Here is a 51,069-nt window from a genome sequence, read left to right on the forward strand (position 1 = left end):
GTGTTCATGACACGCTTACATTAGATCTACAAACTACTGAAGATTGAACATAAGCATTTAAGGCGGATTCTCAACGCTTGGCAATTTCAGTTTGGGTCAGCTTTAGTGCTGAATGTGGCAAGGTTTAAGGTTGGGTGGTCGCGTTGTTCACCACTTATTTGGGTGTTAGCTGTCCGAGTGCTCAATGGTTTGTGTCGTACGGAATAAAATAAAAATGAAACTATACAAATTTACTCCTTCCCTAGATATCGCTGAAAAGATATCCCTAGGTATATTTCGCTTCTATGAGCTAACGAAATACATAAAAATTGAAGATGATGTCGGTCGAGCTGACTCCTCCGAAGGTTCAGTGAGCTTTCTTCCTGAAGAGTATCAACACTTTCCGGAAAAGCTTCCAGTTGGGAGGTTTAAGGGGATTGAGTTTAAGTGTATCAGCGCAGGAAATGATGAAGAATATTTAAAACAATATTTCGTTTTTTGTATGAGTACAAAAAAAGATGAGGCTGCAATCGGTGACTCTAAGTATGCTGTAGAGTTGCATAGAGATAACTTCGATTTTTTTATGCAGTTTTTAAATGAATCCTACGAAAAATTTGAAAGTCCGAATGGGCACCAGTTTTTTAGTCATGGGGAGGTTGAATATTATGATATACACAATCACCCTAAATCGATTATTGGTGAGTTTTGGCGAGAAGTTTACCTTAAACATGCTGAATTCAAATACCAAAGCGAGTATAGAGCTGCTTTTTTCGCATCTGACTTCTTCTTTCATCGCGTACAAGACAGTCCATTCGTCATAGAGAAAAAAATCTATCAAGATGGAAAATCATTGGACTTCAATTTGGAAATATATGTTCAATCCGGTGTGGACGCTGAGGGCTGGCGTTACTTAGAAATGGATATATCAACATTTGCGGCAAATATAAGTCCAGAAAAAAGTGAAATCATTGAAGTATATAGGGAAAAATCGAACAACAGCTAACATAACGAATCCCACCTTTTGCTAGTGCGATTCTACTCATTGCATTGGCACTTCAGAACAACTTTGCCATACCTCTGATTATTCATGGATTGCTAATTTAGCAAAAGCACTGGCAAATAATTGTCCAGAAACGTTTTTAAAATTGATCAAACTCTATTGTCCTCCGACAACAATGGCTAGATATAGAGCGAGCATAGGGTCAGATAGAGTTTAAAAGTGGGGGGAGTTGGTGATCTTAATTACACATCCCTGTGTAACGTATTTTGAATGTCAGCTGGCTTTAAAGAGCTTCATAAATTGACTAAAGCGTGGAATCAGGTTTTGCACAGTCGGCGCATCGGGAATCTCATTTACAAAAATCATAAAGCGCTGTGCTTTACTTTTATCACCTTGAGCAGTCCCTGCTAGTATTGCTTGAGCTAAAATTACATGCTCAGCGGTAACGTCCTTATTCGAAAATTCGTGAATCAACATAGAAAATCCTAATAAGTATAAATACGGATATAATAATACAATATATTGATGTTTATATCGATAGCTTATGGCATTCATCAATGTCAGATTTGTGTAAAAACAATACTGGACAGTGAGCTTAGTGACTTTCCATACTTATGCTAATTCGTGATTTGCTAATACTTGGTTCTCCGAAGCTCATTTATGTACAGGTGCTTCGTAGGATGAATTTTTACCTTTGGCACTTCCTTTCTCGAAAGTGCCTTAAACGTTTCATTAGGTATGGCACGAGTAATACAACTAGCTAATGTGAAAAACAGGTACATTGCTCACCAAACAGCGATAAAAAAAATTCGTTTCCAAATTTTGAAATAGACCCAGTAAAGCGCAGTGTTATTTTTTGTTATTGGGGATCTACATGCCCAGAACAAGTATAGGACTGACCATCAACACCACGAATAGCGATCTGGTAGTTCAGCGCCAATCCATTGCCAACGATGTCTGACAGGCCCTCAGTTTCTGGATTGTTCATGCGATCGTGGTACATCTGACAAACGTGTTCTTCACCATGCCATTTTGATTGCACCTCTTCGATTCCATCAGCCTCGATGTCTACGCGAGCAACTCCATTTGTGCGCTTGGCTGCTTTGGTCGTGATGATCGTCGTCGTCATTGATGTATAACGAATACCATCGATTTTCGAACTGGCTTCGGTAAGTTGGTCGTGGTCTGCGTGTGTGATAATTGGGTCAGACACGAAGGCGTTCGCAGCCTTTACCTTTAAGCTGGTACAGCCAGTAATTGTCATAAGTGCAAGTGCGATAGCTGTTAAACCAATGGTTTTGATTGAGGTCATTTCATTGTCCTGTTAGTCATTCTGTCTGGGATTTAATATAAACAATAAAACACTGTATTATTAGTTAAAACTATGAATACTAACTTACCGATAATGGAAATCCGCGACTAGCATTGGTTACTTGTTTAAGACCACTCTAAGTCCAACTCCAACTCTTCACGTGCTTGGTCGTGAATGTCCTTGGGGGTTCGTGTCATAAAGGGCTATGTTAGATCTGGCTTATCCATAAGCTTTGTTAATTTAGAAAAAGCGCAACTCAATTTTATCCAAATCCAGTTCAACACGACCCAAAAACAAAAAGGGATTGGTATCTCTACCAATCCTTTCACTACTTATTTATAAAGTAACGGCTCTTATTCTCTACAAACTCTCAATGGCTTTCTGTACCGCAGGGCCAATCTGACGCTTACGCGAAGTTACACCTTCTAGCGTCAACATATCGCTTGTTGGTTCAGCATTGAAAGCAGATTTGATGACTTGGTAGTCACTTTCATCCACCCAAAGTAAGTTTGCTTCTTTGTTCTTAGTGTCTGTGATAGAGAAGAACAGATAGTCTAGCCCGTTCTCTTCTTTGTAGGCTTTCATAGCCGCCAAAAGCTCATCTTTGCGGTCAATCAATTGCTGAGCCGTTAGCGTTTCAGCCACACCGATACCCACCTGTTTGCCACCGTATTTAAAGTTTTTGTAATCCAGCGTCAGAATGGTTTCAGAAGAAAGATGACTGAGATCCGACTTAGCAATCAGCATCTGTTGGCCGAAATCTTCGATATCTGAAATACCTGCAACTTTTGCCAGTTTTTCAGCATATTCACGATCATGCTCAGTCGTGGTTGATGATTGGAATACCACAGTGTCAGAAAGGATCGCGCCTAAGCCTACACAAGCAAGGTGCTTAGGTAGTGTCACATCCAGCTTTTCAGCGTTGTCAGCCAGAATAGTTGCAGCCGATCCCCAACCTCGAATATCCATTTCGACAATTTGTGGGGTGTTAATCGGTGAGCCACCAATTGCGTGATGATCAACCACAGCAACAATCGATGCTTGGTCGATAGTTGGTGCTAGTTGAGTGACTTGATTGAAGTCCACCAGCCCCACTCGGTATGAAGAGTAATCTGTCTCTACGCGTGGTGATTCAGCATTACAGTAGTTCAAGATGAAGGTGGATTCTGGATTGATAGGCTCTGGTACTGTCGCTGTACCGCCATAGATATGAGCCGCGAGCATCGCAGACATTACCGTGTCGCTGTCTGGGCTTAGGTGCCCTGTCCATACGAGATCTTCACTGTTTTCATTAGCAGATTGTTGCAAGCTAAAAGCAAAACTTGCTGAACTGAAAGACATAATTACGGCTGCAACGACAGGGGTTAGCTTCACGGGTATTTCCTTATTTGAATTCGATATAGAATCACATAAGCTAAACACCAAAAATTTCAGAACCGTGTAACTAATATTTCAGTTTTACTTCAGTAAGTAACTAAATGTAATTGCCCTTAGGCTTTCACTGTTAATCACACCAAAGCTCAACTTGGATTAGGTTAGCTTTTCATTATTTCACAATGAATTTCAATGAACCCTAATGATAAGAAAGCTAAGACACTGATTTATTGACCACATAACATCATCAACCCACATACTGAAAATAAGATAATCTTATTAAAAATGGATTATCGAAAGGCACAAATAAGGCTACAAAGCAGCCTTATTGAGTAAGCATAAATGAGCTATTGATTCACCGATATCGAGGTTCTGTTCCTCCCCTTTCCCACTACTGGTAAGGGATCGGAGATGTAAACCAAGGGGAGGTTAGGAGGGGATTCTAGTGTTTGTATCGAAAGGTATTACTATCATCAACAATCTCGATTTTAACAGGCACGGTGCCTTGTTTAACGTTGCCGATTTTTGCAAATGCCTTGTGCGACAGGTCGATCACTCGGCCTTTTACATAAGGGCCTCGATCATTAATTTTCACATCAACAGACTTGTTATTGTTTGTATTGGTCACTCTCACGATAGTCCCGAATGGCAAGGTTTTATGAGCCGCAGTAGTCGCATTCATATTATACGTCTCACCACTTGCTGTGAGCCTTCCATGGAATTTATCGCCATACCAAGAAGCTTTACCAGCAAGAGCATGTGACTTGGCATATTCCTTTGTTTTAGAACTGCCGACAGCCGACGTTGAGGTGCATCCGGCTAATATCATAAGGATAAGAGCGGTAAAGATAATATGTAATTTTTTCATGTGGTTTGTGTGCGCTAATCTCTGCATGTTTCTCTATTTTCGTTGTTGTTGGTTAGCAATATAATGCTGAGTATAGTCACTGCTCAGCCAAGGCTACCATTCGGTATGATGACGGAATGTTTTCATGAACGACACTTTCTTCCGTCATATTCATGAAAGGTTTTATCGTCAAAACGTCAACTTTAACAACGTCTTAAATCTGTATATTTCTTAATCGCTTCATGTAGATAAGTCACTCAGCCAAACATCCAAATACAAAAGCGGATTGGTATCTCTACCAATCCTCTTTAGGGGTAATTCGTTTTTCTGCCTTAAGCGCAATTGTCCGTAATCAGTCACCTACGCTTCTTCTCGGCTGTATAAGTTACGCTTTACTGGTCTGTACGACGTTCGAAATCTGCTTGGCTTTTGTTTCAGGCACCAAAGACATCAACCCGGTAGTCACAAGCGCGGCAATACCAGACATGGTTACAGGTGACCCAAATATGCTTTGCACTAGCTTGGGTGCTTCTTTCAATAAATCCGGCACTAGCATCACCCCAAGCCCTAAGCCTAGTGAGATGGCAATCGTCATAATTCTGCGGCGATCCAGTTTTTCATTGGCGATGATTTTGATGCCCGCCGCAGCAACCGTACCGAACATCACTAATGTCGCCCCGCCCAATACTGGCTTTGGAATCGTCATTAAAACCGCACCTAAGATGGGAAATAACCCTAACAGAAAAAGAATCGCGGCAATGAAGTAGCCGATGTAGCGACTCGCGATCCCCGTAAAATGGATCACACCGTTGTTCTGGCTGAAAGTCGTGTTCGGAAAAGTATTGAATACCGCTGCGATGAGCGAGTTCACACCGTCACCCAGCACGCCAGCCTTGAGTCGATTGATGTATTTTGGCCCCTTAACTGGCTGCCCTGAGAACATACTGTTGGCGGTAAGGTCACCCGTGGTTTCAATAACGGTAATCAAGTAAATAAAAGCGATAGGCAGGAAGGCTTGCCAATCAAAAGCGAAGCCATATTTAAATGGAACTGGAATGCTCAATAACGGTTGAGATGCAAAAGAAACCATGGGTGCTTTGCCCATCAGAATAGCAACGCCCCACCCTACAACCAATCCGACTAAAATCGACGACAGCCTTACCATGGTGTTGTTGCTTAGGTTAAGTGCCACTATGGTTCCGAGCACAATCGCACCCAACATCAGGTTGCTTCCAGAACCAAAATCTTCTGCACCAACACCACCAGCGATATCAGTGACGCCAACTTTAATCAAAGAGACACCAATCGTCGTGATAACGATGCCGGTCACAACGGGCGTGATCACTACTTTGAGTTTTTCGATAAAGCGCGATAGGACGATTTCGACAAATGCACCAAAGAAGCAGACACCAAAAATGGTGGCGAGCATTTCATCCGGCCCACCGCCATTTGCTTTAACAAGAAAACCCGCACCTAACACAGAACCTAAGAACGCAAAGCTGGTCCCTTGGACACAGATCATCCCTGCGCCAACTGGCCCTATTTTTCTAGCTTGTATAAAAGTGCCAACCCCAGACACCATCAGTGCCATGCTGATCAAATAAGGGATGTGTTCACCCAACCCTAAAACACCGCCAATAATGAGCGTGGGTGTGATAATTCCAACAAAGCTGGCTAATACATGCTGCAGCGCCGCGTAACTGGCTGCTTTGACTGATGGTCGATCGTCTAATCCGTAGATCAATTCACTGTTCTGTTCCATGTGACTTCCTTTATGTATTTTTTATTGTATACAATTTACATAAAGGCAATAGAGCAACATATATGCCAATGGTTTAACATCATATTTATCAATCAGTTAAGTTTTCGCTCAAGTTAATGCTGCACTAAAGAGCAACATTGTCGGTTTGTTTTAGTGCAACGAAGAGCACAAAGCACTCATTTGACTTGGTTTATCCGTAACCTTCCACTCAATATCGCAGGCACAAAAAAAAGATTGGTATCTCTACCAATCCTCTTTAGGGGGTGTTTCGGTTTTCTACCTTATGACAGGTAGATAACACTATTACTCGTAGTCAGTCGCGTAAGTGTCTTCGTATGTGTGCGAGTAGAATTCGAACAGGTTGCCAAACGGGTCTTCTAGGTAAACCATTTGTGCTTGTTTTAGTTCGTCTTCTGGGTGGTAACGCATGATGTCCATACGGACCTTACCGCCAAACTCTTCAACACGTTTAATCGCTGAATGAAACTGCTCTTTTGGAAGCTGTAGACAGAAGTGGAAGATACCTAGACGTGAGAAATCAACTTCGTGACGCTCTTGGCGCTCTTTCATTTCGAACAGCTCAACACCGATACCATCAGATGTTACTAGGTGTGCAATGTTGAAGCCTTTAAAGCCTTCACCGAACACAGCGATACACATGCGGCCGATTGCTGATTCGCGCTCTTCCATCACTTTGGTGTTGTTCATTACGATTCTTAGACCTAGAGCTTTCGTGTAAAACTCGACTGCTTGGTCCATGTCACCCACCATGATGCCTACGTGATTCATTTTCATAACTTGCTCCAAATTCGTTTTAAATTCTGTGCTTTTCGAAGTCTAGCTTCGGTGTTTCGTTTCGATGGAGAGAGTATAGGTACATGCGTTAATTAACTGAAATTATCATAATTTATATTAATGATAATTTTTTGTTATTTACAGTTTGATATAACAACTCAACTCACGCAAAGAAACCATACCGAACCCTACCTACATAGACACATAGATACATAGATACACACACCAATAGAGATAAGCCCAATGTAGAGAACAACCTAAAGAGCATAGCTACTTAAATTGGGAGTTGTTGATGTTTGATGGCTTTTGTTAATCGTTTTTGTTGATAGCTTTTACCGATAGTCTTTTCCTTTCGAAGATAGGATTCGCCTATTGAATCTATAGAAATGTCCGATTTCACTAATTTTCGGTGGCAATGCAATATATCTACATCGACGCGGGATAGCGTTAAACACTACAAATTAGAAAGAGAGTCAAAACATGATCAACACAGAAATCAAACCATTCAACGCAACAGCATTTAAAAACGGCGAATTCGTAGAAATCACTGAGCAAGACGTTAAAGGCAAGTGGGCTGTATTCTTCTTCTACCCAGCAGACTTCACATTTGTATGTCCAACTGAGCTAGTTGACCTACAAGACAAATACGCAGAGCTTCAATCTCGCGGCGTAGAAGTTTACTCAGTATCAACTGACACTCACTTCTCTCACAAAGCATGGCACGATACTTCTGACAAAATCGGCACTATCGAATACTTCATGGTAGGCGACCAAACAGGCAACATCACAAATAACTTCAACGTTATGCGTGAAGGTCAAGGCCTTGCAGACCGTGCAACGTTCCTAATCGACCCTGAAGGCGTTATCCAAGCAATGGAAATCACAGCTGAAGGCATCGGCCGTGACGCAGAAGACCTACTACGCAAGGTTAAAGCAGCACAATACGTAGCCGCTAATCCAGGTGAAGTTTGCCCAGCTAAATGGAAAGAAGGCGAAGAGACTCTAGCTCCATCTCTAGACCTAGTAGGCAAGATTTAATCTAAGCCTAGCTAACAAGAATAGCTAAACGGTTCTACAGGCGCGCTTCGGCCCCCCTCCTAAAGGGCAGTCGCGCGCCACCCTTTCAAACCATCAACACCACAATATTTGCCGACTTGCGCCCCTTTTTATTTTCCTTTTTCAGCAAGAAGGTATTGGTCAATACCAAGACACAGAATTTAAGAGCAGGCACGATTATGTTAGATCAAGCAATGAAGCAGCAGCTAAAAGCATACCTAGAAAACCTAAAAACCAATGTTCAGTTAGTGCTTAGCCTGGATGGCAGCGACACCGCGAACAAACTTCAAGATCTGGCGAATGACATCTCGTCTTTAACCGATAAAATTGAAGTGACTCGCGATGACAGCGCAAGCACTCGCAGCCCTATCATGCAGGTCGTGAACCAAGAGAAATGCACCGCGATCGGTTTTGCCGGTTTGCCAATGGGTCACGAATTTACGTCACTGGTTCTAGCACTGCTTCATAGTGGTGGTCACCCTATCAAGCTTGAAGCGGACGTAATCGAGCAAATTAAAGAACTCGGTCAAGAGCTTAATGTAGAGATTTTTATCTCGCTCTCATGCCAAAACTGTCCAGAAGTGGTTCAAGCCTTCAATATGATGTCGGCGATTAATCCTATGGTTAAGACAACGATGATCGACGGCGCAGCATTCCAAGATGAAGTGAAGTCTCGCGACATCATGGCAGTACCAAGTGTATTCGTTAATGGTGAGCTATTTGGTCAAGGCCGTATGTCACTGGCTGAAATCCTTAACAAGGTTGATTCAGGCGCAGCGGAAAAGAAAGCAGCAAACCTAAACCAACAAGCACCGTTTGATGTATTGGTTGTAGGCGGCGGCCCTGCAGGTTCTTCAGCGGCAATTTATGCTGCACGTAAAGGCATTCGTACTGGTGTGGTTGCTGACCGATTCGGCGGCCAAGTGATGGACACCATGGCGATTGAGAACTTTATCTCAGTAAAAGCGACAACTGGCCCTAAATTAGTGGCAAGCCTTGAAGAGCACGTAAAAGAGTACGGTGTTGAAGTGATGACTGAGCAGCGCGCTGCAAACATCATTGCAGCAGAAGACACTGAAGACGGCTACATCCACGTTGAGCTAGAGAGCGGCGCAACACTACGAGCTCGCACGGTTATCACAAGTACCGGTGCTCGCTGGCGTGAAATGAACGTTCCGGGTGAGCAAGAGTACCGCAATAAAGGCGTCGCTTACTGCCCACACTGTGACGGTCCATTGTTCAAAGGCAAAAAAACAGCGGTTATCGGTGGCGGTAACTCAGGTATTGAAGCGGCTATCGACCTAGCAGGTATCGTGGAACACGTAACTGTGCTTGAGTTTGCGGACACACTGCGCGCTGACCAAGTACTTATCGACAAAGCGAACGCAACGCCAAACATCGAAATCATCAAGATGGCTCAAACCACACAGGTATTGGGTGATGGAACTCGCGTAACTGGTCTGGAATACAAAGACCGCAACACCGATGAACTTAAACAGATCGAACTCGCAGGTATCTTTGTACAAATCGGCCTGATGCCAAACAGCGAATGGTTGAAGGGTTCAAAGGTAGAGCTTTCACCACGCGGTGAAATTGAAATTAACGCTCATGGCGCAACATCTATGAAAGGTGTGTTCGCAGCGGGTGACGTAACAACCGTACCTTACAAACAGATCATCATTGCGATGGGTGAAGGTGCGAAAGCAAGCTTAGGTGCATTTGACCACCTAATCCGTAACTCAGCTCCGGTTAAAGAGGCTGAAACGGCTTAACCTTTACACTGAAAAGCTTAAAGCTTTTAACTCAAGTTCCTTAAATATTTGTTAACTTAATTCTTTACTGTTAACGACTTAGTCGACATTTAGACGCCACTCCTATGGATTTAGGAGTGGTTTTTTTCTTTGTGATTTATGCAGGTTGATAAAGCATGAAGGCAACCACCATCGCTAAGCTTCCACCCAAGCAACGGTTCACAAACATCGTCTGTTTTGGTGATTGCAGCAACTTTTTAAGCATGGTGCCGCAATACGCCCACACCAACATGCACGGCACACCAGTAATCACCATGCCCGCGATAATGGTCACGACTTGAATCAAGTAATCGGCATTCGGAGTAATGAACTGTGAAAACACGGTTAATGACGCTATCCAACCTTTAGGGTTTAACACCTGCACCAGCACACCAGACATGAAACCTGAACGATTGTCGGTGGTGCTTTCTTCGATCTGCATGTTCGCAATCGACCACGCCATGAACAGCAAATAAGCCGCACCCGCGTATTTCAAAATGCTGTATAGCTCTGGGTAAAGGGTAAATAGGCTCACCAAACCGACACTAGAACCCGCCAATACGATGATGATGCCAACAGCGTTCCCAGAGATAAAAGGTAAAGTCGCAGCAAATCCATAACGACTTGAAATCCCAAGTAATGCGATATTGCCAGCCCCAGGGGTAATTGCAATTGATGTTGAAAATAGCAAGAACGCCAGCATTAATTGAGAGCTCATTTCCTCTCACTCCTAATAAGTAAAGTATTTATAGGGGGAGAGTTTACAGATTCGACTAGGAATTAAATTGCTATATAGGCTAATATTAATCCAAATTTGAGCAAGACTTTTCTAAAATAGCCATGAAACAGAAAGAATCCACCAAAGAAGTGTTAGATGACACAGATATCGCCATCTTAGAGCATATCCAGCAAGACGGACGCATGAGCAACAGCAAGCTCGCAGAGAAGGTCAACCTCAGCGAAACCCCATGCTGGCGTCGTTGGAAACGCATGGAGGAAACTGGCTATATCGATGGTTACGCCGCTAAGCTGAATCGTAAGAAATTAGGCTTTCATGTGGCTGGTTTTACCCTTGTAACACTAGGCAATCATGAAGTTGAAAACACAGAACCGTTCGAAGAGTTTGTCGCGGTAACCGATTGGATTCCAATGTGTCACTGCATTGCAGGCGGCGCCGATTACATGGTGCAAGTGTTGGCGAAAGATTTAGAAGAGTACTTTGAGCGTATTAGCTCGATCAGACGAGTCAAAGGCGTGAGTGCGATTCAGTCGAACATCTCAGTAAAAGAGTTGAAAAACAGCTATCGATTACCGCTTTCAGATTAGCTCCCTAAAACACATAAAACAAAAAGCCCAGCCGCGATAGATTTCTAAAGTCTAAGGCTCTGGGCTTAACGTTATTATTTACTGGGTTAACTGGCTTAGCTATTCACAAGGATGAGCTAGATGGATCAAGGCTAAACCACCGAGTGATGTTTCACGATATTTCTTGTTCATGTCTTTACCGGTTTGGTACATGGTTGCGATGACCTTATCGAGTGAGATCAAAGACTTGCTGTTTCGCTTCAATGCCATGCGAGATGCATTAATTGCCTTCATCGCACCCATCGCATTTCGCTCGATACACGGCACTTGAACCAAGCCGCCAATTGGGTCACAAGTCATACCCAATGAGTGTTCCATCGCGATTTCCGCCGCAATACAGATCTGCTCATTGCTGCCACCGCGTAGTGCCGTTAATCCCGCAGCCGCCATAGAGGATGATACGCCTACCTCACCTTGGCATCCTACTTCCGCACCAGAGATCGAAGCGTTAGTTTTGTACAGAATACCAATCGCGCCCGATACCGCTAAGAAATCTTTTAACTGCTTAGTATCCAACTCTTTAATGAAGCGATGGTAGTACATCAACACAGCAGGAATAACGCCCGCCGCACCATTGGTTGGTGATGTTACCACTTGGCCACCAGCCGCATTTTCTTCGCTAACCGCAAACGCAAACAAGTTAATCCAATCCATGATTTCCATTGGGTCGTTTTCAACCGCCGCATTCGCTTCTAACTTTTTCAGTAGGTTAGGCGCACGACGAGTTACGTTCAAACCACCATCAAGAATGCCTTCGGTTTCAAAGCCACGCTCCATACAACGACTCATCACTCGCCAGATTTGATCCGCTTTCTCTGAAATAATGTCAGCGCCTTCGAACTCCGCTTCATTTTTTAGAATCATACCACCGAGGCTCATCCCACTATTGTCAGCTTGTTGAAGCATTTGATCGGCGTTTTTGAACGGGAAAGGAACTTCTACCGCTTGGGTTTGAGTACCATTTTGCAGTTCATCAGCAGTTGCGATAAAACCGCCGCCAATCGAATAATAAGTTTCATCGACAATCACGTTGCCACTCTGGTCAAACGCAGTAATCATCATGCCATTTTCATGCAGAGGCAGATTGTCTTTGTGGAACAACATGTCGGTTTCGTAGTTGAAGGCAATGTGCTTGGTGCCCGCTAAATCCATCTCACCACTGTCTACGGCATGACGCATTGCTTGGTTTGCGCTGGTGATTTTGATGGTGTCTGGTTTATTGCCGAGTAGCCCCAATATTGTAGCTCTGTCGGTGTGGTGACCTATGCCAGTCAATGACAAAGAACCGTATAAATCCACCTTAATACGCGTCACTTCTGCGATTTTATCAGCGATTAATTGTGTGAAATGGAAACCCGCAATCATTGGGCCGTTGGTGTGAGAGCTCGATGGCCCAACACCAATTTTGTAGATATCAAAGATCGATAACATAGATATACCAGTAAAAAATCGGTCAATTAAGAAAGAGCGGCATAAAGCCAATCAGGGATAACAGTACAAGCAGCAATCGTCACAACAGCGAACACCAACAAGCCATAATGACTCGCGGTAGGCTTTGCAAACAAATGCTTTTGCTTTTCTATAAATTCATTTTGTTGCTCGGTTACCTCTCCCCAGAAGCGGCTCACAACAACACCTAACACTAAGAAAACCACAGTGCCAATCAAGGCAAACCAAGGCCAAGCTATTCCGCTGTATTTGGCGATGAATACGACGGCCACACTGCCAATACTGCCCGCAATTACGCCTTTCTCGTTTGCTTGTTTGAAGAACAAACCCAAGATGAAAGAGCCAAGGCGAATACCAACAAAAATAGAGGTTAAGCTCGCAATCGTTTTAAGCACTGATTCATTAGAAACAGCCAGTAACGCAGGCACAACAACCGACGCTGCAGCAACCAGGCTCATTTTTCTAGCCACTGATTCATAGTGCGCGTCAGAGGCTTGCTTACGGAAGAAGCGCTTATAGAAATCGAACGTTGCGACCGTCGCCATTGAGTTATAGGTGGAATCCAATGTCGACATTGCCGCTGCCGAAAGTGCTGAGATCACCAAACCAACAATGATTGGGTTGGTATGGTTAAACACAAAATCGAGAATCACTTCGTTGCTGTTTTCAAAACTGCTGTCTTGATAAAAGACACTTAACAGCACCCCTATCACAGCAAAGAACAGATAAACAAAAAATGCGCCGTAGCCACAAAGCAACATCGATTTTTGCGCTGTTTTAACACACTTAGTCGCCAATGTTCTTTGAATAATCAGTTGGTTAGTGCCATACACACTCAGGTGCAAGAAGCTCACAGCCACTACGCCGGCCCACAATGTGGTATCGACGCCTAAGTCAAAATCGAGATTGATGATATTCAAATGTTCAGGAGACAACATCTCGCCCGCATCGATTTTCATCAGCAATAAAACAAAGATCGCAATGCTGCCGATAATCAACACTGCTGACTGAAGCATGTCAGTCCAGATTACAGTCGAGATACCACCCGCATAGGTATACAACGCAGTAAATACGCTGATGTAGATGATCGCCTCAGAGATACTCACTGGCAGCACTTGCACTAAGATCAGGGCTACCGCATACAGAATAACCCCTGCCGAAATACACTGAACCACAATGAACACGATGGAATTGATCGTGCGAGCAACAACGCCAAAGCGGTGCTCTAGGTATTCGTAAATCGAGGTTAGGCCGAGCTTGTAAAACACCGGAACAAAGAAAAGCACAGTGAAAAAGATCACTATTGGATAGTTCAAATGTACGCTCATCGCTTCCATGCCTGAGCTATAAACCCAGCCCGGCATGCCAACGAACGTCATTGCGCTGATGTAGGTTGCAAGAATCGACACACCTGCCGTAAACCAACCAAACTGTTTTCCACCAGTCGAAAAGTCGCCACCGACGCTATAGCGCCTATTAACTAAGTAGCTGATAAACAAAGTAGTTAGCACATAAAGAGCAATAACCACAAAACTTGAGTACGTAACCATTTTTAGATTCCGTTTATTGTATGTCGCAATTAATTCGCTGCCAATAGTACTCAAAAATGGATGTTTTCCCTCAAAAACCCACAATAAGTGTGACTATTATCACTAAGATAGACGATTAAACACTCAAACCACCCCACAAAGCACAAAAACCCAGTTAAATGAGATCAAGATCACTAAAATGCACAAAATGGGTACGCACTCATTTTAAAATTGACTTTGATCACGGATCTAATAACCACAAAAATTCTATTATCTCTCCCGAAATGAAGACGGTGTGATGAAGCTAAATAATCAACACACAATAATTAAAACCAAAACCACCCTATATAAAATAAAGGTTTATCGGTCATGACCATTAAAAAACACATGAGCGAAGTTCCTATGATTCAAAGGGTAGCCGCATATCTAGCAATTCTAGTAGGTTACTTTTTTTATTGTTATAACTTTGTAATTATTGACTACGTACGCCCATACATTGTGGAAGAATATGCTGGTATTAGCCTTTCTGATACCGCTCAGTTCTACACTTGGCAGTCGGTTGGTGCTCTGATTGGTGCACTGAGCTGTGCATGGTTCGCAACTAAGTTCGGCAAGAAATCCACGCTAATAGCAATTACGGCTTTAAACGGTGGTGCAACCATCATCAACATGATGTTTACCGACTACGCGACATGGGCCGCAATGCGTTTCATCATTGGACTATCTTTAGGTGGTTACTTCACGGTAGCAGTAAGCCTGATGATTGGCCTATTTACACCAACGGTTCGCGGTAAGTTGACTGCTTTTGCTTCTTCAATGTTCTCTGTTGCTTTAGTGGCAATGGGCGCTTACGCAGCCTTCATTACAAGTGTTGATGCACCTTGGCAGAGCCTAATGTGGGTAGGTGGTATTCCACCGCTTGTAGCAGCAGCGTTAATGATCTTTGTATTACCAAGCGACAAAACTGTGATCGCCTACGGTGAAGAAGATCAACAAACAACAACCAATACAGCTGGGGAAGTAACCGAAGCTAAAAAAGGTTCTTGGGGTGAGATGTTAAGCAAGCCTTACCGCAAAATTACGATTACTTGTTTACTTCTTTCTGGTCTTAACTTCTACGGATTCCAATTCTTCGGTGGCTTTGTAACTACCTACCTGAAAGATGTTCGTATGTTTGATGGTGCAACCATCGGTTTGATCTTCTCTATCTCAGCATTTGGTTCACTCTTCGGTGCTTGGTTCTGGGGATGGGCAGCAGATAAGTACGGTCGTAAGATCAACGCGTTCGGCTTCATCCTCGCAGGTATCATGGTTTCTATCTTCTTTGTCGCACCTGGCGACATGATGATTGGCGGCCTAAACATGCTGGCTCTTCTGGGTCTTATCTACAACTTCGGCCTGTCTGCTTCTGCAGTATGGGGCGGTTACTTCTCTGAATTGTTCCCAGCACGCTTGCGTAGCTATGGTGCAGCTTTATTCCATGGCGGTCGTATTATCGGCATGTGGGCACCAATGGTTCTTATCTTCATCCAAGAGCGTACCGACCTACAAACAGCAATGTGGGGCTCACCAATCGTATGGATTATCGCCGGCCTACTATGGCTAACACTGCCTGAAACTCTAAAAGGTGGCGTCTTCGATAAGAGCAAAAAAGCTGAAGCAGCAAAAGCTTAATTCGACACTCATACGCTGAAGTTCAAATACGAAAAGTTTAAAGCCGGCTGATAAATCAGCCGGTAACAAAATCCAAATCGAGTCCTGTTCCGAATGTTGACTCGACAACACAAAGAGAAATTATTATGTCTAAATATCAAGAAGCGAAACGCATTGTTCGTGAATACTTCGATGCAATGGAAAACGCAACTCACGAGAACGTTGCTGAAGTTTTAAAAGCACACACTTCTGAAGATTACTTGTGGCGCGGTGTTTACCCATTCCGTGAGCAAGAAGGCGCACAAGCAGCAGCTGACGTATTCTGGGCACCAATGATGAAGTCAATGACTCGCATGCAGCGTCGTCAAGACATCTTCATCGGTGGTAACAACGAAGTTAACCCAGATGAGATTTGGGTAATGAGCATGGGTCACTTCATGGGTCTATTCGACGCTGAATACCTAGGTATGCGCCCAACTGGCAAGATCATGAACGTTCGCTACGCAGAATTTAACTGTGTTGTTGATGGCAAAATCACTAAGACAGGCCTGTTTCTAGACCTACTAGGCATGATGGATCAAGCGGGTTGCTACCCACTTCCACCATCAACTGGTAAGCACTTCGTATACCCTGGCCCACGTAACCACGACGGTCTGCTATTCGAAGACGCGGCTCCAGAAGAAGGTGTTGCGACACTTGCTCTAGTAAACAAAATGGTTGATGACCTGTCTGCTCTTAACGACAGCGGCGCGATGGGTTGCCCACCAGAAGTACTAGCGAAGAGCTGGTCAAAAGACATGATTTGGTACGGCCCATGTGGTATCGGCGCGTCTTACACAATTCCTCGCTACCAACAACAGCACCAACTTCCTTTCCGTAACAACCTGAAAGACAAGAAGTTCAACGGCCACGTTTGTCGTTTCGCTGAAGGTAACTTCTCTTGTTTCTTCGGTTGGCCAAACCTATCAAACACACCAACAGGTGGCTTCCTAGGTATGACTGGCGGTGAAGTACGTGCAAACATGCAAGTAGTTGACGTTTACTACCGTGACGGTGACAAACTGTCTGAGAACTGGGTTCTTATCGACCTTCCTTACTGGCTACAACAGCAAGGTCTAGATGTGTTCGAACGCACTTCAAGCATCATGAACCCAACGCTGTAATCGATACGCTTTAATCCAAAAGATTGAAACGAAATAGTGGCAACCTAAATAGACATCTGATTTAGGTTGCCACGCTTACTGGGGGACCCTTCTCGCTCCTAGTAAGTGCTCCAACCAATTCATTATTGCTCCACTAATAACTGAATCTACTAGTGCCTCATGGATGGGGTACACCCTGCCAAACCATTACCAATATAACGGGCTTGAAAGCACGGTGGCTTTCTACGGCCTGAATAAAGAGAATTACAATGAAAAAGTCGATTCTTTCAGCAGTGATCCTGACAGCACTTACCTCAGGTTCTGCTTTTGCTGCACACACTTTTACCAATGACGCGGGCGATAGCCTTACTTTAGACGGTCGTTTCGACGTTCGTTACCAAGATAAGGGCGGCGACCACAACGGTGAGTGGAACAGCGGTAGCTCTCGTTTCGGCCTTAAAGGTCAAATGGGACTCGATAACGGCTGGACTGGCTTTGGCCATGCTGAATGGGGTTACAACTCAGGTGCTAACGGCGACAATATTTACGACCGACTTCTATACGCAGGCGTAGAGCACGACAAATACGGCAAGATCGCAGCAGGTACTAAGCAGTGGTCTACTTTTTATGACGTCGCATGGTACACCGACTTAGGTCGTGTCTTCGGTACTCGCGGCTCAGGTGTTTACAACCTTTCTGACTGGGGTATTGCATCTGGTACAGGTCGAGCAGAAAACTCCATTACTTACCGTAACTCAATCAACGACCAAGTAAGCTACGGCTTCACTTACCAAACGACACGTGAAGAAGTGGCACTAGCGAGTAATGCGACAGCTTCATTGAAAAACGGAATGGGTGCGTCAATCACTTACAAACCGGTTGATGGCGTAACACTAGGTGCAGCTTACCACCAAAATGAAATTGCAGACCTAGACTCAGGTGTGGTTGGCGTAGAAAATGGCGACAACATGCGCATCATGCTATTGGGTGCGAACTACAGCAACGGCGGCTTCTACGCAGGTGCCACTTTCCATGTTGGCGAAAACTGGGAAGCTGTAAGCCAAGGCGGTACGGATGTAATGTTCGATACCCTAGGTGGTGAAATCTACACGTACTACCACTTCGACAATGGCCTACGCCCTACGTTGAACTACAACTACATGGAAGATCGTGATGACCAAACAGATGGCTATGAGCGTAACCTGCTTATCCCTGGTGTTGAATACCACTTCCAGAAGAACAAATTCCTAGTTTGGACTGAATACCAATTCGACCTAGGTAAAGATCAGCTCGTTGGCAATAAATTCGAAAACAGAGATGACCAATTCGCTGCAGGTATTCGTTACTACTTCTAACGCCCAGTTAGTCGATTCATAAATTCTTTAAACAAAGCTCTGCTCTTACGCAGAGCTTTTTTGGGTCATACCCAGAATAATATTCAACACTCTCTATTAACCCTTATTTTTCATCCAATCATGGCATATTGTATTTTTGAGTACGTACCTAATTATGTTACTCTATGCACAATCAATTTGGTTCAAAAGTATGGTCTATGAGCTCTCCAAAACACTCCACGGCGTCAAAGCCAACCGTCACCTCTAAAGATGTCGCTAAACTTGCTGGCGTTTCTCAATCAACTGTATCTCGTGTATTTGTCCCGGGCAGTTCAGTGTCTGAAAAGACCAAGCAAAAAGTGTTCGATGCAGCAAAATCGTTGAACTATCGTCCCAATGCCTTTGCCCGCAGTCTGACGACAAATGAGTCCAAATTGATTGGCTTAGTTTTCCCAGATGCCGACTACCCTATCCACATGAAAACTCTGCAGCTTATCTCTACTGAGCTACAAAAGCAGGGTTACTCTGCGGTATTGATTCCTTGGCAAGTGGATGGAAACGACAACCACTCGATTCCTAATATCTTCCAATACCGAGTTGATGGCGTAATTGCTGCTTCGGCGACCTTTAATAAGTCGCTTTATGAAGAGTGTGAAGAGTTCAACATCCCCATTGTTCAGTATGCTCGTGTAGTTGAGGGGACTAAGAGTAGCCATGTAATAAGTGACAACTACGCCGCAGGCCAAGTCGCCGCTCAACATTTACATAGCGTAGGAACAAAGTCAGCGGTTTACCTGACAGGTAACGTGCCAACCTACACCAACGGCGAGCGTGAATCGGGCTTTTGCTCAGAATTCGAAGATCTAACAGGCAAGCAAGCTCGTGTTATTGAAGCTGACTATGACTACCTTGATGCTCTAGATACCATTCGGACTCTGTTTTCAGAACCCACACATCCTCAAGCGATTTTCTGTGCGACAGATAACCTCGCGATGGCAGTAATGGATGTGGCGCGCTTAGAATTTAACCTGCGTATTCCAGAAGATCTTCAAGTGATTGGTTTTGACGATATCCCACAGACTCAATGGTTGAATTACCAACTCACTACCTTCAAGCAAGATTTCAGACGCCTTGCACGTGAATCAGTGAAAATTGTCGTTAGCCAGATTCAAGAGCAAGACACAAGCTTGGTTAAGCTGATGGTGCCAGTGAAGTTCATTGAACGAAACACGACGCTAAAACAGAACCAACGTTAAGACGCTTTCAAACAAAAATCCCGCTCAGTGTGAGCGGGATTTTTTATGATATTTAACTAGTTACCTACACCACCGGTCTTCTCTGCCGGAGAGTCAGGCGTCACTGGAGGCCACTCTTGGAAGGTTGCTAGATGTTGTTGGACAGCCGCTTGTGCCGGGCCAAATGCCCACATTTTCTGTCCCATCCATTTCAAGTACATTCCAGACTCTTCAGCTGCTCGCTCGTAAGGATCACGACGCAGGTTGAACAATAGTGGTGCGTTAAGTTCTTCTTTCGGGCCACTCCAACCGTGATTCTGAACCACGAAGTGTGCCTTCCAATCTCCTACTCGAACGGCTTGTAGCTTATCTCGCTCGTAGTAGTAAATCTCTTTACGATTCGACTCGCCTTTTTCCGTCAACATATCGACTTGGTTGTAACCATCGAGATGCGCTTTAAAGCCATCGTGACCTTTCAGCATTTTCTCTTTCAGGTCTTTTGGACCACCAGCCGCTGCAATCAAAGTTGGCAACCAATCCATACCATCAAAGATGCCATTGCCGACACTGCCAGCTGGGATTTTGCCCGGCCAACTCACCAATGCAGGAGCACGAACACCACCTTCCCATGTTGTGCCTTTTTCACCATGGAATGGAGTCATGCCGCCATCTGGCCATGTCATGACTTCAGGGCCATTATCAGCCGTGAAAATAATGATGGTGTTATCTGCAATGCCGAGCTCTTCCATTTTGGTAAGCATCTCACCAACATGATCATCGAGATCTTTCATGACCACTTCTTGCAGTCCCCACCCGTTCTGGCCAAGCATGGCTTCATATTCTTCAGAAAGGTGCGTCCAAACGTGACCACGTGATGGACAGTACCAAGTGAAGAACGGTTTATCCGCTTCAACCGCCCTTTCGATGAAGTTGATCGCGTGTTTATTGACTTCGTCATCGAGAGTACGCATACGTTCTATCGACAATGCACCATCGTCTTCAATGGTTTGACCGCCCTTGCCGTCCGATTTCGCGTAAATCACGTTACGAGGTGCGAAGGCATCTAACGAGCCATCTTTTGGCCAATCAGGGTCCTCGGTGTATTCCATTGCATTCAGGTGATACAACCAGCCCCAATACTCATCAAAACCATGCATAGTTGGTAAAAATTCGTCTCGGTCACCTAAGTGGTTTTTACCAAATTGCCCCGTCACATAGCCCATGCTCTTGAGCATTTCTGGAAGCGTTGGGGTATCCGCACTCAAACCCACAGGCCCACCAGGTAAGCCAACGGAGTGCATGCCTGTTCGTACTGGTAACTGCCCAGTTAAGAAGGCTGAACGACCCGCGGTACACGAAGGTTGAGCGTAGTAATCGGTGAGTAACATGCCCTTCTCGGCAATGCTGTCGATATTTGGTGTTTCACTGCTCATCACGCCATTGTGATAGGCACTTAAGTTTGAGATCCCCACATCATCAGTGAAGATAACAAAGATATTTGGCTGCTCTTGAGCTGACCATGCTGATAGCGAAAAGCTACTCAACGCACTCAGAATAAGAAGATGGAAAATCCTTTTCATAGAATGTCCTTATGCTGTTTCAGATTGCTCGTTATGAATCATTTTTAAACCGACTAAGCCAAAGCCCAGTTCCAAGATCAGATAGACAAAAAGTAGCCAATGCGGCATGCCATCCACCACCAAACTGATGACTCGTCCGGCAGCTAAACCCAACATGAAAACCACCAAACTATAGAGCGCTGGCAGTCGATACTTTTTGAACAGTGCGCCAAACACCCAAAACAACGCCAGAGCCAAATAAAGCCCCATCACTGCACGAAAGATATGAGTCACATTGATGGGGCTAGCATCGATCCCAAAAAGGTAATCAAGAGAGACAACTGGTGCATAACCATAAGACAGTGCAATCGGTGTTAAACCTAAAACAGCAACTAACAAGAAAATACTTTGTGGCTTCATACCCTTACTCTCAAAATTTGGCTCTTTAAAAAAAACATAGTCTACAATCAGAGATATACAAGTTGCATATAAGCAAGGTGAATCAAAGATCCAATCATTCATTAAGGCGCAGTTTCACATCGAATATAGGGATATCAATATGGCTAAATGGCGCTACCTACTCGCATCAGCATTGGCTGCCAGTTCAACCGTAAATGCTCAGGAAGCAAACGAACAAGCGGATACAAAAAAGTGGCAACATAGCTTCGAAATTTACGCGCTCGCACTCAATATCCGCGGAGACAGTACCATTGGTGATTTGTCTGCTGATGTCGATGTGGATCCTGCATTCATCATGGATCATCTTGATATGACCGCAATGGTGCGTTTAGAGGGTATCTATGGCAATCAGTGGGGCTATTACATTGACTACAGCTTCATGAAGTTAAGCGGAAAAACGAACTCAGTTTTAGGTAGCAACCTAGAGGTATTGAAAGGCAATCTTGATATCCGACAAGGTGTTTTAGATGTGAAGGGTTTTAAGCGCTACCAATACGATTTTGGCACGATTGATTATCTGTTTGGGCTTCGTTGGTGGGATAACGACATTGATACCAAGCTTTACGGTTCAGGTGGTAGGTTAAGTGTCGACCGATCACTTGATGAAGAATGGGTTGACTACCAAGTAGGTGTGAGATGGATTACGCAGATCAATAAGGATTGGAAGTTTCACGCAACCATGGATGCAGGGCTTGGTAGCGACACCGACTTTACCTCTTCCCTATTAACTGGCGTACGATACCAGATAAACAGTTGGTCTGACTTAAATATTGCCTATAAATCGACCTGGGTTGATTACGAAAACAAAGGAACCTTTGAATACGATACCGCATCGCAAGGATTCCTGATTGGTTGGGCTGCTCATTTTTAATGATGAGTCAAAAAATTGAGAATTGAGGTAAGCCTGATTCATGGCTTACCTCTCAAACGAAATCTACCTTTCAAGAAAAGCTGCTGGTGACTTAACTATTGATTCACAGAACCTGGCACAACACACTCTTTCTTCATGATAGTTAAGCCTGCTTCGAGAGTTTCTGTCCAAGCTTGTTCGACGCTTTCATCGTAGTGAGGGTCATATTTTTTAACTGTATTGAGTAACGAATTGAACCACTCGTTGAGTTCTTGCTCAGAGATATCCATTCCTAAATCTTTATGTCGCTTCCCAAGCTTTTTTACCGAGTTTCGTACGCTCGGCAGACCCGCAGAGTTATAGATAAGAATGATCGAGGCTTTAAGCATCTTGGTTTGTTGCTCTAACCCTATATTTTCAAAACGTTCTGAAAACCTTGGGTTATGCTCGCAAAAATCAGCCAAAAACGTTTCGAGAAATTCTTGGTCAATCCGGCAGCGCTCAAAACTTTCATAAAACAGTTCGTTCGGTTTCATCTAGCCAGTCCTTTGCAAAATTTTGAGTTATCGGGAAGCTAACAAGTCCAGAGCCGCAACTTAGCCAACTCCGAACCATCAATATGATCTAAGTATACGCCACTGTGGCATAAAATGAACGATGGCATAACGTAAACTACGGCATAAAGTGCGTTGCACAAATCTTGTTTCCATCAGGATCTCGCAAATAAGCCATGTACAAGCGACGCTCGTCAGAACCTCTCGCTCCGGGGCCATTTTCAATGCTGGTACCGCCATTTTCGACGCCAACTCGATGCCACTCATCTACAACTTCAGGAGAAGACGCAAGAAAACCCACCGTCATGCCGTTGCCGTGAGTCGCAGGCTGACCATCAATCGGCTTCGTTAAGCCCAACACACCTGTTTGACTAACGTAAACACAGCGCCCTTTAGGATCAACAGAGCCTTCGCTATAACCAAGCACTTTCATGATTGGGTCATAAAAAGCCTTCGCGCGTTCAATATCTTCGGTACCGAGAAAAACATGGCTGAACATAACTAACCTCTTCTTCTATTGAAAGAACAACCTAAACTAGACCTATAATTCGTGTTTGTCTAGGCACGCTATTCGGTCACAACTGTTGCTTAACCCATTGAGCAAACACCTGAAACTTAGTTCGTTGCTCCATGCCTTTCGGGAACTCAGTTAGTCTGTTCAACAATTCGTTGTGCGCCCTGCCCTTGGTCATGCAAGATATCATCAGGATTTAGCAAGTTGCACTTTTGCATACTCAAGCATCCGCAACCGATACAGCCGGTTAAGTTCTCTTGTAGCGATTTAATCTGCGCCATTTTGCTGTCGAGTTGACCCTGCCACTTCTTAGCAACCCGCTCCCAGTCTCGCTTAGTCGCGGTATGGTTCATCGGCAGTGTCGATAATTCTTCGGTGATCTCTTCCAGCGTGAAGCCTATCGACTGCGCGACTTGGATCAACGCAATTCGTCTCAACATCGCCGACTGATAACGGCGCTGATTTCCGTTAGTACGAATCGAAGCAATCAACCCCTTGGTTTCGTAAAAACGTAACGCCGAAGGAGCCACGCCACTGCGCTCAGCCAACTGGCCTATGGTGAGGTATACGATGTTTCTCATTACGACACTATCCTTGAGATCATAAATATTTAAAGCTTACTTTAACTTTAGAGTAGCGACCTATTGTTACCTTAACCAATTAATGTCCTTAAACTTTGACAACGGGCGCAATGAAAAGCAATCGTGAACATGGCTGCTTTGTTTTATTGTGGTGTTCTCGCTCTCTAAATCTGACTCATGATCGATTTCAGGCTCTCGGCCATTTCGGCATTGATGATCTCACCCGTTTCTACATTAAAGTTGTCGTAGAAACTTGGCACCGACATCGACCCCTTCACATCTGCATCAAAGTAAGGTGCCGAATTTACCGCAGACGACAACACAGAGTTTGCGCCGCCTGGGCCTGGTGATGTGGAGAGCATCACAACAGGTTTGCCTTGGTACACTTTCATGTCGATTCGTGATGTCCAATCAAACACATTCTTAAAGGCTGCGGTGTATGAGCCGTTATACTCTGCAAAAGAGATGACCACAGCATCTGCTTCGCCAATCTTGCTAAAAAAGCGTTGAGCGTGTTGATGAACACCTGAATCTTGCTCTCTTTTCTCGCTGTAAATTGGCATCTCGAAATCATTAAGGTCGAGCACCTCGACTTGCGCGCCTTCGACTAAACCTGCGGTGTACGCTGCAAGTTGTTGATTAATTGATGTTGTACTGTTGGTCGCGCCAATCGCTAATACTTTCATTGTTGATCCTTGTTCATTTTTCTCACCTTTTTGCACTCATGACTTCAATTACGGAGCTCAAAATTCATAACTGAAGATTCGTAACGTCTGTTTGATAACATCAAAACCTGCACTAGGCGACAAGGTGATAGATTGTGTTTTTAGATTGGGGATGATGATAAAACCTCAAGTTAACTTGAGGTAAAGCGATATTTTCAAAATATAGGAAATAGTTTAAAAACACTTATAAAGCAGTTGATTATGAAAGGTTTAACATAGGTTGGCATTACACAGGAAAAAGTCAGCACACCCAAAATACATTGAGTGTGCTTTATCGAAGTATTATTTACTTAAAGTGATTTAATGGACAGACACCAGAGTAAGCGACACCGGATAGCTCGGCCATTTCGCGATTCCATGTTGCCAAATCATGAGGGTTAAATTGATTCAAATGATCATGCCCACATGCCCTCGCCATCACTTGCATTAATTCTGTCGAGGCTTCAAAGAAGTTCTTAAGCTGGTTCGATGCTTTCTCGACATTCAAACGCTGACGTAAATCGGCTTTTTGAGTTGCAATACCAGCAGGGCAATTATTGGTGTTACACATTCTCGCCGCCACACAACCTATCGACTGCATGGCACTGTTTGAGATAGCGACACCATCAGCACCAAGCGCCATCGCTTTTACGAAATCCATCGGCACGCGCAAGCCGCCCGTGATGATCAATGTGACTCTGTCACTGACCCCTTGTTTATCGAGATACGCTCTAGCGCGAGCGAGTGCTGGAATAGTGGGAACGCTGATATGGTCACGGAACATTTCTGGCGCCGCCCCTGTACCGCCACCACGCCCATCTAAGATGATGTAATCGGCACTGGCATCAAGCGCGAACTGAATGTCTTCTTCGATGTGATTGGCACTTAACTTAAAGCCAATCGGGATACCGCCTGTCACCTCTCGAACACGGTCGGCGAACTTTTTAAAATCCTCGACCGTGTTAAGGTCGACAAAGGTGGGTGGAGAAATCGCTGCCGTGCCCGCTTCAATGCCACGCACCTCCGCGATCTTGCCTATGTTCTTCGCGCCCGGTAAGTGCCCGCCCGTTCCGGTTTTGGCACCCTGCCCGCCTTTAAAGTGGAAGGCTTGAACGTTTTTGAGCTTAGCTTCATCGTAACCAAACTGAGCACTGGCTAATTCATAAAAGTAGCGAGAGTTCGCCGCTTGCTCTTCGGGTAACATACCGCCCTCACCGGAGCAGATACCCGTCCCTGCGAGTTCGGCACCTTTCGCCAATGAGACTTTTGCTTCTTCAGATAGCGAGCCAAAACTCATATCAGACACAAACAAAGAGATGTCCAATTTGAGTGGCTTCTTCGCTTTGGGGCCAATAATCAGTTCAGTTCCAACGGGCACATTCTCCAGCAAAGGCTTGGTGGCCATTTGCGCGACCATCACTTGAATATCGTCCCAGTGAGGCAATAGATGTCTTGGAACGCCCATGGAGGTCATTGGCCCATGATGTCCAACCTTGGATAAACCATCACGCGCCAGTTGATGAATAAACTCGACGGTAGGTTCTTCTTTGGTTGCGCTCGCAGCTGGCGACAAATCTGGCGCAGCCGCTTGAATGTGAACCTCCGGGCCTTCTTGCCCAACTTGTTCCGCTGTGAACTGTTTATGAGTGCCATCGCAGAAAGGAAGGTTGTTGGAATACTTACAGCGACAAAGGTAGGCGTCTCCGCTCTCTTCGGCGACAAAGCTTTTCGGTTTGAACCCCGTACCAGCATGAGAACCGTCACAAAACGGTTGGCTTTTCGATTTCCCGCAGGTACAGAAGTAATACTCTTCTCCCTCTGTCAGCTCGATTTTGACGGGTTTGTTATCCGCGATTACTGGACTCTTCATAGTTCGTTCACCTTTTCTTTTTTATGATTTGATGACTGAAGCGATGACTTGCTCGCAAGAATAAAGTAAAGGTGAGATACGCGGCTAATTCAATAAATGAGACTGATAGACAAGGTGAGTAAACCGACTAAAAACAGTCATGACCGACTGAGCTCAAACAAAAATGGCTACCTAGTAGGCAGCCATTATGGGTGAGAGCTTAGTCAAAACTAATGCACTGAGGGTTAATCAAACAATTCGATAACCAATTTATTGTCTTTAATCACTAGATTGGGTTCCGATGACTTAATCAACGACTCTTGAACCTTGTTGCTGTCGAGTTTGTAAACCGGAGACTGGGACAAAGCAAAACCTATCATCGATACAGCTGGTTTGAGTAGTGTCTCTATTTCAGGCGAAAGCTGTTTGCCTTTTTCTTCAAAGCGCTCTAGTCGCAGCGACTTTAGATACACCTCGCCACTCTCCTTGTCGTATTCGGGAATCGCGCTGAACTCTAAGTCTAAATCCAACCCCATATTAGGCATATTGAACACTTGAACTTTTGCATTGGTATTCGCCAACACGGACACGCGTTGTGCATCGGCTCGACCAATTTGCACTTCTAGATCATCCACAGCCACTTGTGCGTACATCACACTTTGTACACCAACCTCTTGTTCTAGCATCACTGAGTCTTCAAGGTACTTCGTCATTTCTTGCTCGGTAATGCTGTAGCTAACACAACCACTGAGCATCAGGGCTGTCACAGCTATAATCAAACGGTTCATTAACTTTGTTGTCATTGGAGATAGGCTCTTATTTTTTAAATGCATGGAACGGATGTTACCTCGAGATGATACTGTAAATTGGTTGTCACAATAACAGTGTCGGATAACTGGGCAGAATGATCCACCTAAATGGTGATGTCGTATCAATGAGAATTGACGAAAATAGTAAGGAAAACAATGACTGCATTAACGATATTTTACGATGGAACCTGTCCACTTTGTGCAAAAGAGATGGCAGCACTGACTAAGTCTGATTCCAAAGATCAGATCCAGACCGTCGATATCTACAGTGAAGCGTTTTCAAACTACCCGCAAATAGATGCCGAGGCAGCCAATACAATCTTGCATGCACTGGACGAAAACGGAAAGCTGCTGCTCGGTTTAGACGTGACTTACCAAGCGTGGAAGCTAGTAGGAAAGGGTTGGCTGTATGCCCCGTTACGTTGGGCGATTTTTAAGCCAATGGCAGATTGGTGCTACCTGAGGTTCGCCAAGAATCGATATAAAATCTCATTCTGGCTAACCGGAAAATCACGTTGCAACGGAAACAGCTGTACGAAATAGTATTGAGTTAAGACATACCACTGGCGACTTTGTAGTAAACGATGCCAAACAGTGCAGCAAATACTAGTACGGTAAGAGCGACTTTCAACCAAATAAACTTCATGCTTTGTCCTTTTCAATCGAGTTACTGATTTAGGCGACAAGTTATCACAACAAGACATAAGGTGTGTAATGATTAATAGAACTTTGCAGTCATACCAATCACCGTAAGTAGTCATTCTAAAATCATAAAATCTAACGACGTTATCTAGATTTTTAACAAGCTAGGGTAAACAGTTATTTACTACGATTGGTATCAACCCTGATTCCCAGAGAGAACCTTTATGTCGGCAAAAGAGAGAAACCTTCCCACACATCGAATTTCTAGATTCAGTAAGTTCGCTTCGTTGGCGACAAGAGTCGCGGGTAACGTGCTAACGGAAGGCACCAAACAAATTGCACAAGGCAACAGGCCCAAAGCAAAAGACTTACTGTTAACTCCACAAAACATTGCTCGCCTGACCGATCAACTCGCACACCTGCGCGGTGCGGCTATGAAGTTAGGACAGATGCTATCAATGGATGCGGGTGATGTCTTAGAACCAGAGTTAGCCGACATTCTCTCTCGCCTGCGCTCCGATGCCGATCCACTGCCAACAAAACAGCTCAATCAAGTGTTAGAAAGCTCGCTCGGGAACCATTGGAAAACCGAATTCCTGTCCTTCAATTTTAAACCGATCGCCAGTGCATCTATCGGACAAGTTCACCAAGCCTATAGTGATGCTGGGGACAAACTCGCAGTCAAAGTCCAATACCCCGGCATTAGAAAAAGTATCGACAGTGATGTAGATAACGTGGGCACGCTGCTCAATATTGTTGGCTTGATACCAAAGTCGGTCGACTACAAAGGCTTGTTAGAAGAGGCAAAGAAACAGCTCCACGATGAAGCAGACTATGCTCGCGAAGCTGATTACGCAACTCGTTACCATGATGCATTGAAAGAATACTCTCACTTCGTCGTACCTAAGATTCATCCGCAAGTCTCTTCAGAATCGGTGCTCGCCATGGACTTCATTGAGGGCGTCTCAATAGAGCAAATCGAAAGTTACGACCAAAGCACACGTGACTTTGTAATGCACAGCTTACTGGAGCTTCTGTTCAGAGAGTTGTTCGATTTTAAGATGGTGCAAACCGATCCCAATTTCGCCAACTACCTTTATGTTGAAAACACCCGACAAATTGGCTTATTAGATTTCGGAGCAACCCGTGAGTACAGTGACCGCTTCAGCGAGGGTTATCGCTTGGCCTTTTCCTCTGTCATTAACAACGATGAGCAAGTGCTCAACCGAGCTTTAGAGCAAATAGGATTCTTTAGCGAGACAATTCTTCCCGAACAACGCCAAGCGATTCTAAATCTAGTGAAGATGGCCTGTGAGCCGATGTTAGTTGACGAAGAGTACGACTTCAAAGCCAGTGGATTGGCACAAAGGCTTCGTGAAGCAGGCACCATTTTGAGCATGGAACAAGAGTATTGGCATACGCCGCCCGCCGATGCGCTGTTCCTGCACCGAAAAATTGGTGGCATGTATCTATTAGCGGCTCGCCTTGGTGCAAAAGTGAATATCAGTCGCTTGGTCGCTCCATATCTTATCTCAGAGAGCAAAAGCACAACTAAAAGCGCGAGTTAATGAGACAGTAAATAATACGCAAAGTGATCATTTCATCGTGCTCAAGAGTAATAACCATTACGCCAACTAAAATGAGCCAACCCTATGAAATGTTCACTACTTTGCTCAACCGCACTGATTACAAGCCTCACGAGTTCCATCGCCTTTGCAGCGAGCTGTCCCGAAATACTTAATGGCAAACAGCGCTTGTTAAACTCAACCGAAGAAATCGCCTTGTGCGATGAGTTTCAAGGCAAAACTCTATTGGTGGTAAATACAGCGAGCCAATGTGGCTTCACTCCGCAGTTTGAGCAACTCGAGCAACTTCATCAAACCTACAAAGACCAAGGCTTCACGGTTATCGGTTTCCCAAGTAATGATTTTCGCCAAGACAAGGGAAGCGAAGAGAAGACGGCAAAGGTTTGTTACCTAGACTATGGCGTGACCTTCCCAATGATGGCGCGAGCTTCACTGTCTGGTAGCAACGCCAACCCCGTGTTTACAGAGATACAACAGCAAGCGGGCGTAACGCCTAAATGGAACTTTTACAAATTCTTGATCAGTAAAGAAGGTAAAGTCGTCGCCACCTTCCCTAGCTCCACATCTCCAGTGAGTGCCACGCTCAAAAACGCGATTGAGCAGCAGTTATGAAGGCGGATTACATGGCAACAACTCAAACCCGTAACACCATGGCCAAACTGGGGTACATGGGGTTAATTCCGTTTTTATTCGGTCTTCTCCTTTCGCTCACCGACAGCCAATTTATGGGGATAAGCGGTGAAACGCTGTTCATCACCTACAGCGTGGCAATTTTGAGTTTTCTTTCAGGGATCTTGTGGGCAAATGGCATCGAAAACTTTGAAAGCCAATCAAGTAACAAAGCACTGCTAATAAGCAACGCGATTGTGCTCATCGCTTGGCTGGCAGTATTGCTTGGCGAACAAAAAGAGCTAGTGACAACTCTGATTCTCATCTTTGGTTATATTGCGGTTTGGCGAGCTGAAAGGACGATGAGAGAAGAGAACCAGAGCCAAGGTCCTGATGGCTACTTTGATATGAGGACTCGGCTGACCTCTAGTGTCGTGTTAATGCACGGTATCGTGATGCTAACCTAGAGCTACGAGATTGTCTTTGAAGTGTGAGCCTTTGATTTAGTTAAGCGCCTTTGTTAAAAACCGTTAGCAACAATCTAGATGATGAGCTTCATCACTAACCTCGGCTCATCATCACCAAAGTAGTTGTCTTCTTGCTTGATGGTAACGAACCCCATCGATGCGTAAAGCGCACGAGCCGATGTGTTATTTGGGTCTACAGTGAGCAAAAGCCTAGCATCTCGAGGCAACTGCTCAACCGCCTGTTGCATCAGTTTCCGGCCAACTCCCATGCCACGATAATTCTGGTCTACAGCCAATGATAGGACCCAAAACTCATTCTGCTTGTCTGTGGTTGTCGTTAAGGCATAGCCAGCAATCTTTGAGTCTTGCTTAGCAACCAATAAACCTTTTCCCCAGCAATCAAAGGCCTGACGAAAGAAAAACAGCGGATAGGCGTGAGCGCCAAACAAAGCATGTTCAAGCTGGTAGATATCAGCCAGTTCTTGTTTTTCCGCACAAACAACATTCATAGATAGACCTCATTTAAACCGAACCTCAAGTTTAAACATGCAAACTCAAAGGTGCTATTAATAATATATCAACAGCCTAAAGGCTTACGAACTACCTTAACGAAGATGCCACTTAACTAACGCCTGAGGAGTAGATTAGGTTACTTATGTTTTACTGTCGAATAACCAACAAATTTGCGCCAGATAACGCAAGAAAAACCGAGCACGCTTTGTTGAAACGTTTTGCCATTTGTGGCTTAGAGAACCAGTTTCTGAGGTATAAGCCAAATGCCGCGTAGATCGATATCGCGAGCATTTCTAACACTAGAAAGGTGCTACCTAAAACAAAGAATTGAGTATTTACGTTCGCTGAAACATCGACAAATTGAGGAAGGAATGCAGTGAAAATGAGTATCGCTTTTGGATTGCCAGCAGCGAGTGCAAATTCTTGTTTAAACAGACCAAACCAATTCTTATTTCGTTCGATATCCACGACCGGACTGGCGTGTGAGCGCCATAGGTTGAACGCGATCCACAACAGATACATCGCGCCAAATAGTTTGATCAGGAAAAACAGCGTTTCAGAAGTATAAAGCACAACCGCTAAGCCAGATGCAGCCAAAGCAATCATGCCAGAAAAAGCGAGGATTCTTCCTAGGCCTGCGACAAAGGCGGCCTGAAATCCGTAACAACGGGCGTTGTTCATTGATAACAAATTGTTTGGGCCCGGAGTCATGTTGAGCGCAAAACAAGCGGGGATAAACAGCAGTAACTTCCAGATTTCCATTGGTGCTTCCTAATTGCCAAATGCCGTGATTATAAAATCCTTAAACAAGGTCTTATCGTTTATAACAGCATTTCATATCTTTTGTAACTGCATAAAAAATAAGCACCAAATCTATACAGTAAATTTTCAATCAGTTCTCAAAAAACTGTTCGTACTCGGGTGTCGCTAGATTTTCGGCGACACCAATCTCACCGACGAAATAGATAGCGCTCGCAATTGTATCTATCGTTGGGTTTGATTCTCGCTCTGGGAAGTCGCCAACAGCAGGAACAGATTTTGGCGCAGACACCGAACTACAAACAAGGCTATTACATACCCTGTTTTGATTTTCTAAGGAGATAGCTTCAGGAACGTCAAAGTGCTGAGTGAGTACGTCGTGGTTAGACAATTCAGACGAAGCGTACGATAAGGTTGAGAATAGAGCTGAGAGCACAATCCACTTGTTCATGTATCTTTCCATTGATGGCATTCATTGAATTTATAAATACTATCGAATCTCACACATTATGAACAGTGTTTTATTTTAATTTGCGTGAGACTGCTTACCCAGCATCAACTTGTCGAGCAGAGCTTGCGGGACAACGATCACTGAGTATTTAACAAAGGCCACCAGCGCGATTACACCAACAGCCGATCCAAGAATAAAGTCATGGACATCAACCAACACCAATCCCAGAAGTTGATCACTCGCTATCGCTACTAATGCGATGCTAACTGCGGTTACCCACTTGCTGTGTTCATAAGGTAATTGTTCCATCGCTTGGCTTACAACATACAGAAGCATGAGCCGCACAACATAAGTTGCACAAAGAACCGCGACAACACCCCACACGCCATAAATAGGCGTCACTGTGAAATAACCAATGGCCGCCAAGACCGCACATCCACCTTGAATCCACATTTGAGATTGACTCGAATCGCCACTGAAACAACCAAGGTTAAGATAATCACCTGCATTTTTGATAACGCTAATCGCAAGCAGCGCAACAACAATGGCCCCCGCGTAATGATAACTGCTCGGTAAAATGAGAGAAATAAATCCGGGTACCGTTAGAATCATCAACGAACCTAAAACAATGGCGAGGTTCACTCCGACTAACGCCCTATCGGCACACATCTTACTGCCACCCGGCTGTTGAAGCATCGCCACACGGTTTGGAAACCACCAAAGTGCGTAAGGCTGCAACAACAGACCAAGAATCAACGCGAACTTTCCGCTAACCGCATAAATCGCGAGTTCTTCGACACCGACGAAGCTTGCCATTACCCAGCGGTCGAGCCCCATGATCATATACATTGATGCACCGCCAACCAGAACGGGCAGTCCGAATTTTAAGATCTTCGCCGAGTATTTGAAGCAACCAAAAGATCCCATCTCTTGCCATTGATAACGCACTAAACAAACCATTAGCAACACACTGGATACCGCAGCTGAAATCAACACGCCATCTATACCGTATCCAGCCTCAAGCAAAACAAAAGTCATGATGGCTTGAACACCGGCTTTCAACACATTGAGCATGCAAAAACGTTTCGCCATCGCGTTCATACGCATCAGCGTTAGCGGGATAGAAATCGCCCCATCGAGCATGGTAGGAATAAGCAGAAGCAGTATCTGGTAAGGCTGGAATTCAACTGGCAACATTAAGATTAACAACGGCATACTGAGGGCAATCAAGGCGCCCCCAAGCACGCACACCAGCACGCTCAATGTGAAGCAGTTCGAGACGAGCTTTTGCTTTTCATCACCTTCGGCGACACCCACATAACGATACATGGCATCGACAATACCGAAGCTGAACAATATCGTCCCAATGTCTGCCAGCAAGACAATGGCTTCTAAGGAACCATACTCTGCCAACGTCATATTGTGCGTAATGTACGGGATCATCACCAATGAAATCCCTTTCATCATTAATATACCGATGGCGTAGTAAGCCGACTGCTTTAAAGAACCCATAGTCGTCACCTTTTCCTTACCAAGCTGGCTTTAGGAAACTTTTACAGTCTCCAATTAGGTGTCGCAATGTGCGTTTTTGAGGTGACATGACCAAAGAACGGAAACTGTAGGCAATAGCCTGTCTATTCTGTTGTAAACCTCGATAATAGTCAGCATAACCTTCCAGTATTCTCGCCTTTGCGATTTTGAAGCTAGAAGTGGGTAGATTCCATCGTTGACTGTCATTTTGGTAATGTTGAAGAATAGTCTCTATAGACTGCAAATTTCTCAATTTAAGACTTTCAGTTTGGGTAACAGAGCTCGCTCTCATCAAGTAGCCAACCTGCACCGAGTTCAACACACCGATCTGATGGTTTTCACTCATTCGAAGCCACAGTTCCCAATCTTCCCCATACTTGATGTCAGCATTGAAACTGTCTGTTTGAGAAAACACATCCGCTTTCACCATGACCGTTGATGTTCCAATCACGTTATTTTCTATGATGAACTCCAACGGGTTCTCGATATTGATGAACAGCTCATCTTGATCTTGAAACTGCGACCAGTAACTAAAGCAGTCGACTATTACTTGGTAATCTTCAGTAAGATGCTCGTAGTTAGTAAAGCTCATCGCGAGATCAGGGTAACGTTGATGAAATTCGAGTTGGCGCTCAATTTTTTCAGGAAACCAGAAATCGTCTGCGTCTAAAAAAGCGATGTATTCACCGGTCGCCTTTTCAATCCCTAGGTTTCTCGCTTGAGGCGCACCAACACCCAATGTGGACAACGTAATAATGCGTTCATCGTCTATAGAAGCAAGATACGTCGACGTTCCATCGTTACTGTTATCGTCAATGACAATCAGCTCAACATCTTGATGAGTCTGCTTTAGTACACTACCAATCGCTTTCGGCAGGTAATCCAAACAATTGTAGGTAGGAATAACAACACTTACTTTAGCCATAATGACGCCCTCAGATTTATACGTTATATGGCTGACGTTGCATGTTCTATGCCGAGAGTGTCTTACTACAAAATCACCTCTATATCAGTCACCTACGCGTCCATTCTCAAAATGACGACCAAACACAGATGTTCAAAAAAACTGCAACTCCAATTTGATTATCAATTTGAGAAAACGAGCCACCTCTTAAGGGGTAACCTTCGAAAAGCAATCAGAAAGCCCTCCAAAGCTACGATTCGATCTTGGTTCGTATCTTGCTTTATTGGTTATTACCTTGGCTTGATAGCTTTAGTCATATGGATTTGAGGAGTAAGGAATGAAGAAAGTAGCATTTGTGGCGCCAACCTACCCAGTACTCAGTGAGACCTTCATTCAAACAGAAGTCGACTCTGTGAAAGCGTGTGGGCACGATGTTTGTGTAATGACGTTCAAAATTGAAAACAGCGAAAAACAGTTCGACTACGACATTGTCGAAATAGGTAAAAATGTTCGGATGGGTAAAGTCGCCAGCATTAACTGGATAGGGTTCATCAAGGCTGTCTCATTTATTTCTAAGCAAACCAGTATGCCCAAAAAGTCACTGTTCGCTTATGGTTTTAAATTAGCGCTACAACTTGCGGAAAGCGACGTCGAACACGTTCATGCGCATTTTTGTCAGCACACTACAGCACACGCCATCGTCGCGGCAAAACTGCTGAATATCACCTGCTCGTTCGTTGCTCATGGTCATGATGTTTATGAGTTCGCTTATGACATTGAACATAAAATTTCATCGAGTGATTTTGTGGTTGCAGTGTGTAAAGACATGCTTGCTGACTTCAACACCATGGCGAAAGGAAACATTAAACTCTTGCATTGCGGAGTTAATGCCAAACAATTCCAACTCAACCCAAAAATCGAAACGAAGCAACTTCGCTTTGTTTTCCTTGGCCGATTAGTGGAGCAAAAAGGTATCCACCATCTTATTGATGCATTGGCGCCGATTGCCGAACCTCTCGACATTCATCTCGATATCGTCGGTACTGGCGATTTAGAGCAACAATTAAAATTGCAGGTCAAAGAAAATGGGCTCACTCGAAACGTGACCTTTCTTGGCGCTAAGCCTCATGAATGGGTGAAAGAGAAACTATCGAATTATGACAGCCTAATCGCGCCCTTCTGTTTTTCCGAAACCGGATGTGTGGATACAGGGCCTCTGGTTTTAAAAGAAGCGATGGCTGTGGGAACGCCAGTCATTACCACCAACATCATGGGATGCAAAGAGATCGTCTCACCAGAGACAGGTTTTGTGGTTAGCGAAAAAAACGTGGAAGAATTAAGAGAAGCGATTGAGCGTTTCGCGCAGCTGAGCAGTAACGATAAAACATCGATGAGTTTAAAGGCACGTGAGAGAGTGAAAGACAGTTTTAATTCGATCAAACAAGCTCAGCAATTATCTCGTTGGATAGAGAACCCTGCTCAATAAGGATGAACTCAGGCAGTAAGCATCGCAAGGGCTGCTGCGTCTCACAAGAACGACTATGCACCATAAAAAAACGGAGCACCACAAAAACAAAAGAGCGCTACATTGATTTGAAATGTAACGCTCGTCTAGCACTGCCTAATGATGGCGACTTATGCTTTCAGTGACTTTCAGTAGCTTTTCATTAAGAAGCCTAACTAGCCTGCTCGCAGTGCCAAAATAGACTCAATATCTTCGATGTCACGATATTGAGCGAGTTGTTGCTCTTTCGATGAAATAGCCACAATCGACATTCTATCGGCCAGTTCGTTACCTTCAATACCAACGTGACCGTTCACATGGTAGATGGTAATTTTTGAAGCCAGTTCTTGGTAGAGCGCATACGCAGGCTTAATAATATCGAGGTTTTTGATCTCGCCGCCCGACTTAGTCCAGCCCTTTTTCTCCCAACCCGTTGCCCACTTAGTAATACAATCTATCGAGTACTTAGAGTCACAATAGATCGCTACAGACAGACCCGCGTTTAGCTTCTCTTTTGCGAGCAAAAACGCCTGTTTAAGGCCATGCAACTCAGCGGTATTATTGGTACCAACAGGTTGATACAAGCCATACCACAATTCGGTTAATTGGTTGTTTTGGTATACCGCTAAACCCGTCCCCGCTTCACCAGGGTTTGGTTCACAAGCACCATCGGTAAAGATCTTGATATCAAAAGGCATATCAGTGATTTGCTGCTCCGAAAGAGGCGGCACCTTAGCTTTCGTCGCCTTACCCGCAGAGCTTGGCTTTGTCGCTGTAGAACCTGACGCAGACGACGTTTTACCACCAAAAGCAGACTCAGCCTCGCCTAGTGTTGGAAACGATTTATATCTCGCACCAGCAAAGCCATCGACTTGGGATTTACACTCATTCCACGTGGTAAAAATACCCGGTGTACGACCTTTCCAAACCACATAATATTTCTTAGCCAAACTAACTCCTTACCAGAACCTAAATACACAAACAGTGAATCAGTACATTAGATGCCACCACGCTATACGTTGCAAGGTCTATCACTCTAAAACAGGTCTAAAAAAGCTGCGTTCATAACTCACGATGCAATCAACTTCGTCTGCAAATTCAAACGCTTTAATGCACTCAGCATCGTTCAACGATTTAATCCGATACTCTTCATAGGCAGCCAAACTTTCAAAGGTAAACAGCGCCAAGGCAATATTGTTCGCCCCTTCCGACGGTAAGAAATAACCATTGTGTTGGCCCCCGAATTTAGCGACCAGAGGAATCCACATTTTTGCGTATGCCTCAAACTCATTTACCTTTTTAGGATCAATCACATATCGAACATAACAAGTAATCATATTTATACAGCCCTTAAATAATAGGAGAAACACAAAGCCTAAGTTGATGTTGAAGCTCACGAGAAAAGGTAATCAACCGCGACAAGGTTATAGAACAAAAACACCGCCATGCTGACGCCGATAGTAAGTAGCACATTGCCTGTTTTCCAAATCAACAGACCTGTGACCAGCGCGCCTATCAAGTATGGGTTTTCAAGGCTTGGCCAAAATGTCTGCTCTGGTGCAAATACAATCGGCCCCCAAATTGCGGTAAGCACAGCGGGACTTGAATAGCGTAACAGGCGACGCGTGGTTTGATTTAATCGAAGCGGGATTGCTGGCTCTAGAAACAGATACCGACTAAAAAAAACAATCGCAGTCATGAGGAATATCGTTAACCAAATCATCTCTATTTCCCCTCCACAATTGTCTTGTTGCCGTTGTTTCGCTCTTGGAACGATTCGCTGATAAAGCCCGCTAACATACCGGCAATCGCTGCAATCATTAGCCCGCCCTCAATATTGTTAACCGACATGGCAACCGAAGTGACCAATGAAACCACCACACACACTACGACGGGTAGAGTTCGGATTAATGGGAACACCAAGGCGATAAAGGTTGCTGCGACCGCGAAATCGAGCCCAATTTCATTGAGTGAAGGAATTTGGCTTCCCGCGACAATGCCAACAAAGCTCGCAATATTCCAAACGAGATAAAAACCGCCGCCTACACCCGCAGCATACCAGCGATTAAATTCTTTCTGAGACTGCCCACTACAAATCGCGAACAGCTCATCGGTGAGCCAAAATCCGAGTAATAGACGCCAACGCGCAGGAAGATGGCTAATTTTGTCACGCATCGATACGCTATACAGAAAGTGTCTTGAGGTGATGAACAGTGTGGTCAACAACATAGTGCCTAAACCAATACCCGCTTTGAACATACCCGCAGCGACAAGTTGCGCTGAGCCAGCAAACAAAATAGCCGACATCGCTTGCGCTTGAAGTTGATTCAATCCGGCATCTATCGCATATGAACCGGCTAGAATTCCCCAAGGGATTACCGCAATACTCAAAGGCATTCCCGCTAAAACGCCTTTCCATAACTGTGTTCGTCTATCCATTGTTTCACTATCCATATCATTCTTTTCTCTCTTTACATTCGCTATTCAATGTAAGAAGAGTGGAGTCGGTTCGATTGTACAAACTTGCTCGATTTCGCGAACCAATTAAGGTGTCCGATTTAGAGCATTTTAATGTATTGCCCCGGCGTGTAGCCATTGGCCTTTTTGAAGTGTCGATGAAAATGGCTTTGGTCGTGAAAGCCAGACTCTTGCGCGGTGTCTGAAATGGTATGTCCTTGTTTCAATAACTTACGCGAAAGCCTTAACCGAGATTGGATTTGATACGCATGTGGCGGAAGACCAAACTCTTTTTGAAAAGAACGCACTAAGTGAAACGGACTCAATGCCGCTAACTTAGACAGCTCCTCTAGGGACACATCGGCTTGTGGAAAATCATCTAAGAACTCTTTCACCAAGACAAGCTGGCGCTGAGTTTTACCATCGAGTTGAGGGTTAAGCGGCGATTTTCCATGTCGGCTAATCAGCTTAACCAACATCCCATACATCAAGGTCTCTCTTAACAGGCGATTGTCGGATTCATCGATCGTGTTAAAGACTAATCTCAATTGATTAGCGAGTTCAGGGTCTTCAACAACCGCTCTTGGGAAATAAGGCGCGCCGTAGTTCGGTAGGTTAAGCTCTTGAGTGATCTTGGCAAGTTGTTCTGGGAGTGGATACATTGCTCGATACGCCCAACCGCCTTCAGTAGCGGAGTGACCGCTATGAACTTCGTCGGCATTGACCAAAATAATCGCATCTTGTGGCGCAATATGATGCCCGCCCGTTCGATAGAAACGCTGAGCGCCCTGCTCGATGACTCCCAGCGTGTAGCCCTCATGGCTATGGCGTGAGAAGTTCTGCTTTTCATATTCAGCATTAAGAATTTCAAGGCCGCCGAGCTCTTCCGTTATCTTATATTCGGCCTTTTCTTTAGAGCTTTTCTTGTTCTCCATAACAATTCCCAAGCCTGTTGATTATCGAGCGACTTATCAGTCTACCCTATAGTCTCTTTCAGCTTTTGTACAAAATTGCGCATTTGGCGATTAATGCGCTTTTGACCGAGGAATTAAACAACTCAATAACGCGCTCTAATTGCGAGTAAAGTCATGCTGTTTAGGTACTTGGCGAAGAATTGACAAATCAGTAACTTAATCATGCTCATAATCCCCACCAACTATTGGTAACTGTCCAGAGATATTATGAAGAAAGCCTTAGCATTGATCTTTTTCTTAAGCCTTACAGGCTGCACGCACAATCAATCCAAAGCACTAAGCATGAACTCCTCGTCGGTTAATACATACCCACAATCAATGTCGAACCTGCAACTGTGCGACACCTTATATTACGGGCGCTCGAGTAACCAAACATTGGCGGCCATTGGCAGCGAGTTTAATCGAAGAGGATTGTCGAAGAGTTGGTGTGATACTGAAACCAATAAGCTCTATCTAACAAAGACAATTGATTGGGTAGCTGAACAAGTCGAAGACAAAGAAGGTTCAGAGGAAGAAGCGTCTGCCGTTGTGTTGCCTGCGAATTAGAACGGGTTAGCAATGTTGTTTGCTTATTAGCCGAGCTACCTAGTCAGGACTAGCCGAACTTACTTTATTGTTCAGGCACATCATTGATATGTTGTGACACACGAACTAGCTTACTGGTTTTAAAACCCATGCTCTGCGCCCGTTCAATCAGCGAGTCTAAGTCTTGTTTGGTGAACTCTGCAGTGCGATACAAGATCTGTAAGGTATTTTTGGTAGGACCCACCAACAAAGCCTGAGTGTAATCTTCATTCAAGAAAATTACCTTTCTCTGCTTCTCATAAGGGCTATTCGCTTCGACTGAAAACCACGCTTCGGTTTGAGAGCCCTTAAATGTTGCGGCTTGTTCTTTGGTCTTCCACTCATTCTTTTTCGCGTTATAGCCTCGAGTTGTCAGCTTAAGATTACCGTCAGATTCAAATAAAAAGCTAAACGACAAAGAACCGAGCTTTGATTGCAATGGATGCGGGATAAAACAAGCGGAATACCATGTACCAGCGAAGCGTTCGGCATCAAAGTCAGAGGCGGGGATTTTAGACGTAGGTTTACTGCCACGAAACGTAAACAACAGCTTAATCATTAGCATCGCTAATATTTTGTATGTCATGTCACTTACTCTTTATTCGATTGTTATTAGACCCACACCTTCGATCGCATAATCAGTCGACGAATTGGTCTGTTTTTACAAGCTTAGCCAACAAGGTCTGTAACTGCTTGGATTCGTCTTCACTCAACGCACTCTGAAACTGCTCGCTGATACTATCGACCATAGGCTCACAATATTCGGCAAGCTTCTTGCCTTCTTCCGTTAAAGAAAGAAGTTTTACCTTTTTGTTCGTTTCACTCTTGCTGGCCTCAATAAGGTTCAGCTTAATCGCGTTATCAACCAAACGCTTGGTCACAGAGCGATTTCGAAGCAAGTAATTGGTTAACTCTTGCTGAGTGATTTTGCCATGCTTATCTAACACTCGAAGCGCACCAAACATCTCTAGAGAAATGCCCGAAGTGGTGCCCATCTCAGCGGTGACTTGAGCTCGAAACTGTTTGTAAGCAAAGCCCATTAAGAACATAGGATTGCTGTCGAGTGCATCAATTCCGGTGATGGATAATGCTGGTTGATTTTCCATATATAATTCCTTGGCAGACCACTAATAATACCAACACGATGGACATTAACTCTGCACGAAAGTAGGTATCTTGCAAACCAAGATCGGTTGCTGAAACATAGAGTTGCAATGGTAGCATAGTTCCTAACATCGCTTCAGTATGCATACCTCGCACGCCACCACGACTGCCGCTGATCCAAATTGCTATCATGGTCACCAAGCTTGTTAGTCCAATGATATACACCCAATTATAGGAGTGTTGCCCCGCTAACAAGGTTACGAAGACCAACGCCAATGCACAACCACCAACGTGGGCTTGTAAACAGTTTTTCACCACCATTTGATAGTTCATGCGTTCACTTTGCGCAGCCGCAATAATCACAGGCATCATACAGAACGTCGCGGCAATCAAATCGACCATCATCAAAAATGCTAAACCAACTCCAAGCATGACCACATATATCACTCGCTGCTGGTACGTCACAGGAACACTTTGCATTGGCAGCGGCGACATCGCTTTGGGCGGCTTTAAGAACAGCATCACAAATCTCACCACAACCATGGTCGTCACCATGCTCACTGCTATATCGCGAACCCAGTCCGTCATCGGCATTGGGCCATGTTGTGCAAACACAATCACCAAAAACCAATTGAGCAATGGGATGTAGATTTTCCCAAGTTTGGCAGGCGTGTCGGCCCACCTTCTTGCTAAATCAAATACCCATAAACTGATCCCCCAAACCACTGCCGGGTGTGAGGCAAATAACTGATCGACAAGCAGAGCCACACAAGCGACACCCAAGATAGGGAGAAACGCTTTGAGCATACCTCTCACTGAGTAGTCGTTAATCTTGGTCGCCGCCATTACCGGATAAAGAGCGAGGTACGCCGCAACACCTAGCTGTAGCCAAAGTTGAGCCAACATACCCAAAGACACGATAGCGCTGATCCAAGCTACTTCAGACCAGTTAATCGGGCCTCGAACTTCGTTATTCATAATCTGCCTCTTAGGTCGTAAATCGTTATTTCGTCAGTGGGTAGTCAGTTAGTCGATGATTGAAGAGCACAGTTAAACTAGGTAACGAATGCGAGCTAGCACTTCCATCCATGCACTTCCGATCACATCCCAAAACGTCGCTTCAGGCACCACCATCACGCTCACTTTAGAGCCTGAGAACAATGAGTGATCAAGTGACGGCAACGTTACTTGTGTACGCACTTTTTGTTGGTCTCGAATCCAGCGATCATCATTCACGACTTTCGCGAGGCCGCTGTTGTCGCTGCTCGCATCATAGATAGCCAGTTCACGACCTTGAATATTTCCCTCAAACACCTCACCAGGCATTGCATCAAACACCAAACGAACGGTTGTTCCCGCAGTCAGATTTGCACTGCCCTTTTCGTTGAAGTCTGCGTTAATCCAAGCATGCTGGCGATCAACCAAAAACAAAACGGGGCTGCCAGCGCCAACATAGGTTCCTGAGTTAAGGTTGAGATTGCTGATTACGCCATCAACAGGCGCGACGATTGTCGTTTTGTCCAAATCCAATTGCGCCAGTTCAACGCGAGTTCGAGCAACAGCCAAAGCACCGTTGTCGCTGCTTTTCTCAAGCTCAGCTTTTATCTGCTCAATATCGGCTTGCGCAGCTTCGACGGCTTGCTGTCTTACAATCGTGTCCGATCGGCTATCGTCTAGCGTTTCTTGGCTAACAAGTTTTCTCGAAATCAATTGCTGGTTACGCTTCAATTTTCTCTCGGCATTCAGAGCTTCGTGTTGGCGCTGACGTAACGTCGCTTCCGCGCCATGCAAGTGCTGCTTGTTTGCTTCATAGCTTTGCTCTGCTTCAACCAAAGCCGCTTCAGCCTGAGTTAACGCCAATTCAAAACGAGTTGGATCTAAGCGAACTAGCAGTTCCCCTTTTTTTACATCCTGACCATTCTTAACAGCCAACTCCACCACTGGTGCCGACACTTCTGCAGCAATACGGCTGGTTGGAATGTGCAATTGAGCTTGAGTTGTGAACGGCGCAAGGTTGTCACTTGCCACCAAGAAAAGAGCAAACAAGGCACTGGTGCCAAGTGTTAGATAGAGCATCCATTGATACGCTTTATTAACCATAATGTTTCACCTGCAACAAAATAATGCGCTCATTGTATTGATTTTTGTTTCAGATGCAACATAAATCAAAGGTGAGTATCTTAAAGATCTTGCGAGAAGTACAGCAAGCTACTATTTATGAAAGATATAAATAGAAATTTAGATAAGAAAAAGTCGTGTAGTTAGTTTGGGAAGCAAGAGTTCCAGAAGTTATCTAATGCCTTTGCTCACAATGATATGCATTAACATTGATACTCTTTAACATTTGATTAACCAACTTATCCATTAAAACTATAAGGAAATAAAAATGAAGTGGATATTTGTTGTATTCGTCAGTGTTTTCTCAGTATTTACTTACGCAAAAGATTGGAAGCAAATCCGATTTACGGTGGAAGGAGCATACCCACCATTCAGCTGGACAACGCAAGATGGTGAATTAGAGGGGTTTGAAGTCGATTTAGCCAACGCCTTGTGTGTCGAATTAGAAGTAAAATGTATCATCTCAAAAACTGACTGGGACGGGATTATCCCTTCGCTTTTAAGCCGTAAAAACGATGCAATTATAGCGGCTATGACAATTACCGAAGAACGTGAAAAGAAAGTTAACTTCACGATGCCTTACGCTAAAGTTCCCACTCGTTTTGTCATGGAAAAAGGGCGTGAAATCAATATGGATGACGGCAGCTTAAATGAACTAACAATTGGAGTTCAGCGCGCTACCATTGGTGACAAATACCTTTCCGAGATCTACCCAAATGTAGATATCAAGCGTTATGGATCATTCGACGAAGCCTTTACCGATTTACTCAACGGGCGCCTAGATAGCGTGTTTGGTGGTTCTATGGGACTCAATACGGGCTTTCTTGAAACGGAGCAAGGTAAGGACTACCACTTTACGGGTCCTAAATTTACAGAAGAAAAATGGTTCGGGCGTGGTATTGGTGTCGCGGTACGAAAACAAGATAATGAACTCAAAGATCTTATTGATGACGGTATCCAGCGCTTGATCGACAATGGTCAGCATCAAAAAATCGCAAGTAAGTATTTTTCATACAGCATTTACGAATAGTTTGGTATGCAGTGTGGACTAAACTAATTGCGAACTGTGTTCACTTTAGAAAGCATCAGATAGCAAAAAGCCGCTCATAAAGAGCAGCTTTTTTAAGGGGTGGGAACCCAGCCACATCCCGGCACACAAGTCACTCGCTGCGGCTGCTCCCTTCCAGGCCTGACCGAGTTCACGAGCTATTGTTGCGGGAGGACCAGGCCCCCATAGATTCGTTTTCTAAGAGGCTTGCCTCAAAGAGTGATTGGATTATTAAGCATCACAGCAACCATTGCAAGCCCTTCCACCCTATTTTTGAACAATTGCGGTCTAAGTGCTTATCCTTTATTCAAACCATTAGAAAATCGCAGGTAAATTCACCATTTACCTGCATTTGGAAGGTTTGGATTGCTGGAGTACTAGATATCGATGTCTTCGTTATCTTCTGTGCGAATGATGTAGTCTGTCATCCACGCGGTACCTAATAGACACAACCACACCACAAAGACTGGGCTCGGTACTTCGATGCTTGGAGTAATCACCAGAGCCGCAAAACCGACCGTTGGCAGTGTCCAACACAGTAGTTTATTCCAGCGGAAGGTTTTCAAGCGCGTCAGCGTTTCCATCGATGCCATGATGCCCGTTACACACAAGGCAACCAAAGCGGCATAAGGTAAATCGGCTATCCATAATGGAAGTATTAAGCCTAATGACCACCAGCTGTGTCGGCTGGCAGGCTTAAGATGATTTGCCGCCCACCAAATCACGATGATTGATAAGGTTTGAAGTGTGGTAACCCACGGGACACCTTCAAGCTTGCCTGCTGATTGTGTCACCATGATCCCGACCTGCAAAGTAGTCACAATCAAGCCGGAAATAATCACGACCGACAAACTACTGCGTCTTGAGAAGACCACCATCAATAACGGGAATAGTACCCACGCACTGACAGACAGCGTGATAGGCTGCAAAGGAAGGGTTAGACCATAAGTGGTCATGGAAACAAGCAAAGCTAATCCTGCTATGCCCCCCTGCGGTAAAATCCATAAAGCAGGAATTACCATTGCAAGCACCGGGATATCTCCCTCACTTAAACTGATTGCTCTCGCGCAGACAACCGCTAATAATGTGGTTATCAAGAACTGAAACGTTGTAAATACCATAGCCCTCTCCTTCTACCGATCCGTGGTATTTATGAACTAGGAACATTTAGTATGGACCAATTTTTAAGCCAAATCTTTGCTGTGATTCACCAAATTCCATATGGGAAAGTAACAACTTATGGAGACATAGCACGTTTTTCAGGATTTCCGGGCTATGCGCGCCATGTTGGTAAAGCGCTGGGTAACCTGCCAGAAGGTAGCAAACTGCCTTGGTATCGAGTGATAAACAGCAAGGGTGAAATATCTTTAAAGGCTGATTCGTTCGACAGACAAAAGCAGCATTTGGTTAAAGAAGGGGTTGAGGTGAGTGATGCAGGAAAAGTTAAACTCAGAATATACAAATGGCAGCCCTAGAGCTGCCACTAATCGTCAATTCAACTGGCTAAGTTAAGCCAATCAAGATGCCTTAACAGTGGCATCGATTTCTGATTAACGAACACCAACCAAACGTAGGTCTGCTTGCTGTGTATTTTCTACATCAGTAATTACTGACTTAATCGTGTCCGTTATGAAACGCAGTTTACCGTCAACATGAATCGATGCGCGCATGTTGTAACGGTGGTTAGCTTTAATTTTGTCGTTGTCGTAGCTCAGCTCGAATGCGAACGGTACTTGCTTACCGTCTGTGGTGAACTCTTGAGTTGCGATAACCGTCGATGGTGCATCAGCCAGTGAGATATCTTCTAGCGTAACGGTAACCACTGCATTCTCTGGCAATGCAATTCTTTCACGGTAGCTTACTGTTCCTGAAATCACTTGAGTGTTCTCTGCAACCACTTCTTGAGAAGCGCTCGTTTCTGATGTTGCTTGGCAACCAACAAGTAGGCCAAACGATACTAAAGACGTAATAAGAATTAGAGCCTTTTTCATATTCAATTTCTCTCAACATGTTTGCCGGACTCGGCAAATCTACTCACCAATTATAAGAGAGCTTTCATATTCTGTCTTGAAACCCTATGATTTATTGACAGATATCTGACTAAGCTAAATGATTAACACCATAATCTGACACCCATTTTACGAAGAGGAATGCTGGCGATGAGTCAACCTTTACAAGAATTACTAAGTTTACTTCAGCTAGAAAAACTGGAAGAAGGTCTGTTCCGTGGGCAAAGTGAGAACCTAGGCCTACCACAGGTATACGGCGGTCAGGTATTGGGACAAGCGCTTTCTGCTGCTCGTTATACCGTTCAAGACGACCGTAGTGTTCACTCGTTCCACAGTTATTTTCTGTTTCCCGGCGATCCTGAAAAGCCAATCATTTACGATGTTGAGAACCTACGAGATGGACGCAGCTTTAGCACACGCCGTGTAAAAGCGATTCAAAATGGCCGCCCTATTTTCTATCTCACTGCTTCTTATCATGGCGATGCGCCAGGGTTTGAGCACCAGATTTCAATGCCTGATATTCCGGGACCAGAGAACTTTGCCTCAGAAACTGAATTAGCGAGCCACATTGCGGAATTCTTACCAGAGAAACTGCGCAAAACCTTCTGTGGCGAAAAGCCGATTGAGATGCGTCCGGTGACGGTGGTAAACCCACTGAAACCTAAGAAGACGGAAGCGAAACAATACCTTTGGGTAAGAGCGAATGGCGCGATGCCAGACAACCACTTGATCCACCAATACCTGCTTGCCTACGCATCGGATTGGGGATTCTTAGTGACGGCGCTTCACCCACATGAAGTCTCTATCATGACGCCAAATTTTCAAGTGGCGACGATTGACCACTCAATCTGGTTCCATCGCCCATTCAAAATGGACGAATGGCTGCTTTATGCGATTGAAAGCCCAACGGCAGCGAACACTCGCGGCCTAGTGCGCGGCGAGATCTTCAACCAGAAAGGTGAGCTGGTAGCGACAGCAGTACAAGAAGGTGTGATGCGTTTTACTAAATAGCACTCAAATAAATAGCGGATAAACGCTTCTTACAAGCCCCAAATACGCACAAACAAAAAGAGGCTAGGTTTAATACCTAGCCTCTTTCTTTAATGACGCTTAAGAAAACTCGTCACGCAAAAATCAATAAAACCTACTCAACTTCTAACGTTGGCTCAAACTCGCCTTGAACTCGCGTTTTAATGCCATCACCTGCGTCTCGTAGAAGGTTAAATGGCGATAACACTACGCCTTTCACCGCGCCCTCAGCGGCTCCCTGAGCGAGTTCCTTACTCTTATCAGCTAACAAATTAGCTTGTGCCAAAATACCTGGGACTTCCGCTCGTAGCATTTCAGATTCCGTGACGATGACAGGAATAGTCTGTTCGCGGTAAGACTTACTTTCAGCGAGCATTGGTGGCATTACGTCTACGCGGTATCTCTTTAATTCAGTTAATGTTGGTGGAATAACATCGGTTCTTACCTGCTCGACTTCCGTTCGAACATTTTTCACTTCATCTAATATCGCAGGGATTTTGTTGTCGACCGAGGCTACGGTTTGATTCACATCATCGATCGTCTTTCTAACTTCTTCGACAGTGTTTAACACCTGAGGAGCAAGATCGCTGACATGTTCTGCAAGCGCTAATAGCTCTTCTACTTTGAGCCCTTTGGTGAGGCCCGATATGTCTTCGATAACTTGCGGGTAAGTATCAACGATTTCACCGACTTTATTAGTCAATGAGTAGATGGTGTAACCCAAGTAAAAAATGGCGACCGCCAGTACCAGCTGGATAGCGGTAGATACTTTTGCAAACATGAATAATCCTTTTCTTTATCGCAGAGACGAGATCTAAACTGAGAAGATAGTTAAACTAAAGCGATAGTTAATCTATTACTAGGCGCAGCTTAAAGCGGCAATGCTGTCGTGTACTTCAATGGTTCCATCGCAAACGTCGAGGTCACATTAGAGATACCATCAATGCTATTCACCAAGCGCTTATAGAAATCATCAAAGCACTTCATGTCTTTAACCTGAACCTTCATCATATAATCATATTCGCCAGCCATGCGATAGAACTCCATCACTTCTGGAAATTCCGACACAGTATTCACAAAACGACCATACCACTCATGAGAATGATCACTGGTTTTCACCAATACGAACGCAGTAAAGGAAAGATCCAGTTTTTCCGGGTTCAATAACGCGACCCTTTTCTCAATAATACCGTTCTCTTCGAGGCGCTTAAGCCTTTTCCAACAAGGCGTTGTAGTGAGATTGACCGCTTCAGAAATATCGTTCAATGACAGGGTGCTGTCTTCTTGCAGTAACCCTAATATTTTTTTATCTACGGCATCTATCACACTTTCACCAAATCGCATTTAAAGAGAATAATTTTCTACAATTTAAGCAAAACAAAGCAAATATGGCAAAGTTTTTCTCTCCGATTATAGATAAATTAGAACCATACCAATTACAAAGAATTCCTACACTCGATCAGGAGAACGTTTATGTGCACTGACCATCAATGGATTAACAACGCGATTCGTAAAATTGAAGCGGACTACCAACGCTCAGCGGATACGCACCTTATCAAGCTCGATCTACCAAGTATCGAAGGCATTGATGTTTACCTTAAAGATGAAAGCACACACCCAACGGGCTCTTTGAAGCACCGCTTAGCGCGTTCTCTCTTCTTATACGCTATCTGTAACGGTTGGGTTGGCCCAGAAACCACGATCATTGAATCTTCATCGGGCAGTACTGCGGTGTCTGAAGCTTACTTCGCTCGCCTACTTGGCCTTCCATTTATCGCGGTAATGCCAAAATGCACAGCGAAGAAAAAGATCGAGCAAATTGAATTCTACGGCGGCCAAGCGCATCTTGTGGACCGCTCAGATGAAATTTACGATGAGTCTCGCCGTTTAGCAGAAGAATTGAATGGTCACTACATGGATCAATTTACTTACGCTGAGCGCGCAACCGACTGGCGTGGTAACAACAACATCGCGAACTCGATTTTCAATCAAATGCAGATGGAAGATCACCCAGTTCCGGCTTGGGTAGTAATGAGCCCAGGTACTGGCGGTACTTCAGCGACGATTGGCCGTTTCATTCGCTACCAACAACATGAAACTAAGCTTTGTGTTGTGGACCCTGAGAACTCTGTATTCCACGAATACTTCCAAACAGGCAATGCGAACGTGAAATGTAGTACATTCAGCAAGATTGAAGGCATTGGTCGCCCACGAGCAGAACCAAGCTTCATTCCTGGTGTGGTTGACGAAATGCGTAAAATCCCAGACGCAGCAAGTATCGCAACGACACATTGGTTATCTGACATTCTTGGTCGCAAGGTTGGCGCATCAACCGGTACTAACATGTACGGTGTGCTTCAGCTAGCCAGTGAAATGAAAGCTCGTGGAGAAAAAGGTTCTATCGTGACTTTGCTATGTGATAGCGGTGAACGTTACCTAGACACTTACTTCAATGACGAGTGGGTAAATCTGAATATCGGTGACCTACAGCCGTACGCGGCGAAGTTAGAAGCTTTCTCGCAAACGGGTGAGTTGGCTTAAATACAGAGCAAGCACCGACTCCAAACTAAAAAGAGCCTTGATGGGCTCTTTTTGTTTATTCATTCTATTAATCAACCACCAACGAGAACAAATTACTCTGGCTTCTGCTTCGCTTCAAATGCCGCTAGTTGTTCAGGCGTCGCTTTTGGCTGATGGTTTTGTTTCCACTCATCGTAAGTCATGCCATATACGCGCTCACGAGCGTCATCGATATCCAAGTCTAAGCCTTGTTGCTCTGCTTCCGCTTTGTACCATTTACTGAAACAGTTTCGGCAGAAGCCAGCCAAGATCATCAGATCGATGTTCTGCACATCTTTATTGTTATCTAGGTGTGCTAGCAGGCGACGAAAGGTTGCTGCATCCAGCTTATCTTGTTCTTCTTGAGAAAGATCTTTGTATTTAAATTCAGCCACTTTACTTTCCTTTATTCGATTTATTGTATTAATTCGTTGAGCTCTGTTTGTTATACAAAAAAAGCACACTTAACTTAAAGTTAGACTTAAAAGTTAGAAACCCCTTACACAACGAGGGCTAGAAGCCATTTATCTAACTTTTACGTGTAGATCTAATTTTTCTGTAAGAGTTCAGGTGCTAAATGAAAAAAATTAGATCACCCAAAATTGGTGGTCTCTACTATATTTTTATCTAACTTTATATGTACTGGTTCATACTCAGTCTGACAAAATCGTGGTTCGATTTCACCTGTTCACACAATCATACACTAACCACTAAACTCATTTTTGTCGAGTAGACGACACT

General features: G+C 44.5%; 55 protein-coding genes and 1 other RNA gene. 19 read left to right on the top strand and 37 right to left on the bottom strand.

Annotated features, from left to right (window positions below; all coding sequences use genetic code 11):
• The first annotated feature begins 214 nt into the window (after nt 1-214).
• Nucleotides 215-982: a hypothetical protein gene (locus AB4167_RS12610; protein ID WP_136994532.1), complete on the top strand. Its 768-nt coding sequence runs from the start codon at nt 215-217 to the stop codon at nt 980-982.
• A 270-nt stretch (nt 983-1,252) separates the two neighbouring features.
• On the opposite strand, the gene AB4167_RS12615 is transcribed toward AB4167_RS12610, so the two are convergent.
• The 6 genes from AB4167_RS12615 to AB4167_RS12640 all read right to left on the bottom strand — a co-directional run bounded on the left by AB4167_RS12615 (nt 1,253) and on the right by AB4167_RS12640 (nt 7,069).
• A complete protein-coding gene (locus AB4167_RS12615) occupies nt 1,253-1,456 on the bottom strand; it encodes a pyrophosphatase (RefSeq protein WP_102420170.1) in 204 nt (67 codons plus the stop codon).
• 382 nt (nt 1,457-1,838) lie between these two features.
• Nucleotides 1,839-2,291: a hypothetical protein gene (locus AB4167_RS12620; protein ID WP_017089087.1), complete on the bottom strand. Its 453-nt coding sequence runs from the start codon at nt 2,289-2,291 to the stop codon at nt 1,839-1,841.
• A gap of 360 nt (nt 2,292-2,651) precedes the next feature.
• Nucleotides 2,652-3,665, bottom strand: a complete 1,014-nt coding sequence (locus AB4167_RS12625; RefSeq protein ID WP_017089088.1) for a manganese-dependent inorganic pyrophosphatase — start codon at nt 3,663-3,665, stop codon at nt 2,652-2,654.
• Nucleotides 3,666-4,107: 442 nt separating this feature from the next.
• Nucleotides 4,108-4,560, bottom strand: a complete 453-nt coding sequence (locus AB4167_RS12630) for a septal ring lytic transglycosylase RlpA family protein (protein ID WP_102320537.1) — start codon at nt 4,558-4,560, stop codon at nt 4,108-4,110.
• 337 nt (nt 4,561-4,897) lie between these two features.
• The gene (locus AB4167_RS12635) at nt 4,898-6,274 is read right to left on the bottom strand and encodes a uracil-xanthine permease family protein (RefSeq protein WP_372136608.1); all 1,377 of its coding nucleotides are present in this window, start codon (nt 6,272-6,274) and stop codon (nt 4,898-4,900) included.
• A gap of 303 nt (nt 6,275-6,577) precedes the next feature.
• A complete protein-coding gene (locus tag AB4167_RS12640) occupies nt 6,578-7,069 on the bottom strand; it encodes a VOC family protein (protein ID WP_017065261.1) in 492 nt (163 codons plus the stop codon).
• 480 nt (nt 7,070-7,549) lie between these two features.
• Here AB4167_RS12640 and ahpC point away from each other — a divergent pair, with 480 nt between their 5' ends.
• Both ahpC and ahpF read left to right on the top strand, forming a co-directional pair.
• Complete coding sequence (ahpC, locus tag AB4167_RS12645; RefSeq protein ID WP_016798107.1) at nt 7,550-8,107, top strand: alkyl hydroperoxide reductase subunit C; 558 nt, start codon at nt 7,550-7,552, stop codon at nt 8,105-8,107.
• Between the two features lie 197 nt (nt 8,108-8,304).
• Nucleotides 8,305-9,897 carry an alkyl hydroperoxide reductase subunit F gene (gene ahpF, locus AB4167_RS12650; RefSeq protein WP_372136609.1) on the top strand — a complete coding sequence of 531 codons (1,593 nt, stop codon included), beginning with the start codon at nt 8,305-8,307 and terminating at the stop codon, nt 9,895-9,897.
• Nucleotides 9,898-10,033: 136 nt separating this feature from the next.
• On the opposite strand, the gene AB4167_RS12655 is transcribed toward ahpF, so the two are convergent.
• Nucleotides 10,034-10,633 carry a LysE family translocator gene (locus tag AB4167_RS12655; protein ID WP_372136610.1) on the bottom strand — a complete coding sequence of 200 codons (600 nt, stop codon included), beginning with the start codon at nt 10,631-10,633 and terminating at the stop codon, nt 10,034-10,036.
• Nucleotides 10,634-10,755: 122 nt separating this feature from the next.
• Here AB4167_RS12655 and AB4167_RS12660 point away from each other — a divergent pair, with 122 nt between their 5' ends.
• A complete protein-coding gene (locus tag AB4167_RS12660; RefSeq protein ID WP_017065258.1) occupies nt 10,756-11,241 on the top strand; it encodes an Lrp/AsnC family transcriptional regulator in 486 nt (161 codons plus the stop codon).
• 99 nt (nt 11,242-11,340) lie between these two features.
• Here the strand turns inward: AB4167_RS12660 and AB4167_RS12665 are convergent, their stop codons facing one another.
• Both AB4167_RS12665 and AB4167_RS12670 read right to left on the bottom strand, forming a co-directional pair.
• Nucleotides 11,341-12,711 carry an L-serine ammonia-lyase gene (locus AB4167_RS12665; RefSeq protein WP_372136611.1) on the bottom strand — a complete coding sequence of 457 codons (1,371 nt, stop codon included), beginning with the start codon at nt 12,709-12,711 and terminating at the stop codon, nt 11,341-11,343.
• A 26-nt stretch (nt 12,712-12,737) separates the two neighbouring features.
• Complete coding sequence (locus AB4167_RS12670) at nt 12,738-14,279, bottom strand: sodium:solute symporter family transporter (RefSeq protein ID WP_372136612.1); 1,542 nt, start codon at nt 14,277-14,279, stop codon at nt 12,738-12,740.
• A 348-nt stretch (nt 14,280-14,627) separates the two neighbouring features.
• Here AB4167_RS12670 and AB4167_RS12675 point away from each other — a divergent pair, with 348 nt between their 5' ends.
• The 4 genes from AB4167_RS12675 (at nt 14,628) to AB4167_RS12690 (ending at nt 19,643) form a co-directional block, all read left to right on the top strand.
• Nucleotides 14,628-15,932: an MFS transporter gene (locus AB4167_RS12675; protein ID WP_017065255.1), complete on the top strand. Its 1,305-nt coding sequence runs from the start codon at nt 14,628-14,630 to the stop codon at nt 15,930-15,932.
• Nucleotides 15,933-16,057: 125 nt separating this feature from the next.
• Nucleotides 16,058-17,074 carry a nuclear transport factor 2 family protein gene (locus AB4167_RS12680; RefSeq protein WP_017065254.1) on the top strand — a complete coding sequence of 339 codons (1,017 nt, stop codon included), beginning with the start codon at nt 16,058-16,060 and terminating at the stop codon, nt 17,072-17,074.
• 248 nt (nt 17,075-17,322) lie between these two features.
• A complete protein-coding gene (locus tag AB4167_RS12685) occupies nt 17,323-18,408 on the top strand; it encodes a porin (protein ID WP_017065839.1) in 1,086 nt (361 codons plus the stop codon).
• Nucleotides 18,409-18,605: 197 nt separating this feature from the next.
• On the top strand, nt 18,606-19,643 hold the full coding sequence (locus AB4167_RS12690) for a LacI family DNA-binding transcriptional regulator (protein WP_017065252.1): 1,038 nt from the start codon (nt 18,606-18,608) through the stop codon (nt 19,641-19,643).
• 56 nt (nt 19,644-19,699) lie between these two features.
• On the opposite strand, the gene AB4167_RS12695 is transcribed toward AB4167_RS12690, so the two are convergent.
• On the bottom strand, nt 19,700-21,202 hold the full coding sequence (locus AB4167_RS12695; protein WP_372136613.1) for an arylsulfatase: 1,503 nt from the start codon (nt 21,200-21,202) through the stop codon (nt 19,700-19,702).
• A 9-nt stretch (nt 21,203-21,211) separates the two neighbouring features.
• The gene (locus AB4167_RS12700; RefSeq protein ID WP_372136622.1) at nt 21,212-21,601 is read right to left on the bottom strand and encodes a DUF4345 domain-containing protein; all 390 of its coding nucleotides are present in this window, start codon (nt 21,599-21,601) and stop codon (nt 21,212-21,214) included.
• A 139-nt stretch (nt 21,602-21,740) separates the two neighbouring features.
• Here AB4167_RS12700 and AB4167_RS12705 point away from each other — a divergent pair, with 139 nt between their 5' ends.
• Nucleotides 21,741-22,511 carry a DUF481 domain-containing protein gene (locus tag AB4167_RS12705; protein ID WP_372136614.1) on the top strand — a complete coding sequence of 257 codons (771 nt, stop codon included), beginning with the start codon at nt 21,741-21,743 and terminating at the stop codon, nt 22,509-22,511.
• 95 nt (nt 22,512-22,606) lie between these two features.
• Here the strand turns inward: AB4167_RS12705 and AB4167_RS12710 are convergent, their stop codons facing one another.
• The 6 genes from AB4167_RS12710 to AB4167_RS12735 all read right to left on the bottom strand — a co-directional run bounded on the left by AB4167_RS12710 (nt 22,607) and on the right by AB4167_RS12735 (nt 27,495).
• A complete protein-coding gene (locus AB4167_RS12710) occupies nt 22,607-23,026 on the bottom strand; it encodes a globin (RefSeq protein WP_372136615.1) in 420 nt (139 codons plus the stop codon).
• A 136-nt stretch (nt 23,027-23,162) separates the two neighbouring features.
• The gene (locus tag AB4167_RS12715) at nt 23,163-23,543 is read right to left on the bottom strand and encodes a VOC family protein (protein WP_048609300.1); all 381 of its coding nucleotides are present in this window, start codon (nt 23,541-23,543) and stop codon (nt 23,163-23,165) included.
• A 146-nt stretch (nt 23,544-23,689) separates the two neighbouring features.
• Nucleotides 23,690-24,139: a redox-sensitive transcriptional activator SoxR gene (soxR, locus tag AB4167_RS12720; RefSeq protein WP_017062186.1), complete on the bottom strand. Its 450-nt coding sequence runs from the start codon at nt 24,137-24,139 to the stop codon at nt 23,690-23,692.
• Nucleotides 24,140-24,303: 164 nt separating this feature from the next.
• Entirely contained in the window at nt 24,304-24,825 is a 522-nt protein-coding gene (locus AB4167_RS12725; RefSeq protein ID WP_017062187.1) for an NADPH-dependent FMN reductase, read from the bottom strand.
• A 325-nt stretch (nt 24,826-25,150) separates the two neighbouring features.
• The gene (locus AB4167_RS12730; protein WP_372136616.1) at nt 25,151-26,713 is read right to left on the bottom strand and encodes a glutamate synthase-related protein; all 1,563 of its coding nucleotides are present in this window, start codon (nt 26,711-26,713) and stop codon (nt 25,151-25,153) included.
• 224 nt (nt 26,714-26,937) lie between these two features.
• Entirely contained in the window at nt 26,938-27,495 is a 558-nt protein-coding gene (locus AB4167_RS12735; protein WP_017065247.1) for a DUF1439 domain-containing protein, read from the bottom strand.
• Between the two features lie 162 nt (nt 27,496-27,657).
• Here AB4167_RS12735 and AB4167_RS12740 point away from each other — a divergent pair, with 162 nt between their 5' ends.
• The 4 genes from AB4167_RS12740 (at nt 27,658) to AB4167_RS12755 (ending at nt 30,805) form a co-directional block, all read left to right on the top strand.
• Nucleotides 27,658-28,044, top strand: coding sequence for a thiol-disulfide oxidoreductase DCC family protein (locus AB4167_RS12740; RefSeq protein WP_017062190.1), 387 nt, complete (start codon nt 27,658-27,660; stop codon nt 28,042-28,044).
• A gap of 323 nt (nt 28,045-28,367) precedes the next feature.
• Nucleotides 28,368-29,711 carry an AarF/ABC1/UbiB kinase family protein gene (locus tag AB4167_RS12745; protein ID WP_065584895.1) on the top strand — a complete coding sequence of 448 codons (1,344 nt, stop codon included), beginning with the start codon at nt 28,368-28,370 and terminating at the stop codon, nt 29,709-29,711.
• Nucleotides 29,712-29,795: 84 nt separating this feature from the next.
• Nucleotides 29,796-30,341, top strand: a complete 546-nt coding sequence (locus tag AB4167_RS12750) for a glutathione peroxidase (RefSeq protein WP_017062212.1) — start codon at nt 29,796-29,798, stop codon at nt 30,339-30,341.
• The gene (locus tag AB4167_RS12755) at nt 30,338-30,805 is read left to right on the top strand and encodes a DUF3429 domain-containing protein (RefSeq protein ID WP_017062213.1); all 468 of its coding nucleotides are present in this window, start codon (nt 30,338-30,340) and stop codon (nt 30,803-30,805) included. Before AB4167_RS12750 ends, AB4167_RS12755 begins: the two co-directional genes overlap by 4 nt.
• Before the next feature lie 74 nt (nt 30,806-30,879).
• Here the strand turns inward: AB4167_RS12755 and AB4167_RS12760 are convergent, their stop codons facing one another.
• The 5 genes from AB4167_RS12760 to AB4167_RS12780 all read right to left on the bottom strand — a co-directional run bounded on the left by AB4167_RS12760 (nt 30,880) and on the right by AB4167_RS12780 (nt 34,983).
• Complete coding sequence (locus AB4167_RS12760; RefSeq protein WP_017062214.1) at nt 30,880-31,314, bottom strand: N-acetyltransferase; 435 nt, start codon at nt 31,312-31,314, stop codon at nt 30,880-30,882.
• Between the two features lie 151 nt (nt 31,315-31,465).
• Nucleotides 31,466-32,080: a LysE family translocator gene (locus tag AB4167_RS12765; RefSeq protein ID WP_102320553.1), complete on the bottom strand. Its 615-nt coding sequence runs from the start codon at nt 32,078-32,080 to the stop codon at nt 31,466-31,468.
• A gap of 130 nt (nt 32,081-32,210) precedes the next feature.
• The gene (locus AB4167_RS12770) at nt 32,211-32,528 is read right to left on the bottom strand and encodes a hypothetical protein (protein WP_017070274.1); all 318 of its coding nucleotides are present in this window, start codon (nt 32,526-32,528) and stop codon (nt 32,211-32,213) included.
• 75 nt (nt 32,529-32,603) lie between these two features.
• Nucleotides 32,604-34,040 carry a lipopolysaccharide biosynthesis protein gene (locus AB4167_RS12775; RefSeq protein ID WP_017067059.1) on the bottom strand — a complete coding sequence of 479 codons (1,437 nt, stop codon included), beginning with the start codon at nt 34,038-34,040 and terminating at the stop codon, nt 32,604-32,606.
• A 16-nt stretch (nt 34,041-34,056) separates the two neighbouring features.
• Entirely contained in the window at nt 34,057-34,983 is a 927-nt protein-coding gene (locus tag AB4167_RS12780) for a glycosyltransferase (RefSeq protein ID WP_017062218.1), read from the bottom strand.
• Nucleotides 34,984-35,299: 316 nt separating this feature from the next.
• On the opposite strand from AB4167_RS12780, the gene AB4167_RS12785 reads away from it, so the two are divergent.
• Entirely contained in the window at nt 35,300-36,448 is a 1,149-nt protein-coding gene (locus AB4167_RS12785; protein WP_372136617.1) for a glycosyltransferase family 4 protein, read from the top strand.
• Between the two features lie 194 nt (nt 36,449-36,642).
• Here AB4167_RS12785 and AB4167_RS12790 read toward each other — a convergent pair whose 3' ends face one another.
• The 5 genes from AB4167_RS12790 to AB4167_RS12810 form a co-directional block, all read right to left on the bottom strand.
• The gene (locus tag AB4167_RS12790; RefSeq protein ID WP_372136618.1) at nt 36,643-37,416 is read right to left on the bottom strand and encodes a viroplasmin family protein; all 774 of its coding nucleotides are present in this window, start codon (nt 37,414-37,416) and stop codon (nt 36,643-36,645) included.
• A gap of 81 nt (nt 37,417-37,497) precedes the next feature.
• On the bottom strand, nt 37,498-37,803 hold the full coding sequence (locus tag AB4167_RS12795) for an NIPSNAP family protein (RefSeq protein WP_017070270.1): 306 nt from the start codon (nt 37,801-37,803) through the stop codon (nt 37,498-37,500).
• Nucleotides 37,804-37,859: 56 nt separating this feature from the next.
• The gene (locus AB4167_RS12800; protein ID WP_050634769.1) at nt 37,860-38,189 is read right to left on the bottom strand and encodes an AzlD domain-containing protein; all 330 of its coding nucleotides are present in this window, start codon (nt 38,187-38,189) and stop codon (nt 37,860-37,862) included.
• 2 nt (nt 38,190-38,191) lie between these two features.
• Nucleotides 38,192-38,920, bottom strand: coding sequence for an AzlC family ABC transporter permease (locus tag AB4167_RS12805; protein ID WP_102556266.1), 729 nt, complete (start codon nt 38,918-38,920; stop codon nt 38,192-38,194).
• 104 nt (nt 38,921-39,024) lie between these two features.
• Nucleotides 39,025-39,858, bottom strand: coding sequence for an AraC family transcriptional regulator (locus AB4167_RS12810; RefSeq protein ID WP_372136619.1), 834 nt, complete (start codon nt 39,856-39,858; stop codon nt 39,025-39,027).
• Between the two features lie 246 nt (nt 39,859-40,104).
• On the opposite strand from AB4167_RS12810, the gene AB4167_RS12815 reads away from it, so the two are divergent.
• Nucleotides 40,105-40,443, top strand: a complete 339-nt coding sequence (locus tag AB4167_RS12815; RefSeq protein ID WP_372136620.1) for a hypothetical protein — start codon at nt 40,105-40,107, stop codon at nt 40,441-40,443.
• A gap of 64 nt (nt 40,444-40,507) precedes the next feature.
• Here the strand turns inward: AB4167_RS12815 and AB4167_RS12820 are convergent, their stop codons facing one another.
• The 4 genes from AB4167_RS12820 to AB4167_RS12835 all read right to left on the bottom strand — a co-directional run bounded on the left by AB4167_RS12820 (nt 40,508) and on the right by AB4167_RS12835 (nt 43,665).
• On the bottom strand, nt 40,508-41,047 hold the full coding sequence (locus AB4167_RS12820) for a lipocalin family protein (protein ID WP_017062226.1): 540 nt from the start codon (nt 41,045-41,047) through the stop codon (nt 40,508-40,510).
• 52 nt (nt 41,048-41,099) lie between these two features.
• The gene (locus AB4167_RS12825; protein WP_017062227.1) at nt 41,100-41,567 is read right to left on the bottom strand and encodes a MarR family winged helix-turn-helix transcriptional regulator; all 468 of its coding nucleotides are present in this window, start codon (nt 41,565-41,567) and stop codon (nt 41,100-41,102) included.
• A complete protein-coding gene (locus AB4167_RS12830) occupies nt 41,530-42,543 on the bottom strand; it encodes a DUF2955 domain-containing protein (RefSeq protein WP_017070267.1) in 1,014 nt (337 codons plus the stop codon). The genes AB4167_RS12825 and AB4167_RS12830 overlap by 38 nt, the downstream gene beginning before the upstream one ends.
• 72 nt (nt 42,544-42,615) lie before the next feature.
• Complete coding sequence (locus AB4167_RS12835; protein WP_372136621.1) at nt 42,616-43,665, bottom strand: HlyD family secretion protein; 1,050 nt, start codon at nt 43,663-43,665, stop codon at nt 42,616-42,618.
• A gap of 286 nt (nt 43,666-43,951) precedes the next feature.
• Between AB4167_RS12835 and AB4167_RS12840 the strand changes: the two genes are divergently transcribed.
• Nucleotides 43,952-44,713, top strand: coding sequence for a transporter substrate-binding domain-containing protein (locus AB4167_RS12840; RefSeq protein ID WP_017070266.1), 762 nt, complete (start codon nt 43,952-43,954; stop codon nt 44,711-44,713).
• A 102-nt stretch (nt 44,714-44,815) separates the two neighbouring features.
• Here the strand turns inward: AB4167_RS12840 and ffs are convergent.
• Both ffs and AB4167_RS12850 read right to left on the bottom strand, forming a co-directional pair.
• Nucleotides 44,816-44,912: signal recognition particle sRNA small type (gene ffs / locus AB4167_RS12845), an RNA gene on the bottom strand.
• 196 nt (nt 44,913-45,108) lie between these two features.
• Nucleotides 45,109-45,852: a hypothetical protein gene (locus AB4167_RS12850; RefSeq protein ID WP_017064066.1), complete on the bottom strand. Its 744-nt coding sequence runs from the start codon at nt 45,850-45,852 to the stop codon at nt 45,109-45,111.
• A gap of 51 nt (nt 45,853-45,903) precedes the next feature.
• On the opposite strand from AB4167_RS12850, the gene AB4167_RS12855 reads away from it, so the two are divergent.
• Nucleotides 45,904-46,206 (top strand): MGMT family protein, encoded by a 303-nt coding sequence (locus tag AB4167_RS12855; protein WP_017058952.1) that lies wholly within the window; start codon nt 45,904-45,906, stop codon nt 46,204-46,206.
• 75 nt (nt 46,207-46,281) lie between these two features.
• Here AB4167_RS12855 and AB4167_RS12860 read toward each other — a convergent pair whose 3' ends face one another.
• Nucleotides 46,282-46,722, bottom strand: coding sequence for a YbaY family lipoprotein (locus AB4167_RS12860; protein ID WP_017058951.1), 441 nt, complete (start codon nt 46,720-46,722; stop codon nt 46,282-46,284).
• Nucleotides 46,723-46,890: 168 nt separating this feature from the next.
• On the opposite strand from AB4167_RS12860, the gene tesB reads away from it, so the two are divergent.
• Nucleotides 46,891-47,751: an acyl-CoA thioesterase II gene (gene tesB / locus AB4167_RS12865; protein WP_029235187.1), complete on the top strand. Its 861-nt coding sequence runs from the start codon at nt 46,891-46,893 to the stop codon at nt 47,749-47,751.
• A 133-nt stretch (nt 47,752-47,884) separates the two neighbouring features.
• On the opposite strand, the gene AB4167_RS12870 is transcribed toward tesB, so the two are convergent.
• The gene (locus AB4167_RS12870) at nt 47,885-48,550 is read right to left on the bottom strand and encodes a hypothetical protein (RefSeq protein ID WP_017070264.1); all 666 of its coding nucleotides are present in this window, start codon (nt 48,548-48,550) and stop codon (nt 47,885-47,887) included.
• 89 nt (nt 48,551-48,639) lie between these two features.
• Nucleotides 48,640-49,113, bottom strand: a complete 474-nt coding sequence (locus AB4167_RS12875; RefSeq protein ID WP_017062025.1) for an Lrp/AsnC family transcriptional regulator — start codon at nt 49,111-49,113, stop codon at nt 48,640-48,642.
• Nucleotides 49,114-49,242: 129 nt separating this feature from the next.
• Here AB4167_RS12875 and AB4167_RS12880 point away from each other — a divergent pair, with 129 nt between their 5' ends.
• Entirely contained in the window at nt 49,243-50,310 is a 1,068-nt protein-coding gene (locus AB4167_RS12880; protein ID WP_136978152.1) for a PLP-dependent cysteine synthase family protein, read from the top strand.
• 92 nt (nt 50,311-50,402) lie between these two features.
• On the opposite strand, the gene AB4167_RS12885 is transcribed toward AB4167_RS12880, so the two are convergent.
• Nucleotides 50,403-50,723, bottom strand: coding sequence for a DUF1244 domain-containing protein (locus AB4167_RS12885; protein ID WP_004736423.1), 321 nt, complete (start codon nt 50,721-50,723; stop codon nt 50,403-50,405).
• Nucleotides 50,724-51,069: the final 346 nt, after the last annotated feature.

This window comes from Vibrio sp. 10N.286.49.E11, from assembly GCF_041469505.1.
Taxonomy (GTDB): domain Bacteria; phylum Pseudomonadota; class Gammaproteobacteria; order Enterobacterales; family Vibrionaceae; genus Vibrio; species Vibrio crassostreae_C.

Bases quoted from the DNA above. Each gene is read 5' to 3' on its own strand.
- AB4167_RS12760 (WP_017062214.1), bottom strand. From the start codon at position 31,314: ATGAATGTTGTTTGTGCGGAAAAACAAGAACTGGCTGATATCTACCAG.
- soxR (WP_017062186.1), bottom strand. From the start codon at position 24,139: ATGAGAAACATCGTATACCTCACCATAGGCCAGTTGGCTGAGCGCAGT.
- AB4167_RS12820 (WP_017062226.1), bottom strand. From the start codon at position 41,047: ATGACATACAAAATATTAGCGATGCTAATGATTAAGCTGTTGTTTACG.
- AB4167_RS12880 (WP_136978152.1), top strand. From the start codon at position 49,243: ATGTGCACTGACCATCAATGGATTAACAACGCGATTCGTAAAATTGAA.
- AB4167_RS12775 (WP_017067059.1), bottom strand. From the start codon at position 34,040: ATGGGTTCTTTAAAGCAGTCGGCTTACTACGCCATCGGTATATTAATG.
- AB4167_RS12765 (WP_102320553.1), bottom strand. From the start codon at position 32,080: ATGGAAATCTGGAAGTTACTGCTGTTTATCCCCGCTTGTTTTGCGCTC.
- AB4167_RS12750 (WP_017062212.1), top strand. From the start codon at position 29,796: ATGAAATGTTCACTACTTTGCTCAACCGCACTGATTACAAGCCTCACG.
- AB4167_RS12740 (WP_017062190.1), top strand. From the start codon at position 27,658: ATGACTGCATTAACGATATTTTACGATGGAACCTGTCCACTTTGTGCA.
- AB4167_RS12755 (WP_017062213.1), top strand. From the start codon at position 30,338: ATGAAGGCGGATTACATGGCAACAACTCAAACCCGTAACACCATGGCC.
- AB4167_RS12635 (WP_372136608.1), bottom strand. From the start codon at position 6,274: ATGGAACAGAACAGTGAATTGATCTACGGATTAGACGATCGACCATCA.
- AB4167_RS12780 (WP_017062218.1), bottom strand. From the start codon at position 34,983: ATGGCTAAAGTAAGTGTTGTTATTCCTACCTACAATTGTTTGGATTAC.
- AB4167_RS12615 (WP_102420170.1), bottom strand. From the start codon at position 1,456: ATGTTGATTCACGAATTTTCGAATAAGGACGTTACCGCTGAGCATGTA.
- AB4167_RS12805 (WP_102556266.1), bottom strand. From the start codon at position 38,920: ATGGATAGTGAAACAATGGATAGACGAACACAGTTATGGAAAGGCGTT.
- AB4167_RS12680 (WP_017065254.1), top strand. From the start codon at position 16,058: ATGTCTAAATATCAAGAAGCGAAACGCATTGTTCGTGAATACTTCGAT.
- AB4167_RS12690 (WP_017065252.1), top strand. From the start codon at position 18,606: ATGAGCTCTCCAAAACACTCCACGGCGTCAAAGCCAACCGTCACCTCT.
- AB4167_RS12855 (WP_017058952.1), top strand. From the start codon at position 45,904: ATGGACCAATTTTTAAGCCAAATCTTTGCTGTGATTCACCAAATTCCA.
- AB4167_RS12825 (WP_017062227.1), bottom strand. From the start codon at position 41,567: ATGGAAAATCAACCAGCATTATCCATCACCGGAATTGATGCACTCGAC.
- AB4167_RS12620 (WP_017089087.1), bottom strand. From the start codon at position 2,291: ATGACCTCAATCAAAACCATTGGTTTAACAGCTATCGCACTTGCACTT.
- tesB (WP_029235187.1), top strand. From the start codon at position 46,891: ATGAGTCAACCTTTACAAGAATTACTAAGTTTACTTCAGCTAGAAAAA.
- AB4167_RS12700 (WP_372136622.1), bottom strand. From the start codon at position 21,601: ATGAAGCCACAAAGTATTTTCTTGTTAGTTGCTGTTTTAGGTTTAACA.
- AB4167_RS12665 (WP_372136611.1), bottom strand. From the start codon at position 12,711: ATGTTATCGATCTTTGATATCTACAAAATTGGTGTTGGGCCATCGAGC.
- ahpF (WP_372136609.1), top strand. From the start codon at position 8,305: ATGTTAGATCAAGCAATGAAGCAGCAGCTAAAAGCATACCTAGAAAAC.
- AB4167_RS12800 (WP_050634769.1), bottom strand. From the start codon at position 38,189: ATGATTTGGTTAACGATATTCCTCATGACTGCGATTGTTTTTTTTAGT.
- AB4167_RS12710 (WP_372136615.1), bottom strand. From the start codon at position 23,026: ATGAAACCGAACGAACTGTTTTATGAAAGTTTTGAGCGCTGCCGGATT.
- AB4167_RS12670 (WP_372136612.1), bottom strand. From the start codon at position 14,279: ATGGTTACGTACTCAAGTTTTGTGGTTATTGCTCTTTATGTGCTAACT.
- AB4167_RS12705 (WP_372136614.1), top strand. From the start codon at position 21,741: ATGGCTAAATGGCGCTACCTACTCGCATCAGCATTGGCTGCCAGTTCA.
- AB4167_RS12795 (WP_017070270.1), bottom strand. From the start codon at position 37,803: ATGATTACTTGTTATGTTCGATATGTGATTGATCCTAAAAAGGTAAAT.
- AB4167_RS12835 (WP_372136621.1), bottom strand. From the start codon at position 43,665: ATGGTTAATAAAGCGTATCAATGGATGCTCTATCTAACACTTGGCACC.
- AB4167_RS12815 (WP_372136620.1), top strand. From the start codon at position 40,105: ATGAAGAAAGCCTTAGCATTGATCTTTTTCTTAAGCCTTACAGGCTGC.
- AB4167_RS12715 (WP_048609300.1), bottom strand. From the start codon at position 23,543: ATGTTCAGCCATGTTTTTCTCGGTACCGAAGATATTGAACGCGCGAAG.
- AB4167_RS12810 (WP_372136619.1), bottom strand. From the start codon at position 39,858: ATGGAGAACAAGAAAAGCTCTAAAGAAAAGGCCGAATATAAGATAACG.
- AB4167_RS12785 (WP_372136617.1), top strand. From the start codon at position 35,300: ATGAAGAAAGTAGCATTTGTGGCGCCAACCTACCCAGTACTCAGTGAG.
- AB4167_RS12675 (WP_017065255.1), top strand. From the start codon at position 14,628: ATGACCATTAAAAAACACATGAGCGAAGTTCCTATGATTCAAAGGGTA.
- AB4167_RS12610 (WP_136994532.1), top strand. From the start codon at position 215: ATGAAACTATACAAATTTACTCCTTCCCTAGATATCGCTGAAAAGATA.
- AB4167_RS12660 (WP_017065258.1), top strand. From the start codon at position 10,756: ATGAAACAGAAAGAATCCACCAAAGAAGTGTTAGATGACACAGATATC.
- AB4167_RS12860 (WP_017058951.1), bottom strand. From the start codon at position 46,722: ATGAAAAAGGCTCTAATTCTTATTACGTCTTTAGTATCGTTTGGCCTA.
- AB4167_RS12840 (WP_017070266.1), top strand. From the start codon at position 43,952: ATGAAGTGGATATTTGTTGTATTCGTCAGTGTTTTCTCAGTATTTACT.
- AB4167_RS12730 (WP_372136616.1), bottom strand. From the start codon at position 26,713: ATGAAGAGTCCAGTAATCGCGGATAACAAACCCGTCAAAATCGAGCTG.
- AB4167_RS12735 (WP_017065247.1), bottom strand. From the start codon at position 27,495: ATGACAACAAAGTTAATGAACCGTTTGATTATAGCTGTGACAGCCCTG.
- AB4167_RS12875 (WP_017062025.1), bottom strand. From the start codon at position 49,113: ATGCGATTTGGTGAAAGTGTGATAGATGCCGTAGATAAAAAAATATTA.
- AB4167_RS12745 (WP_065584895.1), top strand. From the start codon at position 28,368: ATGTCGGCAAAAGAGAGAAACCTTCCCACACATCGAATTTCTAGATTC.
- AB4167_RS12655 (WP_372136610.1), bottom strand. From the start codon at position 10,633: ATGAGCTCTCAATTAATGCTGGCGTTCTTGCTATTTTCAACATCAATT.
- AB4167_RS12870 (WP_017070264.1), bottom strand. From the start codon at position 48,550: ATGTTTGCAAAAGTATCTACCGCTATCCAGCTGGTACTGGCGGTCGCC.
- AB4167_RS12830 (WP_017070267.1), bottom strand. From the start codon at position 42,543: ATGAATAACGAAGTTCGAGGCCCGATTAACTGGTCTGAAGTAGCTTGG.
- AB4167_RS12685 (WP_017065839.1), top strand. From the start codon at position 17,323: ATGAAAAAGTCGATTCTTTCAGCAGTGATCCTGACAGCACTTACCTCA.
- ahpC (WP_016798107.1), top strand. From the start codon at position 7,550: ATGATCAACACAGAAATCAAACCATTCAACGCAACAGCATTTAAAAAC.
- AB4167_RS12770 (WP_017070274.1), bottom strand. From the start codon at position 32,528: ATGAACAAGTGGATTGTGCTCTCAGCTCTATTCTCAACCTTATCGTAC.
- AB4167_RS12725 (WP_017062187.1), bottom strand. From the start codon at position 24,825: ATGAAAGTATTAGCGATTGGCGCGACCAACAGTACAACATCAATTAAT.
- AB4167_RS12695 (WP_372136613.1), bottom strand. From the start codon at position 21,202: ATGAAAAGGATTTTCCATCTTCTTATTCTGAGTGCGTTGAGTAGCTTT.
- AB4167_RS12630 (WP_102320537.1), bottom strand. From the start codon at position 4,560: ATGCAGAGATTAGCGCACACAAACCACATGAAAAAATTACATATTATC.
- AB4167_RS12850 (WP_017064066.1), bottom strand. From the start codon at position 45,852: ATGGTATTTACAACGTTTCAGTTCTTGATAACCACATTATTAGCGGTT.
- AB4167_RS12640 (WP_017065261.1), bottom strand. From the start codon at position 7,069: ATGAAAATGAATCACGTAGGCATCATGGTGGGTGACATGGACCAAGCA.